Here is a 55,205-nt window from a genome sequence, read left to right as displayed (position 1 = left end):
GGTACCGGACCCCGCGTTCGAGCAGCGCCAGCTCCACGTGGTTGGGCTCGCCGTGCCCCTGCGGGGCCGCGTACGGCGGCCGGTCGAACCCGCGCATCTGCACCCGGATGTCCTGCTGCATCCGCGTCCAGCGTTCGTTGACCTCGTCGCGCCCGGAGATCACCTCGACCAGCTCGCCCGGGTGCGCGAACCGGGTGCTCGCCCGGTAGGTCTCCATCAGCGCGCCGATGTGGCGGCGCGTGTCGCGCAGCGCGGCCTCGCGTTCGCGCAGGACCGCCTCGATGGCCCGGTCCGGCGGGACGACGACGTACCGGGTCGGGCGCCCGGCCGAGCGGGTCGCCAGGCCGGACTCGACGAGCGCCCGCAACGCCCGCCGGGTCGCGGGCAGGGAGCGGTGCGTGTCCTGGGCCAGTTCGGGGGCGGTCGCCTGGGTGCGTCGGACGAGGGCGTTGTACGTCGCTTCGTCCTCGCCGCTCACGCCGATGGGCTCCAGCACTGCCCGTCCTCTCCGTGTCGGGTTTCCGACACGTGACCGGAATCCGCCGCCTTGGTGAGCTTGTCACGCGGTGATCATTCCTGCACCGTTTGGAAGTCGACGGCGCGCAACCTCACACGGGGCGCGCCGTCTCGCTTGTCCGCCGCGACCTGACGGAACGAAGGAGTCTCCCCATGTCCCTGTCCGCCTTGCGGACCCGTGGCCGGTACCTGGTGCTCGCGGTGCTCGTCGCCGCCGGGTCCCTCGGTGCCGTGCCGGCGGTGGCCGCCACCGATCCGCCACCCGCGGCCGCCGACGCGAAGATCGCCCAGGAGCTGCGCGACCGGATGGCCGGTGCCCGAAACGGCGCGGATGCGAAGTTCGAGGCGGTCGTCGTCTTGAAGGACCGCGGTCTGCGGCCGGCCGCCCCGGACGCGGCGCGCCAGGCGCTCACCGACTCGGCGCGGGCCATGCAGGCTCCGGTCGTCGACCTCGTCGGCGCCCGCCACGACCAGGTCGTGACCACGTTCTGGCTCAAGAACATGGTGCTCGTCCGCGCCAGCCCGGAGACCCTGACCGCGGTCGCCGCGCTGCCGCTGGTCGACCGCGTCATCCCCAACTTCACCCTGAAGACGCCGACCGAGCCGCAACGGAAGCAGGCCAAGACCGAAGCCGCCGTCGCGTGGGGGGTGTCGAAGATCGGCGCCGACCGGGTGCAGCGGGACGGCGGCACCGGCGCCGGGGTGCGGGTGGCGATCCTCGACACCGGCATCGACACCGAGCACCCCGACCTCGCGGGCAAGCTCGTCAGCGCCGATCCGGCGAACCCGGAGCACCCGGGCGGCTGGCTCGAGTTCGCCGCCGACGGCTCGCCGGTGCACTCCACCCCGCACGACAGCTCCTACCACGGCACCCACGTGGCGGGCACCATCGCGGGCGGGCACAGCTCCGGCACGCAGATCGGCGTCGCCCCCGGCGCGGAGCTGATGGCGGGGCTGGTCATCCCGGGCGGCACCGGCACGCTCGCGCAGGTGATCGCCGGCATGCAGTGGGCGATCGCGCCCTACGACGCCGACGGCAAGCCGGCGGGCAAGCCCGCGAACGTCGTGAGCATGTCGCTCGGCGAAGAGGGCTACAGCAGCGAAATGGTCGAGCCCGCCCGCAACATCTACCTGGCTGGCGCGTTCCCGGCCTTCGCCATCGGCAACGACTGCGTGGCGGGCGGTTCGGCGGCACCGGGCAACGTGTTCGAGGCGACCGGGGTCGGCGCGACCGACGTCGACGACAACGTCCCGGACTTTTCGTGCGGCGGGGTCGTGCGGAAGCAGGACTGGGCCGACGCCCCGGCGAACTGGCCGGACAGCTACGTCGTGCCGGACCTGTCCGCCCCCGGTCTCGACGTCCTGTCGTCGCTGCCCGGCGGCGAGTACGGCCTGCTGAGCGGCACCTCGATGGCGACCCCGCACGTCGCGGGTACCGTCGCGCTGATGCTGCAGGCGAACCCGCGCCTGACTCCCGACGAGACGCTGGACATCCTGACCGGGACGTCGTTCTTCGACACCCGCTACGGCGCCCGGCCGAACACCCGCTTCGGCGCGGGCCGGATCGACGCGGCCGCCGCCGTCGCCGAAGCGCGCCTCGCGAGCGGCATCACCGGGACGGTCACCGCGGACAAGTCCCGGAACCCGCTGCGGGACACGAAGATCACCGTGGCGTCGACCGGCCGGTCCTACACCAGTGACGCCGACGGGCACTTCAAGATCCGGGTGCCCGCGGGCACCTACGACCTGACGCTGTCCCGTTTCGGGTACCGCGACCAGCGCGTGCGGGCCGTGGTGACCGACGGGAAGCCGACCGACCTGCGAGTCGCGCTGCAGCCGACGCCGCGGGGTGTGCTCACCGGCCGCGTCACCTACGGCCCGACGGGTTCGACCGTGCCCGGCGCGACCGTGCGGGTGGCGGACGTGCTCGACGAGCTGACCGCCGTTTCCGACGGCTCCGGCCGCTACACGATCAAGGACGTGCCGGAGGGCACTTACCGGGTGGTGGCGTCGGCGGCCGGGATTTCGGCCGCGAACCCCCGCCAGGTCACCGTGAACCCGTGGTGGCCCGCCACGGCCGACTTCGCGCTGCCGCGGCCGCCGGCGACGCAGCGGGTTTCGGTGACCCGCGACGGCGGGCAGATCCGCGCCGACAGCTTCTGGCCCGCGATGAGCGGCGACGGCGGTGTGGTCGCGTTCGCCAGCACGGCGTCGGAGATCGCGCCCGGCGAGGCGAACGACGACATGGACATCTTCGCCAGGGACAACCGCACCGGCGCGATCGAGCGGATCTCGGCCGCGGCGGACGGCACGGGGGCGAACGCCTGGGCGATCAGCCCGACGATCAGCCCGGACGGCCGGTACGTCGGGTTCCTCAGCGGCGCGACCAACCTCGTGCCCGGCGACGTCAACGGAACACCGGACTCGTTCGCGCGCGATCGGCGGACCGGCCGGACCGAGCTGATCTCGGTGTCCTCCGACGAGCGGCAGGCCGACGGCCTGTCCGGGCAGCCGGTGTTCAGCGCCGACGGCCGGTACGCGGTGTTCCTCAGCCAGGCGACCAACCTGGTGCCGGGGGACACGAACGGCAGGCAGGACGTCTTCCTGCGCGACCGGGTGGCCGGGACGACCGAGCGCGTCTCGGTGGGGGCCGCCGGGGTGCAGGCGGACGGCGATTCGCTGGAGCCGAGCGTGAGCGCCGACGGCCGGTTCGTCGCGTTCGAAAGCGGGGCGGAGAACCTGGTGCCCGGCACCGGCAACGACCACCGCGACGTATTCGTGCGCGACCGGCAGGCCGGGACGACGGAGGTGATCCCGGCGCCGGCCGGGGTGGAGGTGACCCAGCCGTCGATCAGCGCGGACGGCCGGAAGGTGGCCTACGCGAGCAGCGGCGCCGACGCGCCGCCGCAGGTCTACGTGTACGACCGGCAGACGCACGCGAACACCCTGGTGTCGCAGGCGGCGAGCGGCACCGGCGGCGCGGACGCGTACACGGCGAGCCCGCGGATCAGCGGTGACGGGAACTTCGTCGCGTTCTTCAGCTTCGCGGCCAACCTCGTGCCCGGTGACGACGGCTTGTCGGACGTGTTCGTGCGCGACCTGCGGGCGCGGACGACGGCCAAGGTGTCCGGCGGGGCAGGCGGCCGGCTGGGCGACAGCTACAGCGACTTCCCGTCCATCAGCACCGACGGCAAGTACATCGCGTTCGAAAGCGAGGCGACGAACCTCGTCGACGACGACACGAACGGCCGCTCGGACATCTTCGTCCACGACCGGGCACCCGGCCCGGAGCCGCGGTTCGCGGTGGCGGACCTGCACGTCGACGGCGGCCCCGGTCGATCGCCCGTGCGGGTAAGCGCGTCGGTGAAGGACGTCGGCGAAATCGCGGGCACGTACCAGGCGGTGCTGTGGATCGACGGCGCCGTCGCCGGCGAGCGCGCGGTGCCGGTCCGGAAGGACCAGACCACCCGCGTCTCGTTCGAGGTGCGCGACCTGCCGCGGGGAACCCACATCGTGCGGTTCGGGACGCTCACCGGTTCGGTGACCGTGGGCCGGTGACGGACCGCGTGCTCGCGACCCCTTCGGCGGGTCGCGAGCATGCGGCGCCCGTCGTCCGCGCCCGGCAACGCGGCGACCTGGTGCAGCTTCATGTTGGCGTTCTGCGAGCTTTCCACGAGCATCCGGAACGCCGCGACGGCGTCAAGGTCGTGGCGTTGCATCAGGATGCCCTTGGCCATGCGTCTGGGCGCCGACCAGCGCGATGGCCGCGTGCGTGGCGAACAGCCTGCCGTCCTCCCGGGTCTGGTGGCTGAAGGCGTCGTGGGCTCGGGAGTAGAGGTTCAGCGCGCCGAGGGTGGTGCCGGTGACGAACAGCCGGTAGGACAGCATCGAGGGCACGCCGAACTCGGCGGCCGCGGTGGCGAAGTCCTCCCAGCGGTCTTCGGCGGTGAGGTCGCCGGTGCTGTAGACCTGGTGCTCGGCGATGGCGTCCAGGCACGGCCCCTGGCCGGTGCGGTACTGGACCTCGTCGATCGCCCTGACGACCTCGTCGGTCGGGGCGACGGTCCGGATGGCGCGCCCGCGTTCCACGAGGGAGATCCCGGCGAGCTCGGCGCCGTCGACGTGGTCGATCGCGGCCTTCACGATGGCGGCCAAAGTGGACTCGACATCGGGTTCCGCGTCGCGCCCAACCTCGTGTCCGAGTGGTCGGGTTGATCGTTCACGAGCGGCCCCCTTCGCCCTCCTTTTCGGGTTACTCAGCCTAGCGAGGCGAAGGTCCGCGTTCATCTCGACACCGGCCGCGGCCCGGCCGCCGAGCAACGACTGAACTCCGGCCGGCAGGTACCTGTGCGCGCCTTTTTACACTATGCTCACTTGTATAAATGATCGCCGGTTGGCGACCTGTCCTGTCGTTCGGGCAGCGGGGCCGGCGAGACGAAGTCGTGGGACGGAGTTGGCAGTGACGACGACGCGAGGCCCGATCGAGACGCGCGCCCATCCGGTGCGGCCGGCGGTGAAGGGGTCCGCGCTGCTTCGGTTGCTGCGTACGACGGATCCGAAGCAGATCGGGATCATGTACCTGGTCACGTCGTTCGGGTTCTTCATGGTGGGCGGGGTGATGGCCATGCTGCTCCGCACGGAACTCGCCCGGCCGGGCCTGCAGTTCCTGTCGCAGGAGCAGTACAACCAGCTGTTCACCATGCACGGCACGATCATGCTGCTGCTGTACGCCACCCCGATCGTGTTCGGCTTCGCCAACTACGTCCTGCCGCTCCAGATCGGCGCACCGGATGTGGCGTTCCCCCGGCTCAACGCCTTCTCCTACTGGCTGTACCTCTTCGGCGGCCTGATCGTGCTGTCCGGCTTCCTGACCCCGGGTGGCGCCGCCGACTTCGGCTGGTTCGCCTACACCCCGCTCTCGGACGCCCTCCACTCGCCGGGCGTCGGCGCGGACCTGTGGATCACCGGCCTCGTCGTCAGCGGGCTGGGCACGATCCTCGGCGCGGTCAACATGGTCACGACCGTGGTCTGCCTGCGGGCCCCGGGTATGACGATGTTCCGGATGCCGATCTTCACCTGGAACATCCTGATCACCAGCATCCTGATCCTGGTCGTCTTCCCGATCCTGACCGCGGCGCTGTTCGGGCTGCTCGCCGATCGTCGGCTCGGTGCCCACGTGTTCGACCCGGAGACCGGCGGCGCGATCCTCTGGCAGCACCTGTTCTGGTTCTTCGGCCACCCCGAGGTCTACATCGTGGCACTGCCGTTCTTCGGCATCGTCACCGAAATCGTCCCGGTGTTCAGCCGGAAACCCTTGTACGGCTACAAAGGAATGATCTTCGCGACGCTGGCCATCGGCGGACTGTCGATGGCCGTGTGGGCGCACCACATGTACGCCACCGGCGCGGTGCTGCTGCCGTTCTTCGCCCTGATGAGCTTCCTCATCGCCGTCCCGACCGGGATCAAGTTCTTCAACTGGCTCGGCACCATGTGGAAAGGCCGGCTGAGCTTCGAAACACCGATGCTGTTCAGCGTCGGGTTCATGGTGACCTTCCTCTTCGGCGGCCTGACCGGGGTGATGCTCGCGTCACCGGCCATCGACTTCCACGTCACCGACACCTACTTCGTCGTCGCCCACTTCCACTACGTGCTGTTCGGCACCATCGTGTTCGCCACCTACGCCGGCATCTACTTCTGGTTCCCCAAGATGACCGGCCGGATGCTCGACGAGAACCTGGGCAAGTGGCACTTCTGGACCACGTTCCTCGGCTTCCACGGCACTTTCCTGGTCCAGCACTGGCTGGGCAACGAAGGCATGCCGCGGCGCTACGCCGATTACCTGTCCACCGACGGCTTCACCACGCTGAACACCTTGTCCACCATCAGTTCCTATGTGCTGGGGGCCTCGGTGCTGCCGTTCGTCTACAACGTCCTGCGCAGCTTCCGCTACGGCGAAGCCGCCGAGGTCGACGACCCCTGGGGCTACGGCAACTCACTGGAGTGGGCCACCACGTGCCCGCCGCCGCGGCACAACTTCACCGAACTGCCGCGCATCCGTTCCGAACGCCCGGCCTTCGAACTGCACTACCCGCACATGATCGAGCGGCTGCGCGCCGAGAACCACATCACCTTCACCGGGCGCACCGTGCCCAGCGCGGACGAGCCCGGCCCGGCCGCCCCGTAGGTTCAGGAGTTCGACACGGTCAGGTGAGCCAGGCACAGGGACGGTTCGACGAAGGGGTCGAGCCGCTGCGCGGTGACCGGCGCGCGGACCTCGGCCAGGACGCCCTGCATCAGGCCGAGGTGCAGCGAGCACACCACCTCTCGGTGCTGCTGCGCGATCTCGCGGAACGGGCAGTGCCGGAGTGGGATGACCGGCTTTTCGGCGTCCTCCACGGTGCCGGGTGCGAAGCCGGCGTCGGCGAGCACGGCCGACAGGCGCCGGATCCCGTCCTCGGCGTCGACGCGCTCGAACGGCGTCGGCCGCTCGGCCAGATAACGGCCCCATTCCTGGCCCGCCGCGATGGCGGCCTGCCGTGGCTGCGGGAGTTCACCGGCGACCAAGGTGGTCAGCATCGTCGCCAGCAGCTGGTAACTGCGCTGGCCGGCGGCGGAGTCCAGCGCCGTCGCCTGGTAGACCATCCGCGGCCGCCCGGGCTGGGTGCGGTCCTCGACGTGCCGCTCGGCCAAGCCGGCTTCGACCAGGTTGTCCAGGTGGAAGCGGGCCGTGTTCGCGTGCAGGCTCGTCGCCGCCGCGACCTGCTGCACGCCGAGCGGCTGGTCCGCCGCGCGCAGCAGGTCCAGCACCCGGGCCCGGCTCTCGCCGAGAGCGGCACTCGAGGTGACATCGGTCAACGGCCGTTCACGCATGCCGGTCATTTTAGTCGACGTGGATTCGTGTAAACCAGGGGTTCGGCCGTCGGCCGCAGGGCGCGCATCGTCTTGGCCAGCTGTTCGCTCAGCTGGTCCCAGCTGGCTGCGAACGCCGCCACTCCGTTGTCCTCGAGCGTTCGGACGACGTCGTCGTAGTCGACGCCGACCTGTTGCAGCCGGTCGAGGACGCGCTGGGCGTCGTCGTAGTGGTCACGGATCGAGTCGTCCGGCACCCGGCCGTGGTCGGCGACCGCGCGCAGGGTGGCTTCGGGCATGGTGTTCACCACGCCGGGGGCGACCAGGCCGACGACGTAGCGGGTGTCGGAGTAGGCGGGGTCCTTGACCGAGGTCGACGCCCACAGGGGGCGCTGCGGCCTGGCCCCGGCTGCCCGGAGTGCTTCCCACCGCGGTGTGGAGAACACCCGTTCGTGGTGCTGGTAGGCCAGTCGCGCGTTGGCGATCGCCGCACGGCCGCGTAGCTGTGTCGCGGCCGCGGTCCCGATCTTGTCCAGGCGGGCGTCGACCTCGGTGTCCACCCGGGACACGAAGAACGAGGCCACCGAACCGATCAGGGACAGGTCGTGGCCGGCGTGGCGCGCCCGCTCCATGCCGTCGAGGAAGGCGGTCATCACCGCGTCGTAGCGGTCGAGGGAGAAGATCAGCGTGACGTTGACGCTGATGCCTTCGGCCAGGCAGGTGGTGATCGCCGGCAGCGCCTGGCGGGTGGCGGCGATCTTGATGAACAGGTTCGGGCGGTCGATGGCCCACCACAGGGCTTCGGCTTCGGCGACCGTCGCGTCGGTGTCGTGGGCGAGCCGCGGATCGACCTCGATGGAGACTCGCCCGTCCACCCCGCCGGTGGCGTCGTAGACCGGACGCAGGACGTCGCACGCGTCGCGAACATCGCGGGTCGTGAGCGCGCGCAGGGCTTCGCCGGTGTCGACACCGCGCACAGCCAGGCTTCGCACCTGGTCGTCATAGGCCGCGCCGCCGGTGATCGCCTTGGCGAAGATGGTGGGGTTGGTCGTCACCCCCACCACGTGGTCGTGGGCGACGAGGGCGGCCAGGCTGCCCGAGGTCAGCCGGTCGCGGCCGAGGTCGTCGAGCCAGAGGGAAACTCCGCGCTCGGTCAGGGTGGTCAGTGCGTCGGGCATGGTGCTCTCCTCGGGGCTCGCCGGATCCGCTCGGTGCTCGCCGCGGACGACGGCGACCGGGCAGGTCGCGTTGTGCAGCACGGTGTGGCTGGTCGATCCGAGCATCAGCGTGGCGACGTCGCCGTGGCCCCGCGAGCCCAGGACGAGCAGCTCGGCGTCGGCAGCGGCAGCCGTCAGGGTGGCGGCGGGTGCGCCGGAGAGCACGGCCGAGCTGACTCGGACGCCGGGGTGGTGCTGCGCTTGCGACGACAGCAGGCTGTGCAGCGTGTCCGCCGCGTTCACGTGGAGGCGGCGCAGATCCTCTTGCGGGAGGTTCGCCATGATCTGGATCGTGGCGGCGTCGAACACGTGGATGGCGCGCAGCTCGGCGTGGCGCTGGGCGGCCTGGTCGAACGCGAACGCGAGGGCGAGGTGTGAGCTCGACGAGCCGTCGACCCCGGCCACGACCAGCCGCCGGCGGTCTTCGCCGAGGTGGTCGGGGACGATCACGACCGTGCAGCGTGCGTGCCGCGCGGTTCGGGCGCTGACCGAGCCCAGGCGGAATTCGTGCGGTCCGTCCGCTCCGCGCATGCCGACCACGAGCAAGGCGGCGTCGGACGCGGTGTCGACGAGCCGGCGTGCCGGATGGCCGGACACCGCCGCGGGCACCACGTCCACGCCGGGCGCCCGCGTCCGAGCATGACGGACGCCGCGGGCGAGGAGCTGGTCGGCCGCGGAGGCCACGGTGTCCTCGTCGTTGTCGGGCAGGCGTCGGTGACGGCCGACGTGGCACAGGACGACTTGGCTTCCGTCGCGCGTCGCCTGGGCCACGGCCCAGTTGGTGGCCTGGATGCTGCACGGTGAACCGTCGAAGCCGACCACGATGCGGGCTCGGTCGGTCATAGCTACCTCCACATCGGCGGGCGTGGCAACGAGGCGACGAGAGCGGTGACGTCGCCGATGCTCCGTTCCGCTCATCGACTCTATTTAATACTAGGCTACTCGTAAAAAATAAGGTCGGTAGCCCGGCCGCGACCAGGGAGCACATCGATGGAGAAGTCGTCCCTGACCGACCTCGTCCAGCAGCAGCTGGCGGGTGCCCGGGCCTCCTCGAGCGGGCGGAGCGCCCACACGGTGTACGGCGGGCACGGGCAGGTCCTCCGGCACACCCTGCTCGCCCTGGCCGCCGGGTTTTCGCTCGACGAGCACGACAATCCCGGCGAGGCCACCGTGCTGGTGCTGCACGGCCGCGTCCGTCTCATCGCGGGAACCACCGGCGGTGAGGGGCGGCCGGGGGAGTTGCTGATCGTGCCGCGGGCACGACATTCCCTCGCGGCGCTCGAGGACTCGGTCGTGCTGCTCACCGTCGCCAAGGGCGGCAACGGCTACCCGGGGCCCGACCGCCGCCAACCGTGAGGCGGTCTACCTGGTGGAGGTCGGGCAGTGCGACTCGGGGTCGACTCGGGGGTCCTCGACGAACTGGCCGCATTCCGGGCAGACGCGGGCCAGCCAGCAGACCGGGTCACCGCCGGACTGCGGCTCCGAGACGGGCGGTTCGTCGCCGGACGGGCGCGGCGGGGTGGTCATCGGTCTTTCCGGAGCAGGTCGGCCAAGACCGCGGCTTGGCTGTGTTCCACGTCCTTGGTCGCGGTGATCAAGGTGAGCGGCCTGCCTTGTGGCAAGGCGCGGAGGCGGTCGAGCGCCGCGCGGCCGGCGACGGTGTCGAGCTCGTCGCGGTACCGGGAGGAAAATTCGGCGAACTTCTCCGGGTCGTGGCCGAACCACCCGCGGAGCTCGGCCGACGGTGCGACGTCCTTGTTCCAGTCGTCCAGATCCAGTGCGTCCTTGCGGATTCCCCGCGGCCAGAGCCGGTCCACCAGAACCCGGACACCGTCCTCGGGTGCCGGCTGGTCGTACGCGCGCCGCACTCGCACCTGCAGCTGTCCCGTCATCCTTCACCACCCTGGCCGTTGTCCGACGGTTCGTCCCAGATCGGCAGCGTGAGCGCGGCGCCCAGGCGCCGGAGCTCGTCGCGGTGCAGCGCGCTCAGCTGTGCGAGGGCCCGTTGACCGCCCGAGGTCAGCTGGACCCGCACCGCGCGGGCGTCGGTGGGGTCCGGCGCCCGCTCCACCAGGTCCTGCTTCTGGGCGCGGTTGACCAGTTCGACGACGCTGTGGTGCCGCAGCTGCAGCCGCTCGGCGAGCTCGCGCATGGTCGCCCATTCGCGGCCGGGGAAACCCTTGAGCGCCAGCATCAGCTGGTAGTGCTGCGGCGTGAGCCCGTGGCGGCGCACGGTTTCCTCGCTGAAGCGCAGGTACCGCCGGATGCCGAAGCGGAAGCGCGCGAGCTCCTCGAAGTCCTGCTTGGTGAGCCGCTTCGATCCCACGCGCTCGTCCTTCGTCGTCATGACTCCATGAGACCACGTGCGCCCAGGACTTTCGCGGCGACCGGCCCGACCACAACTATATCGTGATACGATACAAATGTCCGACCAGGAAGCCGGCGATGGACCCAGGTTCGGCAGGCCACGCCCGGTCGAGGCCGTCCGGGGCACCGGAACCGGTGACACCCACCAGCTACGGCCATGCCGTGCCCGTCGGCGGGCGACCGGTCCAGTAGGGCCGCCCGTCGACAACACCCCCTGCGGGTGCAGCGCCCGCAGAATCGCGCCCCGGTGAGGAGCGGGGCGCCTCCCGGTCACCGGTGGACTCCCCCGTCCTCCCACCGGTGACCGGGACTTCCTGCGTGCCGAACGGCGTGAGGACGACTTCGCCGAGATCCTCGCCGACCCGGACGCCACCCACGACGTCACCGGCGAGACGAATCTGTCCACAGTGGAACCACTGATCACGGTGCCGAGCTCACCGGGCAGCGTGGTGAGTGTCCGCGAGGTCGCCGGGCGCGAGGACCGGCAGGTCGTGCTGGGCTCCTCCGCCAACCCGGCTTCCGGGACGTCGCCGTGGTCGGCCGGCTCGACGAGAGCTACGCCGCCCGCGCGCTACCGCCGGACGACGGCGACCGGGCAGCCCGCGTGGTGCAGGACGGCCTGGCTCACCGAGCCGGCGATAGCAGCCCGCACACTCCCGCGGCCGCGGGTCCCGACCACGAGGAGGGCGGCGCCGGCGGACTCGGCCACCAGCACGTCCTGGGCGCGGCCCTGGACGAGCCGGAGCTCGATCTGCGCGGCGGCCAGGCGTGACCGCCACGGGGCGAAGAAGCGCTGCAACGTGCGCCACTCGGCGGCTTCGGCCAGCGACCAGTCGTCGGTGACCGCGGCGAGGTCGGCCGTGCCACGCGGGGACCACGCGTGGACGGCGGTGACGCCCACGCCACGCTGGGCCGCGGCCCGCACGGCGAATTCGACGGCGCACTCCGAGCGGTGCGACCCATCGACACCGACCACGACGCGAGCGGCCGAGCGACCGGGCGTCGTCGGCTGCATCGGGCGGACCACGACGACGGGGCATGCGGCGTGCCTGGCGACCCGGAAGCTGACCGACCCGCCGAACAGGCCCCGCACGCCGCCCGGCCCGCGGCTGCCCAGGACGAGCAGCTCGGCGTCGCCGGATTGGGCCAGCAGCGCGGGTGCCCCGGCCCCGATCAGCAGCCGGGTGCTGATCTCGAGCTCGGAAGCCACCTGTCGCGCGCGTCGCACCGCCTCCTCGGTCACCGACCTCGCGACATCGGGCACACCGACGTTCTCGTACGGTTGCGGCAGTTCACCCAGCACGGCCCAGGACGGCACCGCCGCGTAGGCGTGCACGACACGCAACGGCAGCCGACGGACGGCCGCTTCCGCGGCCGCCCAGTCGAGAGCGTCACGGGCGGACTCGGTTCCGTCCACACCGACGACGATCGAACGTCTGCGCCGCATCGTCTCACCCTCGTTCCTCAGCGGTGCCGTCGTCGAGCCGGCACATCCGCGGGATCGACATATGTCGTAACACGATATATGTGCCGTCGCCTGCCGGATATGTCGTGATACGATAGATATCCGGTAGGTCCAGGAGGTGCGTCATGCTGAGCTTCCACGAGCGGAAAACGTTGCGCGAACTTCAACATCGGCTGCTGGCGGACGACCCGGACCTCGAACGGTCGTTCCGTGATGCCCCGCTTCGTCGGGCGCTGGGGCGTCGCGTACGGCTCGCTCTGACCGTGTTCACCGCGTGCGCGTTCGGCGTTGTCCTGCTCCTGCTGGGATCCCCGGCCAGTGCGCTGGGGATCGCCGTCGTGGCCGTGGTTTCATGGCTCATGTGGCTCCGCCCGGACGACGCCGGGCACGGGAAACCCTGACGCGGCACCTACGGCGCGAGCCGCTGGAACCGCCCGTAGGGCTCCGCGTCGATCAGGGTGACGCGCACGGTGGCGCCGCTGGGAACCCGGTAGGTCCGTTGCTCGCCCGGCTTGGCGCCGGCCAGGGCCCGGCCGAGCGGGGAGTCCGGTGAGTAGACCTCGAGGTCGTCCTGTGCCGTTTCGTCGCGCGAGCCGAGCAGGAAGGTTTCGGCGGTGTTGGTGTCGTCGTACTGGACGGTGAGCACCATGCCCGGTTCGGCGATCCCGTCGTCGGGCGGATCTTCGCCGACGACGGCGTCGCGCAGGATGTCGTCGATCTGCCGGATCCGCGCCTGGCGGTGGCGTTTCTGCACGATGCCGTCCGGATCGTCGCCGCAGGAAGCGTTCTCCGTGCGCACCAGGTCGGCGCGCTCCCGGAGCAGGCTGTGGTGGGCGTGGGGGGTCAACCACGGACGGACCGAGGCGGTCATGCTGTTCTCCTTATCCGGTGGTGTTCGAGCTGGGCGTCCGTGGGGGCTGGAGGAGTGGGGGAGGGGCCCAGCCCCCACGGACTTCGGAGAGCCCGCGTCGGTCAGCGGGGCTCTGGCTCGCCGAGCGCACCCGGCGGGAGGGCACCCGCGTCGACGGCGAACCCGGTGGCCGCCTTGAGGAGGATGTCCTTCTCGGTGCGCAGCAGCGCGTTTTCGGCGCGCAGCCGGACCAGTTCGCTGCGCTCGCCGGGTGTCAGCGCCGCTTCGTCGTTCGAGTGCACGGGTTCAGCGCAGGGGATCGAAGGGGCGGAGGGCTTCGGGCTGCTTGCCGGTGGTGATGTGCTCGGCGAGCAGGCGCCCGGTGACCGGGCCGTGGGTCAGCCCCCACATGCCGTGCCCGCCGGCGACGAACAACCCCGGCGCGCCGGCCGCGCCGATCACCGGGCGGCCGTCGGAGGTGACCGGGCGGGAGCCGACCCAGACGTCGGTGCGCTCGTCCCACCGGACGCCGGTGAGGAAGGGGCGCGCCGAGGCGATGATCGCCTCGACCCGCGCGTCGTCGAGCGGCGCGTCCGGTTTCCGGAACTCCATCGTCCCGGCGACCCGGAGGCCGCCGCGGTACGGCGTGCACGCGACCCGGATGTCGGGGAGGTAGAGCGGGCCCGGCACGGGGTGGTCCGTCGGGACGGTGAAGGAGTAGCCGCGCCCGGCCCGCACCCCGACGGTGACCCCGAACCGCTTGCCGAGCTCGCCCAGCCACGCCCCCGTCGCCAGGACGGCGGCGTGGGCGGACAGCGTCTGCCCGGCGGCCGACCGCACGGCGACGGCGTGCGGGTGCGGGCGCACGGAGGTGACGGCGAAGCGGTGCCGGATGGTGCCGCCCCGGCTGACCACCGCACGCGCCAGCGATTCGGCGAACCGGCCGGGGTCGACGTACCGCTGGCCGTCGAGCCGGACGCCGGCGCCGCCCGGGACGTTCAGCTGCGGGAACTGCTTCGCGAGATCAGTGGCGGTCAGGCCGGTGTAGGCGATTTCCTGCCCGGCTTCGCCCATGCGCCGCAGTTCCGCGAGCAGCCCGGCCGCGTGCTGGGCGGTCTCGAACACCGCCGTGATGGGCGCGTCGACGGTGGGAGCGTCGACGCCGTTCGCGGTGAGGACGTCGAACGCTTCGAGGCAGTCGTCGTTCAGCGGCAGGTTGGCCCGGACCGCGCGGGTCCAGGACCGGCCGGTGCAGTGCGCGGCGAACCGGGCCAGGAACGCCCACAGCCCGGGGTCCGGGGTCGCGGGGACGTGCAGCGGAGCCTGCCGGTCGAACAGCGTCCGCAGGCCGTAGCGCAGCACGCTCGGCTCGTTGAGCGGGATGGCGAGCCCGGGCGAAAGCCACCCGGCGTTGCCCCAGGACGCACCGGCCGCGATGCCGGCGCGATCGACCACGGTCACGCGGACGCCGCGCTCCTGCAGGAACCACGCCGCCGACAGGCCGACCACGCCGGCGCCGATCACGATCACCGAGCGCGGGCCGCCGTCGATCCGGTCGAGTTCGGGCATGACGTCCTCCGTGGCGCGAGTGGTGCTGGTACGACCAGGATGACCCGGATCGGGAGGACGGTGGTTGTCCGAACCGGACAATCCCGGTCGGCTCGCTTGTCGTTTCCGGTCAATGCGGCGGGTCGGCGACGACGAGCTCGATGATCATCGCGAGCCGCTTCGCGGGCACGTCGAGCTGCAGGGTCGTCACCTCGGCCATCTTCCGCAGCCGGTAGCGGATCGTGTTCGGGTGCACGCCCAGCCGCTCGGCGGCCTGCGCGAGGTCGCCTTGGGTCTCCAGCCACGCCCGCAGCGTGCCGAGGTAGCTGGTGCCGTGTTCCGCGTCGTGGCGCGCGAGGTCGGCGATCGGTCCCCGGGCCGGGGCGCGGCCGGCCGCCGCGGCGGCGCGCAACCGCTGCACCAGGATGTCGTCCCAGGACTCGTCGTAGGCGATCGCGGCGTCGCCGCCCGGCTGCGCATCGTGGAGAGCGACGCATTCGTCGGCTTCCTGCCGGCTGGCCGGCAGTTCGGCGAAGGTCGCCGCGCCGCCGATCCCCGCGACCACCGTCACCTGACCGGGCAGGGCGGCCCGCATGGTGTCGATCCACTTCCGGGCCGCGGCGACGTCCTCCGCGGGCAGGATGGTGTAGACGGTGTTGCTGAACAACGTGCTGCGGCCCGGGCGCGACCAGCCGAATCCCGTCGTGGCGCGCTCGAACGCCAGCAGGAGCGCGGCGTGCCGCTCCTCGGCGATGTGGGCCTGCAGGGCGATCACCCGGAACCGCCCGGGCGGCAGCCCCAGCCGGCTGAGCACCGACGCCGCGTCCGGCGTCCCCTCCAGCAGCCGGATCACCAGGTCGGACTCGACCTGCCGCTCGAGATCCGCGCTCGCCCGCGAGCGCAGCAGGTGCAGGCCGACCGTGCGCGCACTGTCCCGCAGCACCGCCCGCCGGGCATCGTCGAGGGGGCGGTCGCACTCGACCCAGATCGAGCCCAGCGACTCCCGGCCGGCGCGGACCGCGACCACCATGCGCCCGGCCAGCCCGTGCTCGGGCGCGGCCTCGACGAACAACGGCTCGTCGGACTCGGCGAGGTGGGCGAACACGCCTCGCCGGTCGAACAGCTCGCGAGCCCGCTCCGGCACCCGCCGCCCCAGGATCGTCTCCAGCCGGACCTGGTCGGCTCCGTGCTGCAGGCTGGAATAGGCCAGGACCCGGGAGAGCTGGTCCTCGATGGTCACCGTGCTGCCCAGCGCATCGGCGAGGCTGTCGGCGAGGGCGAACAGGTCGGTCGGCCCGCGTCCCGACTCGGTCTCGCGCCCTTCGAGCACCAACCCGTAGACGACGCCGGCGATCTCGCCCCACGACACCTCCGGCTCGACGACGAGCACCGCGACACCACCGGCCTCCGCCGCCGCGGTCACCGCCGGTTCCAGCGGCGCGGCCCCCCGCACCAGGACGACGGACGCCTGGGCGGCGGCCGCCAGCCCCACCGCCGCCGCGACGGATTCCGCGCCGACCGCGAGGTAGACGTCGCCACGCGGCTCGCGGGCTTCGTCCGGGTCGTGCATCACCACGTCGCGCAGGGAGACGTCCCGGGAGACCGGGCAGCAGCACAGCCGGACGCCGTAGCCCCCGAGCACGTTCACCAGCCGATCCAGCGTCACCATGACCCGTTCCTACCCCACCTCGCCGCCGGACGCTCAGCCTGGTCGGAGGGCGGTGATTCCCAGCGACAGCAAGGCGACGACCTTCACCAGTTCGATGGCGACGTAGGCGACGTGCGCGTGCGACCGGGGCAGGTCCGCACCGTCCGGCGCGCTGAGCACGCGGTCGGTGCGGCGGTTCAGCCGGGGCCGGATCGCGGCCAGCTGGATCGCGAGCAGGACGAGGACGGCCACCACCAGCGCACCCGCCGGAACGGCGAATCCTCCCAGGGCCACGGCGACGACGAGCCCGGCGGCCAGCACGCATTCCACGACGTTCAGGGCGCGGAACACCAGCCGGCCGATGCCCAGCCCGAGCGGGATCGTCACCCCGGGCGCGCGGAACTTCAGCGGTGCCTCGAGGAAGGAAATGCCGAGCACCAGGCCGAGCCAGGTGAAGCTGAACGCGCTCAGGAGCGCGCCGGAGGTGTGATCCACAGCGGGAAAGCCTTTCCTCACAAGACTGTCGATTGAGACGGAGTTTACACGAAGGCGTCTTATAAAAATTAGGGTGTCCTGCTGAACTGTCGAGACCGGCCGCGGAGTGCGGACCCGGCGTGGTCGTGAAGGAGGACGCGATGAGCTCGGCTTCGATCCACATCCAGGGGACCGGCGACGATCCCGCCGTCCGGGCGGCCAAGTGGCTCACCGGCACCATCGACACACTGCTGGGCGAGGCCCGCTCGAAGTCCGCGCTGCTGACCGAACTCAGCTTGGAGCCCGCCGACCGGCAGGCCGCTCAGGCCGGCCTGAACGCGTTCTGCGCCGACCGGATCCGGCGTTACCTCACCGCCGCGGACCAGGCCTTGTACGCGCCGGCCGCCGGTGCCGGCCCGACCCGCCTGCTGGTCACCGCATTGCGCATCCAGCACCGGAGCATCGCCGACGACATCGCGGACCTGGAAACGGCGAGTACGGCCGACCGAGCCCGCGCGGCCGCCCGTTCCCTCGTCACCATGCTCGAGTCATGCCTGGAAATCCAGAAATCGGTTCTCCTGCCCGCCCTCGCCGAACTCCCCGGAGCCGACCTGGCCGGCCTCGTCCAGGACATGGGCGCTGTGCTGGCGGGAAAGCACCTGGAGAAGCCGGACGAGCTCGACGTCCGGGAGATACCGCACGGCCAGCGGCACCCCCGCATCTTCGGCACCTACGCCCGGCTCGGCGAAGGGGAGTCGTTCGTGCTGGTGAACAACCATGATCCGAAGCCGTTGCGCCGCGAGTTCGACACGGCTTTCCCGGGCCAGTACGCCTGGGACTACCTCGAGCGGGGGCCGGCGCGGTGGCGGGTCCGCATCGGCCGCGCCACCGCGACGCACTAGAGACGTTCGGCTGCGCGCGAGTCATCGCATGGGGTCGAACTCGCGTGGTGCTTCGGGCTGCAAATCCAGCCGGCGTTGCCCCGCGACGCCGCGGTCCTGGAGGAACCACGCCGTCGACAGCCCGATGATGCCCGCGCCGACCACGATCACCGAGCGCGGATTGTCGCCGATCCGGGCCACCTGCGTCGTCGCGAGTCGATGACGTCGACGCCGGGCGGGAATTCGAGTGCGGTCAGCGGTGCCAGGACGGCCGGGCCGACCCCGGTCAGCGTGATGGCGACGTCGTCGCCGAGGGTCCGGCGGAGCAGGGTGACGAGGAGGATCAGAGCGGAGTGCGGAACCTCCGAAACGCCGGTCAGATCCAGGACGACCGCACGTGAACCGTCGACGGACCGGTCTTTCCCGCGATCCTCGAATCGCCGCCTCAGGTCGGCCACGATGGCGGACACGTAGCGATCCAGCTTCCCGGCGATGTCCTGGGGGATGCGCATCCGAAACCGGGTCGGCGTGCGAGTCGCCGCGGTCATGGTGATCCTTTCGTCAGCTGGCTGGCGGGAGCGGGCTCCGCGTTCACCTCGGACGGCGTCGACCGTTCGAGGAACCGGAGCAGCTCGACCGGGAAGGGAAGGACGAGGGTGGAGTTCTTCTCCGCGGCAACGGCCACGACCGTCTCGAGCAGCCGCAGCTGCAGGGCGGCCGGCGTGTCTTCCATGGCCGCGGCGGCCTGGGCCAAGGCTTCCGATGCCTGCAGCTCGCCTTCGGCGGTGATGACGCGTGCCCGCCGCTCCCGCTCGGCCTCGGCCTGCCGGGACATCGAGCGCTTCATGGAGTCGGGCAACACGACGTCCTTGATTTCCACCCGGTCGATGTGGACACCCCAGCCCAGCGCCGGGCTGTCGATCATCAGTTCCAGGCCCTGGTTGAGCCGTTCCCGGTTGGACAGGAGATCGTCGAGGTCGCTCTTGCCGATGATCGAGCGCAGCGATGTCTGCGCCACTTGACCGACGGCCTGCTGGTAGTCCTGGACGTCGACGGTCGCGCGTACCGGGTCACTGACCTTGAAATAGACGACGGCGTCCACCTTCACCGAAACGTTGTCGCGGGTGATGCCGTCCTGAGTGGGCACCGGCATCGTGACGATCTGCATGTTGACCTTCTGCAGCCGGTCGATCACGGGCGCGATCACGGCGAGGCCGGGGCCCCGGATGGCCGGCCGCACCTGCCCGAACCGGAAGACGACACCGCGTTCGTATTGGTTGATCACCCGGAAACTGGACGCGATCAGCATGAACGCGACGACGGTGATGGCGAGGGCAGAGTATGCCGCAGTCATGATTTCTCCGATATTCTCGTCAACGATTGCCGAGGCGGCCGGCCAGTCCGAGCGCGATGGCCACCGCGAAAAGTGAAGCAGCGGCGCCGAATGATCCGATCAGCATCAGGAAGCAGCCCAGTAGACCTGACGCGCCGGCAGTGATGTCGCAGGCGACGCGCTGCCACGGTCGTGGGGGCGCTGCCACCCGGGCGCGAAAGAACTGTTCGAAGTCGGGGTCGTCGGCCAGCTGATCCTGGATGTCGCGCAACGTCGCGCGTTCGCGATTGCTGAGCATGTCCTACTCCCTGGAATTCACGAGGGCGAACGCGCGCAGTGCCTCCGGTCGCGTGCCGGTGGTGATCTGCTCGGCGAGCAGGCGACCGGTCACCGGGCCGTGCGTGAACCCCCACCGGTCGTGGCCGCCGGCGAGATAGACGCCGGCCACGGGCGTCGCGCCGATCAGCGGCCGGCCGTCCGGGGTCACCGGGCCGTCGCCGACCCAGAGGTTCCCCCGCTCGCTCCAGCGCACGCCCTCGAGCAGCGGACGCGCGGACGCGATGAGCGACCTGACGTCTTCCCCTTCCGGGACAAGCGATTCCGCCATTCCGGCCACGCGCATCCCGTCGCGATGAGGTGTGCACATCGCGCGCGCTTCGGGTAGGTAGATCGGCCCGGGCACGGGACGGTCCACCGCGACGGTGAAGGAATACCCGCGGCTCATCCGCGCCGGCACCGGCACGCCGCAGCGGCGGGCCAGGCGGGCCACCGACGCGCCGGTGGCGATCACCGCCACGTCGGCCCGGAGTGCCGGACCGCCATCGGTGCGGACCTCGACACCACCACGGCGAGCGTGTACGTCCACGACCTCCTCGGTCCGGATGTCCCCGCCCCGGGCGAGCACCGAGCGGGCGAGTGCGTGGGTGAAGTCCTCGGGATCGGCATACCGTTGCCCCTCGATCCGCACGCCGACGGCGAGCGCCGGCGAGGCCAGCGGCATCTCGGCACGCAAGGCCTGTCCGAACAGCCCGCTGCGTTCGACCGGGTGCCCGATCTCCTCCAGCCGGTCCAGGACGCCCAGCAGGCCTTCCGCCTGCTGCACGGTCCGAAACGCCGCGACGACCGGAGCTTCGACGGTCCGCGCGTCGACTCCGTTCGTGGTAAGCACTTGGAAGGCGTCGATGCACTCGTCGGTGAGCGGCTGGTTCCGGCGGACCGCCCGGGTCCACGACGACCAGCGGCGGTTCGCGGTGACCTGCGCGAGGAAGCCCCACCATTCCCGGTCCGGGACGGGCGAGTTTCGCCGCACGCCGGCCGGGCGCGTGAGTGAGCGCAACCCGTACCGCAGCGCGGCAGGCTCGTGCAGGGCCACCAGGCTCGGCGCGATCCACCCGGCGTTTCCGCGCGAGGCACCGGCCGCCACTCCGTCGCGATCAAGCACGGTCACTTCGACCCCGCGCCGCTGCAGGAACCACGCTGCCGACAGCCCGACGATGCCGGCACCCACCACGATCGCCGTTCGTGGCCCGCGGTCGCCCCGAACACCCGTGACGGGGGTGACGTCGCTCCCGTTGGCGCCGATCATTTCCGACCTCCGCATCGCAGTTGTGCTGATATCTCCATGGTGCGGAGAAATCTGCTTGCGCGGTTGTCGCGATTTCACAATGGGGGGACGCTGTTTGTAGCGTTTCTACACCGTGTCGCGGGCGGCCGCTGATTTGGTCGTCAGCTCAGGATGTGGTCGACGGCGGTCGAGCACTGTCGTCGCCCGGAATTGCCGCGGGCCTCAATTCGACGCAGCACTCGCCCGCGCGCGGATCGAGGACGGCTTCGACGGTCGGAGCCTGGAGGCCGTCGAGCAAACCGCTGAGGAAGGCCTGGTTGATGCCGCACACCAGGTCCGGGGCCTTCGCGGCCAGCGGGTGGAACGGGCAGTTGCGCAGCCGCAGGCACGTCGGGGTCTCCCGATCCGGCTCGAAGCCGTGGCGCTCGACCACGGCCGAGGTGAGCGTCAAGGCGCGCTCGGTGCCGAGGCGTCCCGGGCGGACCTGTTGCCGTTCCGCCGAACCCAGCGCTTCGCCGTGCCGGTGCGCTGTGCGCAGCGTCGCCTCCCGGGCGGTTTCGCCGTCGCCTTCGTCGAGGACGGCGTCCAGCAGGATCTCGGCGAGGACGTCGTGCTGGCGGGGCGGGATGCTCACCTGCACTTCGAGGTCGGACGGCTCGTAGACCTTGGGGGCGCGCCCGACCTTGCGGATGCCGCCGACGAACTCGTAGCGCGTCCGCAGCAGCCCGGCGGCGACCAGCTTGTCCAGGTGGAAGGCCGCCAGCTTGCGGGAGATGCCGACCGCCTCGGCGGCCTCGTCCCGCGTGACCGGGTGCCGGGCCTGCCGGATGTGGGTGTACATGCCGCTGCGCAGCGGATCGTCCAGCGCGGCGAGCGCGCTGATCGGCTCCTGGTCCATGGCAGCAGGCTAACACCGATCCTCATGGCTGTAACTCCGATCGGGTAGCGCTCACCTGCTCGACTTGACCGTCGCCGGTAATAAGACCAAACTTCGCTGGCGAAAAGGAGTGGTCATCATGACGAACGAACTCGAACAGGCGAAGCAGCCGGTGAGCGCGGTGCTGGCCGGCCCGTACGGGCACCCCTTCCACCCGATCCTGGTCACCGTGCCCATCGGCGCCTGGGTCTCCGGCCTGGTGTTCGACATCGGCTCGCGGATCGTCGACGACCCCGGTTTCCTGGCGCGCGGCTCGGTCTGGCTGATCGCGATCGGGGTGATCGGCGCGCTGGTCGCGGCGCTGATCGGCACGCTCGACCTGCTGGCCATCCCTTCCGGCACACCGGCGTTCCGCACCGGGCTGACGCACATGAGCCTCAACCTCGTGGTCACCGCGGCCTACGTCGCCGGCTTCTTCTGGCGGCGCGCGGCCTCGGACGGACCCGGTCCGGTCGGGATCGGCCCGCTGGTGCTGTCCGCGGCCGCACTCGTCGTCCTCGCCGCGTCCGGCTACCTCGGCGGCAAGCTGGCCTACCACTACGGCGTCCGCGTCGCCGCCGAGTCCACCCAGGCCGAGGGCTACGCGACTCGCCACACCTCCTGAACCGTTCCCTTCCCGCCACCACACCGAGGAGAATTCCCATGGACATCGCCGCGCTGATCGCCTGGCTGGTCACCGCCGTCGGCGGCTTCGTCATGCTGGGCACCTGGATCGCCAAGGGCGGCACCCGCGAACCGCGCCGCAGCCGGTTCTCCCCGGGCCTGATCTTCGGGCACTTCGCCCTCGCCGCGGCCGGGCTGGTCCTGTGGATCGTCTACCTGATCGCCGGCGGCAAGACACTCGCGTGGATCGCGTTCGTCCTGCTGGTGCCGGTCGCCTTGCTGGGCTTCACCATGCTGGCCCGGTGGATCCCCGGCTACCGCGACCGCACCGCGGCCGCGTCGGCCGCAGACGCGGCGCCCGAGCAGCACTTCCCGGTCGTGGTGGTCGCCGCGCACGGGCTGGTCGCCGTCGCCACCGTGGTGCTCGTCCTGCTCGCGGCCCTGGGCATCGGCAGCTGACGCCGCCCGGTCCGCGCACCATCCGAAAAATTCCAGCGAGGAGCTCAACAGTGGTATCGCCGACGTTCGTGATCATCGGGGCCGGCTTGGCGGGCGCGAAGGCCGCCGAAGCGTTGCGGGAGAAAGGCTTCGACGGGCGGATCGTCCTGCTCGGTGACGAGCACGACCGCCCCTACGAGCGGCCCCCGCTGTCCAAGGACGTGCTCACGGGCAAAGCCGGGCGGGAGAGCGCGTTCGTGCACCCGAAAAGCTGGTACGCCGACCACGACATCGACCTGCGGCTCGGCACCCTCGTGACGGCCGTGGACCGCGCTGCCCACGAGGTCGTGCTCGGGGACGGCAGCCGCGTCGGGTACGCCAAGCTCCTGCTGGCCACCGGCGCCGAACCCCGCACGCTGCCGGGCGCGGAGGACACCCTGCGGCTGCGTCGCTTCGGCGATACCGAGCGGCTGCGGCACGTCCTGGCGACCAGGTCACGGCTCGCCGTGGTCGGCGCCGGGTGGATCGGCCTCGAGGTCGCCGCGGCGGCCCGCCAGGCCGGCCTGGACGTCACCGTCCTGGAAGCCCTGGAGCTGCCGCTGCTGCCCGTCCTCGGCCGGGAGGCCGCTCGGGTGTTCGCCGATCTGCACACCGCACACGGTGTCGACCTGCGCCTCGGTGTCCGGGTCACCGAAGCCGGCCCGGACGGTGTCCGCCTCGCCGACGGCACCCGGATCGACGCCGACGCCGTGCTCGTCGGCATCGGCGCGGTCCCCAACACCACGCTGGCCGAAGCCGCCGGACTGGTCGTGGACAACGGCATCCAGGTCGATGCCCACCTGCGCAGCAGCGATCCCGACATCTTCGCCGCCGGCGATGCCGCCAATGCCCACCACCCGTTGCTGGGCCGCCACCTTCGCGTGGAGCACTGGGCCAACGCGCTGAACCAGCCCACCGTCGCGGCGGCCGGGATGCTCGGCGCGGACGAGGTCTACGACGAGCTGCCGTACTTCTTCACCGACCAGTACGACCTCGGGATGGAGTACCTCGGCCACCACGACGGTTACGACCGCGTCGTCTTCCGCGGCGACGTCCCGGCGCGCGAGTTCATCGCCTTCTGGCTCAAGGGCGGCAAGGTCGTCGCGGGCATGAACGTCAACGTCTGGGACGTCACCGACCCGATCAAGGACCTCATCCGCTCAGGCGCAACGGTCGACGTCGACCGGCTCGGTGACCCGTCCGTGCCGCTGACCGAGGTCGGCGTGGACCGGGTGGACACGCCGGCCTAGCAGTCGGGCCGGCCCGGACGGGTCACCTGCTGCGATCAGAAAGCGGCCAGGACGGAGGTGGTTGCCGCCGTTCGCGATGCCGGGGTTTCCGCCGCGCGGCGGGCGCCGCCGGTGATCGGCAGGCCGCCGGTCGGGGCGAACATGCCCATGGTGAACGTCGAGCCGCTCGGGGCCGAGGCGATCGGCACGACCGGGTAGGCGTTGCCGCCGGCCCGGACCGACGTCGAGATGTAGTCGCCGAACATGCGGCCCTGCGAGGTGTCCGGGATCCACGACAGGTTCATCGGCCCGGCCACCTGGGTGGCGGTGCTCCAGCTGGTGCCGCCGTTGGCCGAGGAAATGAACCCGACGTCCAGCCGGCACGTCGCGGCGGTGCAGGCGGCGGTGGGGTAGAAGTAGTACGTCAGGCCGATCCGGGCACTCGCACCCGAGGTCGACGGGTCGACACCGATGCCGGGGACGAAGTGGTCCACCGTGCTGGTCGTCGCGTCGATCGGCACGCGGGCCGGCGTGGTCCAGGTGGTGCCGTTGGCCGACTTGCTCAGCACGATGTCGTTGCCGGGGCAGCCGGCCCGGAACCGGCAGTCCGACCAGGCGACGTATACGGTGCCGCTGCCGTCGATTTCGGCGCTGGGCAGGGCTTCTTCGCGCAGGCCGCCGGCCGCGTCGTGGTGGCTGATCGCGGCGACCTGCGTGGTGGAGCTCCAGCTCGCGCCGCCGTTGGTCGAGCGGAAGCTGCGGATCTGGTCGTTGAGCGAGAGGTAGGGGACCACGACCGTGCCGTTGGGTTGCACCACCGGCTGGCCGCCGAGCCCGGTGTGGGTGCCGGACGGCGCGCGGGCGGGGCCCCAGGTGAGGCCGCCGTCACTGGAGGTCTTCATCCGGATGGAGTCGCCGGAGCTGGTGATGTCGTACTGGGTGTAGCAGTTGCCGAAGAACGGGCTGGACGCGGTGTTGTCGCAGACGATCCAGTTCTTGTCCAGCGAGCCGGTCGCGGTGGTGACGGGGTTGCCGAAGGTCTTGCCGCCGTCGGTGGAGCGGCTGGTGAACACCGGGGTACCACTCGGGCAGGTGACGCCAAGGGAGGAGATCAGCCAGACGTTGTGCTTGGCGTCGAAGGCGACGGCGGCGTCGCTGATCTGGCCGCAGGGGCCGCCGGTGTTGGCGGTGGTGCCCGGCAGGAAGCCCTGGGTCCAGGTGGCGCCACCGTCGGTCGAGGTGGCGAAGCCGATGTCGGACGAGCCGCCGCCGAAGACGCGGCCGACCTGGAAGGCCGAGACGATGGTGGTGCCGAAGGCGAACGTGTCGGGTTCGACCTCGGTTCTGTGCTGCGCCTGCGCGTCGGTGAACGGATCGGAGCTGACCTGGGTGACGGCGACGTTCGCGGCCGCGGACGTCGCGGAGACCAGGAGACCACCGACCACGACGGCCGGCAGGAATGCTGCGGTGACGAGTTTTCGGGAAAGCGGCATGGCGCGGTCACCTTCTCCGGTGAGGTGAGGCAGTGAGGCGGGCAGCGGGGTCGCCGCTGCGGGCCATGACGACTGTCGATCCAGCCACTCGGATCGGGTGCCGTAAAGAGGTCTCCACCGATCCAGACCCGTTCGGGGGCGCCCGAACGGCGGAACAGTTGGCCGTGCGCTTACCTGCTCCCCTGTGGACAGTGGGCACCCGGGTAACGACGAGGCGTTTCGGGACGACCATTCCTGCGGCGGCCAAGGCACGGTCGATTCCGTGTGGCTGACCGCAAACCGGAAATACCGGTCAAAAGAGGGAGTACGCCCGTGTCGCGTCCCCGCACCATTTCCGCAATCAGTGTCACGATTCTCAGTACCGCCGCGCTCGGGGTGTTCGCCGTCGGCCCGGCCACTGCCCAGCCGTTCGGCTACCGCCAGCTCAACCCCGTGCAGCAGCGCCACGTCTCCGGGCTGCTGTCCACGGTTCTCAACGGTGAGGACCCGGCCAATGCCGCTCGCGCGCTGGCTCCCGACCGGGCCACGCCGTCGACCGCCGCGCCGTGCGCGAACCGGTTCGGTGCCAACGTCAAGGTCAACCAGAACTGCCTGAACCTCGCCGACGCCGATCTGCAGGGCCGGTCCCAGGCACAGAACGAGACCTGGGCCGCCGCCGACCCGAACAACCCCGGCCACCTCATCGCCACCTACAACGACTACCGGCGCGGCGACGGCACCTGCGGCGTCAGCTATTCCCTGGACGGCGCCCGCACCTGGGCCGACGCGACCACGCCGAACGGCTTCAGCCGTGGCACCGACTTCGGCGGCGTGCCTCGGGAATACTGGCAGTCCGGTGGCGACACGTCGGTGGCCTGGGACTCCCGCGGAAACGCCTACCTCTCGTGCCAGGTGTTCAACCGCGGCAACACCGTGTCCCCGAACCCGGACCAGTCCAGCGCGTTCCTGGTGTTCCGCTCGACCGGCACCAACGGCGCGTCCTGGAACTTCCCCGGACGGCCCGTCGCCACCCACGACGACACCGCCGGCGCCGGGAACTTCCTGCTGGACAAGCAACTGCTGACCGTGGACGGCAATCCGCGCAGCCCGTTCCGCGACCGCGTCTACGTGTCGTGGACGACCTTCGCCGACGACGGCACCGGCTACATCTACGAGGCCTACTCCGCCGACTACGGCGAAACGTTCTCCGCGCCGGTGCTCGTCAGTGCCGACACCCCGTTGTGCGCCAACCCGCTCGGCTTCCCGACTCCGCGGGGCCGGTGCAACCAGAACCAGGACTCGCAGCCGTTCGTCGGCCCGGACGGCGCGCTGTACGTGGTGTTCAACAACTTCAACAACGCGGTCGCGGGGCCGGCGGACAACCACAACCAGGTCCTGCTGGCCCGCTCGGCCGACGGCGGCCAGACGTTCTCCGCGCCGGTGCTGGTCGGCAACTACCACGAGCTGCCCGACTGCGCGGCCTACCAGAACGGCCAGGACCCCGGCCGCGCCTGCGTCCCGGAGAAGGGGCCGTCGGCGAACTCCGTGTTCCGCGCGAGCAATTACCCGATCGGTGGCGTCGACCCGCGGAACCCGCGCCGGATCCTGGTGACCTACGGCTCCTACATCAGCCGGAACTCCAACGAGGCCACCGGCTGCACGCCGACGGGGTTCAACCCGGCCACCGGTATCAACACCTACACCGGCGTGAAGAACGGCACCTGCAACAACGACATCGTGCTGTCGGCGTCGACGAACGCCGGTGCCTCGTTCACCGGCAGTACGACCGACGTCCGGCGGCTGCCGGTGGTCACCACCGCGTCCGGGCAGGCGAGGACCGACCAGTTCTGGCAGGGTGCCGCGTTCGGCCCGGACGGCACCTTCGCCGTCAGCTACTACGACCGCCAGTACGGCGCCGACGAGACCACCGGCTTCTCGGACATCACGGTCTCGGCCGGGTTCACCCACACCCGGGCGACGTCGGGCAGCATGCCGCCGCCGACGCAGTTCGCCGGCACCTTCTACGGTGACTACGCCGGGATCGCCGTCACCGCCCGCACCGCGTACCCGGTCTGGTCGGACACCCGCCCGCCGGACCTGTTCCTCTGCCCCGGCACCGGCACACCGGGTACTCCACCGCGCACCTGCCAGGCCGGCGCACCGAACGCGTCCACCGCCAACGACCAGGACGCGTACACCACCGGCGTCGGCCTCCACTGACGGCCTGAGTGGGTCACCTGCGGTCTCGCAGGTGACCCACCGGGCGTTACTCGACGCGGATGTGCTTTTCCGGGCACCCGCCCCGCTGCCGGCAAGGCGATGGTCGCTGAATACGACACTCCGAAGCTCCGTACGGGCAGCCTCTGCGACGGAAGCCGAACCGACCTTGGCCGCACACCTCGGTGGCTGCGGGATGTCAGGAGGAGTGCGTGTCTTTCCAGCCGGTCGCGGTCCAGGCGATGCTGTGATCGCCGGAGACCTGCGTGACAGCGAGGTAGACGACCTGTTTGGAGAAGTCGCTGACGAGGCAGAAACCCATCCCCGGGTGAAGGGACGGGCCGAGGATTCTCTTCGCGCCAGGGCGTTGGGTTGCCGCGGTGGCGCAGGCTTCCGCGGTGGCCGGAGGTTGATCCATCGCGGCGAAGGCGTTCTCGTCCGGGACGAGCAGCCAGGCGTCGTTGGACTGGTTGCAGTTGCTGTAGAAGAAGTCGGCCGCGGTGTAATTGTCGGTGTTGGCCGAATCGATGTCGGTTTCGACCTTCGGGCCGTCCGCGGAGAACGTGACGCCGTCCTCGTCACGGCAGGTGCCGTGGGGGATCGGGGTGGTGAACGAGACATTTCGGAATTCCGGAATGTAGCGTTCAGGTGGTGCCGGCTGCTTTCCGGTCTCCGCCTGCGCCGTCGGGTCGCCGGTGGTCGCCTTGCCGGCCGGGGCGGTTGACGGAGAACTCGCGGTGGGGGCCGAGGTGCTCCCGGCGCCCAAGGCGCTGAGGGCGATCGCCGCGGCTCCGACGATGGCCAGCCCGATCTGGCGGGGAACCGAAGAGATCACCGAGACTTCGATCCCGGCGGCCTTGAGTCCGCCGCCGACAACCGCGGCGGCGACGAAGACCAATCCGATCACCAGGAGCGTGATGTTCACCTGATCTCCCCTCGCGAACCAGGCCTGGCGGATACGAGGGGAATTCTCCCAGGTTCCACGAGCGAGTGGCGAGCAATCGGCGAAACACCTGCGGCCTGTCCGCTGCGGCAGCACGCCCCGGTCGCCCTCGCGAGCAACGGAGCGCCTCGCGCCCGAGCCGACATGTCGCGATCGTCGTCGTGCTGTTCTTCCCTTACTACATCGGCGCCGGTTTCCTGACCGGACGGCGGAGTGGCATCGCGTCGGCCGTGACGACCGGCGCGGTGACCGCGCTGACCGGCCACCTCGTCGTGTTCCTGACGACGGTGCTCTACACGCTCATCAACGGCACGTGGCCGGCGGCGCTGACCTGGTTGGGAATCGGGGTGTCCCTGGCGCTGGCCATACTGTTCCTCGGTGCGCTGGGAAGTCTGGCCGTTGCGTGCGGTGGTAGTGGCGGCGCTGTCGGTGGCGGTCCGCGTGAGCAGGTTCGTCCGGCGCAGCTGGCCCCGGCGGTCCGGACGGCCGCGTTGGGTTGTCGCGGACACTGCGCCTGTCCGCCGAGCCGAATCGATGAGGAAGGCTCAATGGTGTTCCAGGAGTGCTTCGCCGAGTGAGGTGAGGTTGTGTACGACCGCCATGCCGTCGCGACGAGTGGTGATCAACCCGCAGTCGCGGAGCACTGTTGCGTGCCGGCTTGCGGATGCGGGGGAAGTGCCGACGTGGCGAGCCAGTTCGGTAGTAGTCGCTCCCGTACCGACAGCCGCGAGCACAGCGGCCCGGGTCGCGCCGATGAGCACTCGCAACGGGCGTCGGTCCGCTTCGGCGAACGTCCACCGGCAGCCGGGATCGATCGGATAGACGAGCGTCGGTGGAAGTGCCGGGTCGGCCAAGGTGCAGGCCGTCCTTCCGCAGAAGAACGACGGTACGAGTCGTAGTCCGCGTCCCCGAAGGTGGAGGTCCTGCTCGACGGCGTGCTCGACCTCGAGGACGGGACGCCGCCACTGGGCAACCGGCCGGATACCGGTGAGCATGGCCTCGATCCCGCCGGTCAGGAACTGCTGGGCCCGCAGTGACCGGTCGGCGTCCACGGCGCGTTGGACGAGATCGGAGTACGGACCCAGCGCCGCGTCGTGGTAGCGGCCGAAGGCCGCGGCGACGTCGCCGAGGAAGTCTCGATCTCCGTCGGCGAGCGGGCGGATCCACCGCGGCAGTGGAGCGATCGCGTCGAGGCGGGTCAACTGTGCGCGCATCTCCACGGGAGACGTCGCGGACAGCGCAGCCAGGCCGTTCGCCAACCCCTGACCGGCCTCCGGTGGGGTGAGGAAGTCCGGGAAATACGGTGCGGACGGGGCGAGGGCGGCCAACAGCCGGGCTCCCAGCGCCATTCCTTCCCGGGCCCGGTGGTCGGAGCGTACGTTGCGCGCCCACGGCTCGAAGATCGGCAACCGATCGTTCTCTCGCAGCCGAAATCCACTGAGCAGCATTTCCCACAGAGGATCGGCTGTGGGAGCCACGACGGTGCGCTCGAGGTCTTCGTAGGTGAAATGTATCCGCAGCACGATACCCCCGGTGGACTCGGTGTCATGACCAGCGGTTTTGCACATCGGTGCAATAGCTGCACCTCGACTACCCGTCAATGGTACACAGAGTCGTCCTCAATTCGCGCCTCGGAAGGGTGGAACGAAATGTCCAAAAAGGGATTGTTTTCGGTTGTGTCGGCGCTGGGTATCGTGACGGCAACCGTTCTTTCGCTGTCTCCCTCCGCCGTGGCCGCCCCGGCGGCGCCGGGTGGAGCGACGGCGGCTCCCTTGGGTCGGATCGGTGCGAGCTGCGGTGAGGGCTTCGATCCGGAAACCACGTCGAACGCCCAGACCGGCATCCAGCTGCCGTCGCCCTGGCACGGCATCCAAGCCCAGGTCCGGTACGGCAATCTGCCCGACGGGCGCCAGGTGGGTTGGGCGCGGGCGCTGAACGGACCGTCCACGACGAGGGTGTGGCTGGACTACAGCGCGAACGGTGGTCGCGACTGGTACCAGTGTGGCCCGACCCAGCGGGGGACCGTCGGCGACACGTTCACATTGGCGACCCTGACCTATCCGTCGAGCCAGTACGTGATGCGAGCGTGCACCGACGCGCCGGGGACCTATTCGGGCAACGCGTGCACCAGTTGGTGGTGACGGACGCTGAAACCTTTTCAGAAGCGCCACCGGGATTACGGATCTGCGCCGGAAATCGGGTTTCACCGCGTTTACCGGTGAGACGGGCGGTGGTTCTTGCGGCCGGCGCCGACGGTCGTTCAGTGGGCGATGACTGTGTCGAGCCAGTCGAAAGTGCGCTGGTGGAACAGGAACAGCGCGCCTTCCTGGCAGTGTTCGCCGGCGCCTTCGTCCTCGCGGAAGAGGATCAGCTCCTTCTCGCAGGTCAGTTCGTCGAACACGCGCTGGGGCTGGCCGGCGAAGAACTGGTCGTTCTCGGCGTCGAGGACCAGGGTGGGGCAGGTGATGCGGTCGGTGATGCCGGCCATGGTGTACGCCTTGGTCGCCTCGACCACCTCGTCGAAGGTGGACATCCCGAAGGTCCACTTGCCGTTGCGGACGACCCAGCTCGCTCCGGTGTTCCGCGCGATCACCGCGTCCAGGCCGCCCGGGGTCGACGCGGCCTGCGCGGCGACGGCGGCGAAGGGCTCGTGCAGGTCGTAGACCCCGTCGTAGAGCACGCAGGCGGCGATGCGGTGCTCGAACGCGGCCGCGCGCCCGGCGAGGTAGCCACCCATGCTCATGCCGATCAGCGCGATCCTGTCGTTGTCCACTTCGGACAGGGTCAGGGCGAGGTCGACGGCCGGGGTGACCACCGCTTCCCAGTCGGGCCGGAAGTACAGGCCCTGCTGACGCAGCGGGGCACCCTGGCCCGGGCCGTCGAAGGCGAGGACGTTGTAGCCGCGCCGCAGCGCGCCCACGGCGATCGCGAAGTAGCTCTCCTCCAGGATGGAGTCGAACCCGCCGTGGAAGATCACGGTCGGACGCGGCGCGCCCGAGTCGTCGACCAGGAACAGGTACGCGGGCAGGGTGGTGCCCTCGTACGGGATGCTCAGCGCGCGGGCCGGGGTGTCCAGCAGCGGGGCGGCGTCGGCGAAAGCCTGCTGGGCGGCTTTCGCCAGTCGCGCGGACTCCGGGTCGTGCGCGGGGTCGTCGCGGCGGTAGAAGTCGGCGGCGCGGTAGTAGTTGGAGGCCCGCAGCAGCGCCTCCCGCGCGCTGACCTTGTGCCCGGCGGCCAGGGCGTCGCGGCCGATGCCCTCGATCCGCGCGGCCGTCGCGGCCCACTGCGTCGACCAGGCTTGCTCGTCGCCCTCGGGGATCTGCCGGCAGGTGACCAGGACTTCGCCGAGGTCGGCGCCCGCGTAGGCGGTGTAGCCGGCGGCGCGCAGGGCCTCGAAGGAGAAGGACTCGTCCTCGAAGAGGAATTTCATCGGATGCCTCCGGTTTGGTTACGAACGGAACGGTCTCGTTCCGTTGTAGCGAAGTTCCAGATGGAACGCAACCGTTCCGTTCGCTAAGCTGGCCGGCATGTCCACGGGTGAGGAGAGCGGCCGGCCGGTGAGCGGCGGGGCGGTGCTGCGGCGGCAGGTGACGGACGCGATCACGGAGGCGGCTTTCGCGGAGCTGGCCGAGACGGGGTACGCGCGGACGTCGATGGACGCGGTCGCCCGGCGGGCCGGGGTCGGCAAGGCCGCGCTGTACCGGCGGTGGCGGTCGAAGCAGGCGATGTTCGCGGAACTGATCCGGGACAAGGTCGCCGGCGCGCTTCCGCCCACCCCGGACACCGGCGCGCTGCGGACAGACCTGCGCGAGCTGTTCGCCACCTTCCGCGCTCAGCTGGCCAATCCGCTCATCACCCGGATCGGAGCCGGGCTGCTGGCCGAAGCCGAACACGACGCGGTCCTCGCCGAGGTGCTGCGGAGCGGCGTGGCCGAGCCGCGCCGGGCGGCGGCGCGCGCGATCCTGCGTGCCGCGATCGACCGCGGCGACCTTCCGCCCGGCCTGGACCTGGAGCTGGGCACCGACCTGCTGATCGCGCCGCTGGCCTTCCGGATGCTCGTGCTCAAGGGCCCGATCGAAGACCGGTACCTGGAAACGCTGACGCGCGCGATCGAGGCGGCGCTGAACGCGGCGTCGTCGTGAGCGCCGGCTCGGGGTCCGGGTGATCACCACCGCCGGTTCGAAGCCGCACGACGCCGCGGAATGCCGCTCACCTCGTTGCGGCGCACGCGGCCGCTTCGGCCAGGTACCGCGCCACCGGCCCCAAGGTCAGCATCCCGCTCGCCGCGCCGGCGTGTTCACCCGCGGCGTCGTGCAGGCTTTCCGCGGCGGTGGCCGCGATCCCGTGCTCGCCGAGCCGCACCGCGGCGTGGGCGGTCAGGCACCACATCGCCTCCTGCAGGTGGTCGCGCGGCGGTTCGGGCGCGGCCGCGAGGGCGGCGCGGGCCTCGTCCCGCCTGCCGTGGGCGAGCAACACGTGGGGCTGGGTCCACGGGCGGTACGGACCCCAGTCGAGGTGCGGGTCGGTGGGCGCGGCCCGGCCGTGCAGCAGGCGCAACCCCAGCAGTGCCAAGGGGAAGAGGCCGCGGTGCAGTCCCGGCATGCCCGCCGTCCGCAGGGCGTCCTCGGCGGCGCGGTACTGCGCCGCGGCCGTGGCGGGGGCCGGGCCGCCAGGTTCGGTGCTGCGGGCGGCCGTCGCCCGGGCCCGGTACCACGCGACGAGGACGGCGACCAAGGGCGACTCGGCGGTGGCGGCCAGCTGTTCGGCCGCCGCCGCGTGCTCCGCCGCGGTGTCGAGGTCGCCGGCGGCCGAGGCGGACTGCAGGCGGACGAGCCTGCCGAGCACGGCGAAGGCCGGCAGGTCGTGCCGTGTTGCCACGTCGAGGATTTCGGCGCCGGTCCGGTCCCGGACGGCCGCCAGCCCGGGGCGGGAAAAGGACTGCAGGAACACCCCGTTGAGCGCGAACGCCAGCAGCGCGGGATCGCCGGCGCCGCGGGCCAGTGCTTCGGCCTCGTCCGCGGCTCGCCGCGCGCGTTCCCGCTCTGCGGCGGTGAGATCGGCGCTCCGGCTCTCGACGGCGACCGTCGCCAAGAGACGGGCTCTCAGATCGGGCGGACTGTCCGGACCGAGCGCGGTGAGCGTGCGCTCGGCGGCCGCCACGACGGCGCGCGACTGCCCGGGGTCGTCGGCCCGGCTCCAGATCGCCGGCACGTCGTAGGCGCCGATGATCCGGGCTGTCAGCAGGAGGTCGCCGGTGCGCTCGGCGGCCTGGATCGCGGTCAGGCGGTCGCGCCGCGAGTGGACGAGGGCGTCGCCGCCCGCCAGGGCGAGGGTGCGGGCCAGGTCCACGGTCGTGCGCGGCCCGAACCGGGCACCGGCGGCCGGCCACACGGGCGCGGCCCCGTTCAGGATTTCGGTCTCCAGCCGCTGGAGGTCGGGCCCGGGGTCGAGCCCGAGCTGGTCGACGAGCATCGCGCGAGCGCGGCGGAGGGTGGCCAGCGCGTCGGCCTGGCGTCCGGCGCGGTGCAAGGCGCGGGCCAGCAGCCCCCAAGCAGGCTCGCGCCACGGGTGTTCCGTGACGTGGGCGCCGAGTTCGGCCACGAGGTCGCCGCCCTCGCCCGCGTCGAGCAGAACGCGGGCGCGCAGCTCCACGGCCGTCAGCCGCAGCTCTTCCAGCCGCGTTCGCTCGCGCTGCGCCCACGCGGAGTCGGGCACGTCGGCGTACGCGGCTCCCCGCCAGGCCGCGAGTGCCGCGCTCAGCTCGGGCACGGCGCCGGGAGCCCGCCGGGTTCGTGCCAGGGCGTCCTCGAACCGGTGGACGTCCACGTCCTCGCGCGGCAGGCGCAGCGCGTAGCCCGGCCCTTCGGTGACGATCACCCGCGGCGGGGTGCGGGGTGGCCGGCCGGGTTCGAGGGCGCGGCGCAGGGCGGCGACGAACGTGCGCAGCGCGCCCACCGCGCGGGCGGGCGGGTCGGTCCACAAGTCGCCGACGAGCGTGTCGGTGGTGACCATCCGCCCCTCGGCCGCGACGAGCCGCGCGAGCACTTCGCGATGGCGCGGCCCGCCCAGGTCCACCGGGCTCCCGTCGTCGCGCAGCGCCCGCACGGCGCCCAGCACGTCGATTCGCATGCCGCCATCATCGCCGGTCGGGCACCGGCCACGCCTCTCGTGCTGATCGGTTGCTGATCGACCGCGGCCACGCTGGCCGGGTCGGGTTCCCCAGAAGAAGGACGGCTTTCCATGACTCTCACCATCCGCGGTTTCGACCATGTCCGCCTGCCCGGCGCCGGCGACGTGGAACTGGCGGCCGCCGTCGGCGGCAGCGGCGACCCGGTCGTGCTGCTGCACGGCTTCCCGCAGACCCACCTGATGTGGCGGCACGTCGCCGAGCGCCTCGCCGGCGAGCACACGGTGATCTGCCCCGACCTGCGCGGCTACGGCGCCAGCGACAAGCCGCCCGCCGCCGACCGGAGCGTCTACGCCAAGCGCACCATGGCCGACGACGTGGTCAAGCTGGCGGCGGCGCTCGGCCACGAGCGCTTCGCCCTCGTCGGCCACGACCGGGGTGCCCTGGTCGCCTTCCGGGCGGGCCTGGACCACCCCGAGTCCGTCACCCACCTCGGCATCCTCGACGTGGTGCCGACGCTCGACATGTGGAACGTCCTGCACGGCGTCCCGGCGGCGGTCGGCTACCACCTCTTCCTCATGGCCCAGCCGCCGGGCCTGCCCGAGACGATGATCGCGGCCAGCGCGGACGCGTTCTTCGGCTCGTTCCTCGACGCGTGGGCCAACGACCCGGCCGCGATCCCGGCCGAGGTGCGTGCGGAGTACCTGCGGGCGAGCGCCGCCGCGGTGCCGTCGATCGTCGCGGACTACCGCGCCTCGGCGGACATCGACGTCGAGCACGACCAAGCCGACCTCGACGCCGGCTCGCAGCTGGCCATGCCGGTCACGGTCGTCCAGCAGGACTGGGGCGCGCAGCTCGGCTACGAGGCCGCCGGCGTGTGGAAGGCGTGGGCGCCGGACCTGGACCACCGGCTGACCCGGGCCGGGCACTTCATGGCCGAGGAAGCACCCGACGAGATCACGGCCGCGATCCGGGACCTGCTGGCTCGCTGAGCCGCGACGGTGCGTCGGCGAACGCGCGCACGAACGAAGACACGCAGATTTCCGGGGTCTTCAGCGAGGCGACGATGTGGCCGTCGACGCTCAGGGGCGGATCGAGGGGGAGCGCGCGGACCCGGCGTGCGGCGAACCCGGTCAGCTGTTCGGCCGGCAGCAGGGTCCACGCGTTCTGCCCGGCGCCGATCTCGATGAGGATGGTGAGGATCGAGCCTTCCGAGCGGGCCCTCGCCGGGCTTCCCGCCTGACGCAGTGCCGTGATGACCGCGTCGTGCATGGCCGGGTCCTCGTCGTGGCCGGGCAAGCGCAGGGGGGTGCTCTCGAGCTCGCCGAGCGGCACCCCGGTCCGCTCCGCCAGCGGGTGCCCGTCGGACACGACGGCCAGGAGGGGCTCGGACCACGCCCGCACGACGCGGAGACCGGCCGGGTCCACCGGTCCGCGCACCAGCGCGAGGTCCAGCTCCCCGGCGCGGACGGCCGCCAGCCGTGCCGGTACCGGCAAGTCCACCAGTGAGGCTTCGGCCGGCCGGTCGCCCTCGCGCAGGAGTTCCGCGGCCCGTTCCAGCCGGGCGGTCACCCCGGGGGTGACGCCGATCCGCACCCGGGCGGCGGGCTCGCCGGCGACCACGCGGACGCGCGCGGCCGCGGCGAGCGTGTCCCGGGCCGCCGCGAGCACCCGCTCGCCGGCCGGGGTGAGCCGGACGTGCCGGGGAGACCGGTCGAGCAGCCGCGTGCCGAGGTCGCGCTCGAGCCGGGCGATCTGGTGGCTCACCGCCGGCTGCACGATGTTGAGCCGCTCGGCCGCGCGGCCGAAGTGCAGTTCCTCGGCGACCGTCACGAAGTACCGCAACGCGCGCAGCTCCACGGCCGGTCCTCGCCCTCACGATGACGAAAAGTGATCGCTGAACAGTCTAGGTGGGTCTGGTTCGCGGCCGTCCCGGCAGCTGGAATCGGTTCATGCACATCGGTACCGCTCTGCTCGATCCTTCGTCTCCCGCCGAGGTGGCGGCCGCGGCGGCCGACGCCGCCGACCGCGGCTTCGCCGGTTTCTGGACCAACCAGAAGCCCGCCGGATGGGATCCGCTCACCCTGCTCGCTTCCCTGCGCCGACGCCCGCCGGAGATCGGGACGGCGATCGTCGCCACGTATCCCCGCCACCCGGTCACCACGGCGGCCGAAGCCCTGACCCTCCAAGCCACCGCCGGTGGGGTGGTCCTGGGCGTCGGCCCGAGCCACGCCTGGTACGTCCGCGAGCAGCTCGGCCTCGGCTACACCTCCCCGCTGCGGCACACCCGCGAGTACCTGACGATCCTGCGGGCCCTCCTGCACGGCGAACCGGTCCGGTTCGAGGGGGAGTTCTTCACCGTCGACACCCGGCTCGAGATCACGGCCCCGGCCCCCGCCCTGCTGCTGTCGGCGCTGGGGCCCCGCATGCTCGAACTGGCCGGCGACCTCGCCGACGGGGTGGTCGTCACCTGGGCGACGCCGCGGATGATCGCCGAGTCGATCACCCCGCGCGCCGCCCCCGGCGCGCGTGTCGTCGCGCAGCTGATCACCCTGCTGAGCCCGGACCCCGACCGCGCGCGAGCGGAGCTGGCCGGCCGGCTGACCGCCGTCGGGCAGCTGCCCGCCTACCGCGCGTCGCTCGGCCGCGCCGGTTTGGCCGGTCCGGCCGACACGGTCGTCATCGGGGACGAGACGGCGATCGCCGACGCGCTCAAGCGCTACGAAGACGCCGGTGTCACCGATCTGGTGGTCAGCCCCCTCAACGAGCGGAGCGCGACCCTCGACCTCGTGACCTGAAGTCCCGCGGTCGCGCGTGCGTCATCCGGCGAGGGCGGCGCCGCGCTGCTCGTGGAGGTGGCCCGTCGCCGCGGCCAGCAGGACGTCGAGGTGGTCGCGGGTCGTGAGCAGCGCCTCGATCTGCGCGGAGATCCGCTCGCGTTCGCGCCGCATCACCTCCAGCGTCTGCACGGTGACCTCTTCGGCGGGGGCGTCGACGCAGGGCAGCAGCGCGGCGATCGTCTCGCTCGACAGGCCGGCGTCGAACAGCCGGCGCAGCAGGTGCACCCGGTCCACCGCGGTTTCGGGGTACAGCCGGTGCGCCCCCGCCGTCCGGACCGAGGCGAGCAGGCCGCGCTGCTCGTAGTAGCGCAGCGAGCGGACGCTGGCTCCCGTGCGCGCGGACAGCTCGCCGATGCGCATCTTGGCGTCCACTTCGGACACTGTTACCTCCGCCACTTCGCGTTGAAGCTGACACTGACGTCAGATTCTAGCCTTTCCGCAGAACCACAACAGGAAGGACAGCGACGTGGACATCGTGGGATCGGTCGCCTTGGTCACCGGGGCCAACCGCGGACTCGGCCGGGAGTTCGTCGAGCAGCTGCGCGAGCGCGGCGCGAAGAAGGTGTACGCCGCCGCCCGGGACGTCGGCACCGTCACGACGCCGGGTGTCGTGCCCGTGGCACTGGACCTGCTCGACCCGGCCGGCATCGAGCGGGCCGCCCGGCAGGCCGGGGACGTGACCCTGCTGGTCAACAACGCCGGCATCTCGACCGGCCAGAACCTCGTCCGCGGCGACCTGGCCGAGGTCCGCCGGGAGATGGAGACCCACTTCTTCGGCACGCTGGCGGTCACCCGCGCCTTCGCCGACGTCCTCGGCCGCAACGGGGGCGGGGCGATCGTCAACGTCCTGTCGGCGCTGTCGTGGTTCTCCTGGAACGGGGCCACGTCGTACTCGGCGGCGAAGGCGGCGGAGTGGGGCCTGACCGCCGGCACGCGCGTCGAGCTCGCCGACCAGGGCACGCAGGTGCTGGGCGTGCACCTGGGCGCCGCCGACACTGACATGATGGGCGACTACGACGGCCCCCTGCTCAAGCCGCGCGACGTCGTCGCGGCCGCGCTGGACGGCTTGGCCGAGGGTGCGGTCGAGGTGCTCGTCGACGACTGGAGCCGGACGGTGAAGGCCGGCCTCGCCCAGGACCCGGCCGAGTTCTACGCCGCGGTGGCCGCCGCCCAGCCGTGACGCCGGTCCCCGTTCTCACCGGGGCTTCGCGGCCGGGCCGAGTTGGAGGACGACCTTGCCGCCGGGACGTTGTGACTGGCTCGCCGCGATGGCCTCCCGCCAGTCGTCGAGGGCGACGGCGTGGCCGAGCGGGATGGCGAACCGGCCCTCCGCGGCGAGCTGGGCGCATTTCGCGACGACGTCGTAGCGGTGGCCCAGTGGTCCTTCGGTGAACGCGTCGCGGGCGCCGAGTTCGCGGGCGGCGGCCAGGTTGCTGATGGTCAGGACGTGCCGGGGGTCGGCGACCGTGCCCAGGAGTTCGGGAATCGTGGCGTCGTCGGGCGGGGAGACGTCCAAGACGACGTCGACCGGCCCGCCCGCCAATTCGCGGACCCGCTCGGCCATGCCCTTGCCGTACGGGGTGACCTCGGCTCCGGTGGCGCGCAGGGCCTCGGTGTGGGTGGGGCCCGCCGTGGTGATCACCCGGGCGCCGCTCAGGCGGGCCAGCTGCACGGCGGCGAAGCCGGTGGTGGCGCCGCCTCCGCTGACCAGCAGGGTCGTGTCGGCGGTGATGCCGAGCAGGTCCAGGCCGAGCTGGGCGGTGTCCACGGCCATCGGCAGCGCGGCGGCGGCCGCCGGAGCCAGCTCGGGTGGCCGGGGGAACCAGGTGTCGAGCACCGCGTGGCCGGACGCGCCGGCGGTCGGCCCGGTGAAGGGAACCGGACCGAACACCGCGTCCCCGAGCCGGACACCGGTCACCTCCGCGCCGACGGCGTCGACCGTGCCGGCGACCTCGAGCCCGATCCCGCGGGGCAGGTCGCCGGGGTAGAGGCCCCGGCACAGCGCCAGGTCGGCCGGGTTGACGGTGCAGACCTCGACGGCGACCCGGACCTGCCCCGGCGCCGGCCGGGGCGGCTCGGCCTCCTCGAGGCGCAGGACGTCGAGGGGTTCGCCGTTCCGGTGGAAACGCAGGGTCCGCATGACGATCTCCTGACCGTGGCTGAGTGACAGCAGATGCTGTCGTCACTCGACGGTAGCACAGTGATGACAGCATCTGCTGTCGCTATGCTGGCGCCATGGCCCGCTGGGAAGGCAACACCCGTGAGCGGCTCGAGCGCGCGGCGCTGGAGCTGTTCCGCGATCAGGGCTACGACCGCACGACGGTCGCCCAGATCGCCAGGCACGCCGGTCTGACCGAGCGGTCGTTCTACCGCTGGTTCACCGACAAGCGGGAGGTGCTGTTCGCCGGCGACGAGCTGCAGGCCTGCCTGGAAGCGGGCATCGACAAGGTGCCCGCCGGAACCGGCGCGCTCGCGACGCTGATGGCCGCGTTCACCGCCGTGCCCGACGTGCTGCGGCCACCCGAGCTGCTGATCGAGCTGCGCGCCGTCATCGCGGACAACCCGCCGTTGCGGGAGCGCAGCCTGATCAAGGAAGCGATGCTCGCCGAGGTGACCGCCGCGGCGCTGTGCCGCCGCGGCCACGACGAGCAGACCGCGCGGCTGGCCACCGCCCTCGGCATGGCGATCCTGGCGTCGGCCACCCGGCGGTGGGTGCTCGGCGAGCAGAGCGACTTCGCCGCCCTGCTGGCCGACAGCGCCGACGAGCTGCTCGCCGTCGCCGCCGACCTGCCGATCAACCCGGAGTAGCCCGTCAGGGCTCGGTGCCCCAGGCGAGAGCGCCGGCCTGGTAGGCGGTGACGGTGGCGAGGTCGGAGTACGCCGCCGCCGCGCGGTAGCTGTAGTCGTCGGCCTGGTTGAACGCCGACCAGTCGGCCTTGGCGAGCCGGATCTGGAGTTCGCCGGTGCTCGCGCCGGCGGCGAGGGTGCCGCCGCTGAACCCGGCCTCGACGTAGGCGTCGGCCCCCGCCCGCGGCGTGCCGAGCTTCACCACGCGCAGCGTGACGTTGGCGCAGCCGACAACGGCGTAGTCGCACCAGATCTGATAGCCCGGGCTGGTCGCGTCGCCGGTGAACCAGTAGCGCGCGGTGACGCCGTTCAGGGCGACCGCGGTGGTGCCCCGGTTGACGATCTGGAGGCTGGTGCGGATCTGGTTGTCGGTGGCTCCGCTGCCGGAACGCTGCTGGACGGCGAGCGACCCGGTGCCGGTGTCGCCGCCGGTCGTCGTGGTGGTGACCGACACGGGGCTGAGCGGGGACTGGTTGCCGGCGGCGTCCCGGGCGCGGACCGAGAACGTGTACGCGGTGCCGGGGGTGAGGCCGGTGACCTGGTAGCCGGTGCTCGTGGTGCTGCCGATCGTCGCTCCCGCCGCGTTCAGCACGTCGTACCCCGCGACGCCGACGTCATCGGTGGCCGCGGTCCACGTGAGACCGACGCTGGTACTGCCCGCGACGGCGGTGACCCCGGTCGGTGCCGACGGCGCGGTGGTGTCCGCTGTGGACGGTCCGGGTGCGCTGCCCCACACCACGGTCGCGCCCTGGGCGAGCACCAGCCGCGAGGCGTTCGCGGGCGCGGAACCGCTGGGGGCGAGGCCGGTGTGCGACCAGTCGTTGCCGGGGTCCCAGGTGCCGGTGCTGGTGATCCGGAACTGCACTTCCTTGCGGTAACGGGACTGCCCGCCCGGCGCGACACCGCCGGAGCACGGCACGTCGACGTAGTACACCGAGCCGGAGAACTGGCGCACGACCGGCGCGTCACACTGGTTGTACGCGGAGGAAACCGAGATCTGGCCGGGCGTGGTGGCGCCGTCGAGGGTGAAGTAGTAGCGCAGCGAGCCGGTGAACGTGCGAGCAGGCCACGCCGACTTGTTGATCACGTACGCCTTGACCTCGGTGAACGTGCCGCCGTCGGGCTGGTTGAGGGCGCCCTGGGCCAGGATTTCCGGCCCGTCCGGGGTTTCCGCCGGCGGGAAGGACGCCAGTGGTGCGCCGCCGTACTCGCCGTAGAGGCGGGCCAGCGCGCCGGTGAAGCCGGCGTTGTAGTCGAGGGCCACCTCGTTCATCGTGTAGTTGGTGCGGTCGTCGGTGTAGGCGTCGTTGGCCGAGCTGGGGCCGCCGACGAGGGCGCCGTAGAGGATGTGCCGGCTCTGTGCCGGCTCGGTGATGCTGTCGGCCCAGGACCCGTGCGCGGTGCGGTGGTGCGGGTTGCGCGGCGGGTTGACGCCGAACCCGACCTCGAAGCTCGCGCCGCGCGGGTTGTCGCCGAGGGCGTAGTCGATCTGCCGGACGCCGAAGTCGTGGTAGGTGGTGGCGCGAGTGGGATCCTTGGTGCGCAACCAGTCCGAGTAGGTGAGCGCCACGAACGCGGTGTTCGCCGCGTACCGCAGCGAGCCCCACTGGTCGAGCACGGCCTGGCCGCCGGGGGAGTAGGGCACGCGCTGGCCGTTGACGCCGGTGGTCCACCAGTCCAGCCACCGGTTGGCGTCGGCGACGTACTCGGGGTCGCCGGTGAGCTGGGCGAGCAGGACGTAGGCGCCGTAGGACTTGTCGTCCCAGGCGAGCGTCCAGCGGTAGGAGCGGGTGGTGGTCTGCGGCTCGGTGGACAGCTTCTCGTACTCGGTGCGGGCCTTGGTCAGGTAGCTGCTGTCGCCGGTGGCCTTGTAGAGCCAGATCGCGCCCCACACCAGCTCGTCCTGGTAGCCGCTCCAGGACTTGTAGAAGTTCTGGGCGTCGGTGATGCAGTTCGAGTAGGCGCCCCGGTGGTTGTCGGCGAACGAGTACAGCTGCTTGGCGTGCGTGAGCAGGGTGGCCGCGTAGGCGGGATCGTCGGCCCGGAACACCAGGGAGCCGGCCGCCATCTGCGCGGCGCCCTCGCCGGCGAGGTCCGAGCCGGGGCAGGAGTCGTCGATGCGGTAGGCGGGCCGCGCCATGGTCATCGTCTCGGCGGGGCCCCACCACTTGTGGTCGTCGTCGCCCTTGCCGACCTGGCCGTAGAGCACGTCGGGCTGCGGGTGCGCCTTGATCAGCCAGTCGGCACCCCAGCGCAGGTTCGCGAGCAGGTACGGCCATTGGCCGGAATTCCGGTAGGCGGCCCCGTTTTCCAGCGCGCCCCAGGCGAGCATGGTCATGCTGAACTCGAACGGCAGGCCGAACTTGACGTGGTCACCGGCGTCGTAGAACCCGCCGGTGAGGTCCAGGCCGGCGTCCTTGCCGTCGTCGAGGGCGGACGGGCCGCGCCAGGAGACCCGGTTGCCACTGGGCAACGCGCCGGAGCGCTGGGCGTCGTAGAACCAGACGGCCTTCTGCAGTGCCTCGCCGTAGGCGAACTTCCCGGCGGCGCCCGCGGGCACGCCCGGGGCGACGAGGGTCAGGCCGAGCACGAGCAGCGCGACGACCGCCCGGGAAATCGCCTTCGTCATCGAAGTGCGCACGCCGCCTCCTGGCATCTGGGAGCGCTTCCAGATGGCAGGGTAGGGAGGCGAGCCGCGTCGTGTAAAGAATTGAAGTCCGGGCTAGGCGGTTCGGCGCCAATGCGGCGGCTGTCCGGAGTAGCGCGAATTGGGAGCGCTCTCAGTCGCACCACGACCGGCCAGGACGCGCTCGGCGCGCAGGGCGATGCGGAGGTTGAGCCGTTCTTCTGGTTCGTCCAGATTCGGTCCGAACAGGACACGGAGCCGGTGGAGGCGGTTGCGGGCGGTTTGCGGGTGGATGCCCAGCCGCGCCGCGACTTCGGGTGCGCCGCCGCGGGCGTCGAGCACCGCGTCGAGGGTGTCGGCGAGCTTGCCGCGCTGGTTGTCGGACACGGCGGACAGCGGTTTCAGGCTCTGCTCGGCGAGCGCGCCGGTCAGCAGCTCGTCCGCGAGCAGCCAGTGGGTGACCAGGTGATCGGACCAGCGGAGGAGGCCGTCGCGGGGGAGGAGGCCACCGCCACGCAGGTCCCACGCCCGCCGGGCCCAGCGCAGCGAGGTGGCCGCTTCGGCCGGGCGGACGGCCGGTCCGGTCGCGGCCGGGCCGTGGCCGAGCAGCCGCGTCGGGTCGATGTCGTCGGGCAGCAGCAGGTACGGCGGTTCGGCGACGAGGTCGGCGAGCACGGCGGAATCCGACCGCGCGATGCGGGTGCCGGGCGCCACGACGACGGCCACCACGCGCTCCGGCGGGCGCCACCTCGCACGCGTCGCCAGGTCGGTCCACGGCCGGCCGGCGATCAGCTCGTGCAGCAGCTGCCGGCGCAGGTCGGCTGCCGAAGGTGTGTGCGCGGCCCGGAACGCCTCGGTCGAGAGGCGGATCAGGGCGTCGACGCACCGCAGCACGGCGTCCACCCCGGTGACGACGACCCCGGGCTGGTCCCGGCGGCCCAGCTCGGCGACGATCGGGAGGGCGGACCGGCCGCCCGCCTGGTAGCCGTGGGCGAGACGCTCGGGTTCCCCGCCCGCCGCGTGCTCCGCGACGCCGGCGCGACGGAAGGCGCCGGCACCTGCGGCGATCGCGAGCGGGACCGGCCGGGAGGGGCCCAGCAGCGCGGCCACGAAGTCGGTGGCGCTCGCGTCGAACAGCGCGGCGTGCTCGGGAAGGGCGTGCCGGACACCGGCGACGACCGCCCGGGCGATCGCCGCCTCGGCGCCGTCGGGCAGGGGCTGGGGGACGGTCATCGTCGACCTCCGGAGCGGGCGGGCATCGCTGGCGCGCCGAGTCTGGTCCGCCGGCGCCGCCGTCCGCGTCGATGAAAAGACGTATCCGGGCTACGTAGGCGGCGTCTGATCGGCGCAACGGGCGCTGGGCCACATGGACACCGGCGCCGCGACCGATCAAGATGGGGCCGGAGGCGCGGCAGGTGATGGATGACGGCGGCGCGGCCACGCGACGGGACCTGACCAGTTACGTGGGCCGCATCGAGGACGAGGCCCGGGTGCGGCGCCTGCTGGGCGAGGCCCGGCTGGTCACGCTGACCGGACCCGGCGGGGTGGGCAAGACCCGGCTCGCCGGCCGGGTTGCCAGCTCGGTGACCAGGGCGTTCCCCGGCGGCGTCGTCGTGGCCGGGCTGGCCGGGCTGCGCGACGGCACCATGGTGACCCGCACCCTCGCCGACAGCCTCGGCCTGCACGACACGGCCGCCCGGACCGCACTGGACACCGTGCTGGCCCACCTGCGCGACCGGCGGGCGCTCTTGGTGCTGGACAACTGCGAACACCTCGTCGACGACTGCGCCGAACTGGCCGACGTCCTGCTCCGGCACTGCCCGGACCTGGTGGTCCTGACGACCAGCCGGTGTTCGCTCGGGGTCGCGGGCGAGCGGATCACGCCGATCGCGCCCTTGGCCGTCCCTCCGGAGCACGTCCGGACCGTCCAGGACGCCCTCGGCTACGACGCGGTGCGGCTCTTCGTCGACCGGGCGGCGGAGGTGCTGCCGTCGTTCCGGTTCGCCGAGGACGACGTGGCGTCCGTGGTGGGGTTGTGCCGTCAGCTGGACGGCCTGCCGCTGGCCGTCGAGCTGGCCGCGGCCCGTACCCGCGTGCTCTCGCCCGGGCAGATCGCCGATCGGATGACCCGCAGCCTGGCGCTGCTGACCACTGGTGCGCGGTCGCTGCCGGAGCGGCACCGCAGCCTGCGGGCCACCATCGAGTGGAGCCACGCGCTGTGCACGGACGTCGAGCGCGCGGTCTGGGAGTGCTGCTCGGTGTTCGCGGGTCCGTTCGACCTGTCCGCCGCGGAGGACGTCTGCGCGGTCACGGGGCTCGGCGACTTCGCGGTGCTGGACGCCGTGGACGGTTTGGTCGACCAGTCCGTGCTGCTGCGCGTCGAAGGGCCGGCCGGCGCCCGGTACCGGATGCTGGAGGCGCTGCGCGAGTTCGGCCAGGAACGGCTGGCCGCCACCGGGACCGCCGACGTGGTCGCCCGGCGGCACCGCGACCACCACGCACGGCTGCTCGAGCGGGCCGACGCCGAATGGTTCGGCCCCCGGCGCGAGGACTGGTTCGCCCGCCTGTCCGAACGGCACGCGGACGTCCGGGCGGCGCTGTCGTGGTCGCTGCGCGACCCCGGCGAGGCCACGGTCGCGCTCCGGATGGCGAGCGGCGTGATCGAGTACTGGATGGCCCGGGGCGCCGCGTCGGAGATCCGGGAGTGGCTCGACCGCGCGCTCGCCGCGACCGCCGAGGACGCCCCGGGCCGGGCGACGGCGCAGGCCCGGGCGGCCCTGTGCGCCGCCCTGCACGCGGATCTGGACGGGGCCAGGCACCGGCTGAAGCTCGCCGACGCCGTCGGCGACGAGGCCGCGGTGCCCTACATCCGCCACGCGCGGGCGTTCGTGGCGCTGCTCGCGGTCGAGCCGCACGCACTGGAGAACGCGGCCGAAGCCGTGCGGATCTTCGATGAGCGGGGCGCCGTCCGGCAGGCGTTGCACCCCATGTTCATCCAGGCGGTCGCCACGGCGTACCGCGGCGATCTGCCCGGTGCCCGGCACCTGCTGGCGGAGATGCTGCGGCGGTGCGCGTCGGCGATGGACGAGTCCTACCGCTCCATGGCGCTGTTCGGGCTGGGCACGGTCGAGATCTTCTTCGGCGGCGACCTCGACGTCGGCGAACGGGCGATGCGCGACGCGCTGGAGATCGACCTGCGGGGACCCGACGTGCTGTCGGCGGCGTACCGGGTGGACGGGCTGGCGTGGGCGTCGGCGCGGCGAGAGGACTGGCTGGGCGCGGCGAGGTTGTTCGGCGCGGCGGCGACGTTGTGGGACCGGTGCGGAGCCGAGCCGGACATCGCCGTGTCGCTGGCGCACCGGCAGCTGCTCGCGGCCACTCGTGGTGCGCTGGGCGAAGCGCGGTTCGAGGACGCGTTCGGCGAAGGACGCCGGCTGAACCCGCACGACATCCTGGCGCCCCCGGCGGCCGCGGCGGCGGAGCACGAGGAACCCGCCGGCTGTGCGGTGCTGCCGCCGCTGACCCGGCGCGAGTCGGAGATCGCCCGGCTGGTCGCGACCGGGCTGAGCAACCGGGAGATCGCCGTCCGCCTGGTCATCGCCCAGCGGACGGCGGAAACCCACCTCCAGCACATCCTCAACAAGCTCGACCTCGGCAACCGGACCCAGGTCGCCGTCTGGGTCAACGAGCAGCTCGTCGCCCGGACGGGACCCGGCTCCGGCCGGAGGTGATCAGCTCAGCGGACAGGTGCCCCGGTAGGCCGCGATGGCCGGGTCACCCGTGGGCAGCGGGCAGAGGAACTGCTCGTACCGGCTGTCCTCGTCGACGAACCGCTTCAGCCACGAGATGCTGTACTCCGCGATCGTCGGGTTCGGCTTGGTCGGCGCCAGGTGCCCGGCGCCGGCCAGCAGCAGGTACGCCTTGTCCAAAGAGGACGGCAGGCTCTGGTAGAACGGGCGGGAGAACATCCCGTCCGGTGCGATGAAGTCGTTCTGGGCGCTCACGACGAACGTCGGCACCGTGACATCCGAGAACGTCGTGTTGGGACTCCAGCCGGTCAGCGGGATCGCCGCCTTCAGCGTCGGCGCTTTCCGGGCGGCGATCAGGGTTCCGCCGCCGCCCATCGAATGGCCCATCACGGCCAGCCGGTTCCGGTCGACCCGGTCCTTGGCCTGGCTCGAATCCGTGACGTAGCGCAGGGCCGCGAGCAGTTCTTCGGAACGGGCGTCCGGCGTGTCCCACACGCTGTTCGTGGCGATCGTGATGACGACGAAGCCCTGCGAGGCGAGCCGCGGGCCGTACCAGGCGATCGCGTCTTCGGACTCGAGGAACCCCGGCGCGACCGCCACGGCGCCGAACGTGCCCTGGCCGGTGTCGGTCGGGAAGGAGACCGTCCCGCCGCCGAACCCCTGACCGGCGCCCACTTTCTCGGTGCCGATCGCGAAGGGACCGCGCTCGGCCTGGATGGCGGCTTCGGTCGGGGCCGGTCCTCGCGCGTACGGGTTGTCTCCGGTGAGACCCGGAGACGCCGACGCCGGGCTCGTGCCCGAAGCGGCGAGGAGAACAGCGGTCAGTGCGCCGGCGACCCGTGGCGCCCATCGTGGTTTCCGCGTCATTGCGAACGTCCTCTCGGGGAATCTTCCCGCCGAACACGGGGAGGACCCAGGTATAGCGAGCACGTCCGCGTCCCCGCGTCGTCGAAAACACGTAGCTGCCGGCGCGTGGTGCTACATCGGGAACACCGCCCGGAAAGCCGCCGAGATCGGTTCGAGGTCGGCGACCAGGCGGTCGAGGTCCCCGGGGCTCAACACGGTGTACGGCGCCTCCGCGAGCCGGTCGGTCAGCGCTTCCACGCGCTCCTTCGTGGCCCGGCCCTCGGCCGTCAGCCAGCCGTCGGCCCCCACCAGGCCGCGGGCGCGCATGCCGTCGATCACCGCGGTCAGCTGGGCGGCCGGGAGGTGCCACACCCGGCCGAAGTCCTGCGCCGGCGTGCCGGCGGACAACGCGTGGAGCACGTGGGCTTCCGTTCCGGCGATGCCCTCGGCCAGCAACGCGACGATGTGGCCGTCGCCGCGGTGCTCGCGCAGGAGGGTGGCCGCGTGCCACAGACGGGCCACCGGCTCCTGCGGGACCGGGACCGCGCGCAGGGCGGCGTAGAGCGCTCGTCCCTCCACCGGGGCACTGGTCGCCGCCTTCAGCAGGAGGTCACCCGCGCGGGCGATGGCCGGGTCGTCGGCTCGTTCGCCGAGGATCCGGCGCATGCCCGCGACGCATCCCCGCTCACGGGCGGCCAGTGCCGCCTCGGGGGTGGTCAGGTCCCAGACCCGGGGGAGGTGGCGGGCCACCTCGCCCGGGGCGAAGTTGTAGAACACGGCGTGGACCACCTCGGCGGGCATCGTCGGGCCGAAGGGCGCCGCGCGGCCGGCGAAGTAGGCGTCCCACGGGTTGCGCAGGCCGAGCGCCATCAGCGCCTCGTCCGACTCGTCGGCGAAGTAGGGCACCAGGCCGAGCGGCTCGACCAGGTCGTACATGCGGCGGGCGACGGGTTCCGGGTGCGACATCTCGTCCTCTGTGGAGTCCGGCGGCGCCCTCGTGGCGGCCGCTCACCTCCTCCACGAACGGCGCGGCCCCGATCCGACAGCCCGGCTTCGCCGGTTTTACCGAGCAGGTGAGCCGGCGGGGGCGGGCAGTCACCGGAGAGCGGCAGGGGCTCCTGCGCGGCAAGCGCAGATTGAGACGTCGATCCTGTTGCGCGCTGCCGCGTTTCGTGGCTCTCCAGGTGAAACCGTCTCCGGCGCCTTCGGCTCTCCCATTGCCGGAAACGGGATTTCGTGCCCTCGACGGCCCGCCGCTACCGTCGCATTCATGGAATGGAGCTATCGATCCGCCGGAGAACTCGTCGCCGCATTGCGTGCCGGTGCGGTCACCTCGGCGGACCTGACCGAAGAGGCGATCACCCGCATCGAGCGCGACGACGAGGTGGTCAACGCGATCTGCGTGCCGGACTTCGACCGCGCACGAGCCGCCGCGCGCCGGGCCGACCAGGCGCTCGCGCGCGGCGAAAACCGGCCGCTGCTCGGCGTTCCCGTGACGGTCAAGGAGTCCTACGACGTCGCCGGGCTCCCCACGACCTGGGGGATGCCGGCGCACCGGGACTTCGTGCCCGCCGAGGACGCGGTCCAGGTGGCGCGGCTGAAGGACGCGGGCGCGGTGGTGCTCGGCAAGACCAACGTCCCCTTGGGACTGCAGGACATCCAGAGCTTCAACGACATCTACGGCACCACCACCAACCCGTGGGACCCCGGCCGCACCTCGGGCGGGTCCTCCGGCGGGTCGGCGGCGGCGCTGGCGTCCGGGTTCGGCGCGCTGTCCATCGGCTCCGACCTCGCCGGCTCGCTGCGCACCCCCGCGCACTTCTGCGGTGTCTACGCGCACAAGCCGACCCTCGGACTGGCCGCCACCCGCGGCATGGTCGCACCGTCCGAACCGGCCTTGCCGGTCGATCCGGACCTCGCCGTCGTCGGTCCGATGGCGCGCACCGCCGGCGACCTCACGCTCCTGCTCGACGTCATGGCCGGGCCCGACCCGCTGACGCACGGCGTGGCGCACCGGCCGGTCCTGCCGCCCGCCCGCCACGAGCGGCTCGGCGACTTCCGGGTCCTGGTCCTCGAGGACCACCCGCTCATCCCGACCGGGTCCGCCGTGCGGGCGGGGGTGAACCGGGTGGCCGACGCGCTCGTCGACGGCGGCGCCCGCGTCGAACGGCACAGTCCGCTGCTGCCCGACCTGGCCGAAGCGGCGACGCTGTACATGCAGCTGCTGATTTCGGGTGCCGTGGCGCGGTTTCCCGTCGAATCGCTCGCCGAGCCGAGCGCGGACGACGAGAGCCTCGACGCCGTGCGGCTGCGTGCCATGGCGTTCAGCCACCACGACTGGCTGGCGGCGAACCACCGCCGCGAGGTGCACCGCCACGGCTGGCGGCAGCTGCTCGCCGAGTTCGACGCCGTCGTGTGCCCGATCACGCCGACACCCGCGTTCCCGCACGATCACACGCCCAATCCGATGGAACGGCGCATCGACATCGACGGAATGGCCTACCCGTACTTCGACCAGCTCGTCTGGGCCGGCCTGGCCACCATGCCCGGGCTGCCCGCGACCGCCGTGCCCGCGGGCCGCTCGCTCGAGGGCCTGCCGGTCGGCGTGCAGCTGCTCGGGCCGATGTTCGAGGACCGCACCCCGCTGCGGCTGGCCGAACTGCTCGAGCAAAAGACCGGCGGCTTCCGGGCGCCGAAGCGGGATGCCGGAATTCGACAATTTCGATGACCGGTCCGGTTTGGCGAATTCGGGTCCGTGGAGCCTTGTCCGTCCGGCATTTACAAACTCGACTTTACGCTGAGTGAGCGTTTACGGCGAGTGGAGCAATGAATGTAGGCCAGAGGCCAAAAGAGTGACGCGCATCACTCGCACGGGTCTTGATCTACCCCATTGTGAGCCGACAGCCATTCTCTCTACAGTGTCCCGCGTGACTCTGGGGAATGAGTCACTCACTCCCACTGGATTCGGTTCGCGAACCGTTAGTTTCTTCTTAGGAGCAGACCTTGCTTCCAAACGCCATGAGCAGTGGCCGGGGTCGTACTCGTCGCGCCGTGCTCGGGCTCGCCCTCACCGTCGCGGCCGCGACGGCCCTGAGCGGCTGCAGTGCACTCGGCTCGGACAACCCGAGCACTTCGTCCACCGGGGGTGGGCTGGAAAAGACGAAGATCAAGGTCGCGATCCTGCCCACCGTCGACACCGTCCCGCTGTGGCTCGCGCAGGACAGCGGCTACTTCAAGGACGAGGGCCTCGAGGTCGAGGCCGTCGTGGCCGCGAGCGGCCAGGCGGCGATGACGAAGGCGATTTCCGGCGAAACCGACATCGCGATCTCGAGCTACATGCCTTTCTTCGTCGCGAAGAACACGGGCTCGGCCGACCTGGAGCTCGTCGCGGACGCGACTTCGATCAGCCCGAAGTCGATCGCGATCGTCACGGTGCCGAATTCGCCGGTCAAGACGGTCAACGACCTCGCCAACCGGCGGATCGCGATGACCGCCCGGAACACGGCGAGCGACCTGCTGGTCAAGTCCATCATGAAGGACCACGGCCTCGACCCGACCAAGGTGAACTGGGTCCAGATCGCGTTCCCGAACGTCGCGGCCGCGCTGCAGCAGGGCCAGGTCGACGCGGCTCTGCTGCCCGAGCCGTTCATCTCGCAGGCCGCCAAGGCCGCCGGCGCGATCCCGCTGATCGACGTCAATACCGGTGCCACGCAGGACTTCCCGCTTTCGGGTTACGGCGCGAACCGGAAGTGGGTGCAGGCCAACCCGAAGACCCTCGCCGCGTTCCAGCGCGCGCTGCAGCGGGCCACCAGCGAGACGAACAAGGACCGGTCCAAGATCGAGCCGCTGCTGGTCAAGTACGCCAAGATCGACGAGGACACCGCCAAGCTGCTCACCCTGCCCAGCTTCGGCGTCAAGCTGGATCCCCGGCGCCTCCAGCGGGTGCCCGACCTGATGCTCCAGATGGGCGCCATCACGTCCTCTGTGGACGCCGCGTCGATGATCGCCCCGCAGGCGGCCGGCTGACACACCGAAAAGGCACCGGGCCGGCCTGGCCGGCTTCCTCTCCGCTCCGAGAGGTCGCCGGCCGGGCCGGCCCGGACGTCGTTCACGGCCCGAAGCCCGGCAGCCGGGCTAGTACGGCGACTTCTCCGACGACGTGACGCGGATGTGCACCAGCGTCGGGCGCTTGTCGGCGAAGGCCGCGGTCAAGCCGGGGACCAAGCCCGACGGTTCGCTGATCGTCACGCTCTGGCAGCCCATGCTCGAGGCCAGCGCCGCGAAGTCGATGCCGCCCAGCACGGTGCCCGGAAGCTTGCCACCGTCGATCGATTCGCCGAAGATGCGGACCGCCGCGTACTCGGTGTTGTCGAGGATCAGAATGGTCACCGGGAGGTCCTGGCGCGCGGCCGTCCACAAAGCCTGGATGCCGTACATGCTGGAACCGTCGCCGACCACGCCGACGACGTGGCGGTCCGGCCTCGCGAGCGCCGCGCCGACCGCGCCGGGGACGCCGTAGCCGAGCGTGCCGCTGGCCATCGTCAGGAAACCCGTGTCCGTGGCGGTGATCGGCAGGTGGTCGTGCAGGACGCCGCGGTGGCTGGGCGCCTCCTCGACCACGATCGCGTTGTCCGGCAACAGGTCCGCGAGCGTGGCGTAGACGAACGCGCCGGTGAGCGTCTCCCCGTTCGGCTTCGCGGGCCGTTCGAGGGGCGCGGGCGCGGGGCGCTCGCTTCGGCCGACCGCGTTCAGCAGCGCGCGGATGCCGAGCTTCGGCGTCGCGCGGATCCCGGTGCCTTCGAAGGCGCGGGCGAGGATCTGCTCGTCGTCGCTGACGATGAACAGCGGCGGCAGCGGAGCTTCGCCGCGGCCGCGGTCGACGTGGTAGGTGAAGGCGGGTGCGCCGAGCACGACGACGAGGTCGTGCCCCGCGAGCCGGTCGGAGACGACGCCGCGCTCCGGTTCGAGAAAGCCTTGGAACAGCGGGTGGTTCTCGGGGAAGGAGCAGCGGAACGACATCGGCGCGACGTACACGGCGGCGTTGAGCCGTTCGGCGAGCGCGACGGTGTCGACGACGGCGGCGTCCTGGTCGACGGCACCCCCGACGACGATCGCCGGCCGTTCACTCGCTTCGAGCGCGGCGACGAGTTCGTCGATCGCTTCGGGATCGGGTGCGAACCCGCGGATGCGCGGGCGGCTGATGATCGGGCGTTCGGTGGTGGCGGTCCAGTCGTCGGCGGGCACGGACACGAAGACCGGCCCGGACGGCGCCTGCGTCGCGACGTGGTAAGCCCGCGCGAGCGCGGCCGGGACGTCCTCGGCGGTGGCGGGCTCGATGGACCACTTCACGTAGGGCTTGGGGAATTCGGACGCGTCGACGGCGCCGAGGAAGGGTTCGTGCGGCAGGAGGTTCCGCGTCTGCTGCCCCGCGAGGATGATCAGGGGAGTGCGGTTGTAGTACGCGGTGTAGAGGCTGCCGAGCCCGTGCCCCACGCCCCCGGCGGAGTGCAGGTTGACGAGCACGGGCTGGCGGCTGGCCTGGGCGAAGGCGTCGGCCATCGCCACGACGGTGGACTCCTGCAGGCCGAGGACGTAGTCGAAGTCGTCCGGCCAGTCGGTGAGGAAGGGGACCTCGGTGGTGCCGGGGTTGCCGAAAACCGTGGTGAGGCCGAGTTCGCGGAGGAGTTCGCGGGTGGCGTCCAAGACCGTGCGCTTGATCATGCCCCTCAGACTAATGCTTAGTCTTGCGAAGGAAAGCCCCCGCGTGGCGGCGGTTGTTCGCCGAAAGCACCACACGGGACGGCCTCGGCGCCCTACGATCGGCGCAGCCCGGACGTCTCGAGCTCCGGTGAGAAAGCTCGGGAGGGCAAGCATGACACCCCTGGTGGTGACGAGCATCGAGGCCGTTCCCCGCGTGCTGCTGCTCGTGGTGGGACTGCTCGGCCTGATCTTCTCGGTTAAGGGCCGGGCCAAGGGCGGCTCCGGCCTGATGGTCGCCGCCTTCGTCGTCATGCTCGTCGCCACCGCGGCGGGCATCGCGTGGCAGTTCGTGGCGCTGGACGCGGCGTCCTGGATCCGGACCGGCCACCTGAGCGCCGACGGCCTCAACCTCGTCTTCATGGCGGTGGCCATCCCGCTCGACGCCGCCGCGGTGCTCTCCTGGCTCCTGGTCGCGCTCGCGGTCGTCAAGGGCGGCCGGGTGCCTCGGCCCCCGTACCCCGCCGGCTACCCGATGACCGCGCCGCCGGGGTATCCGCCGCCCGGTTACCCGCAAACCCAGCCCCCGCCGAACTAGCGCTCGGTCGCGACCGCGTAAGCCGACACCAGGGTCGCGGCGGCGAGACCGCCCCATAAGACGGCCGGGCCGCAAGCGGCGAGAGCGGTGATGACCGCGGGGGAGACGGCGAGGCCGAAGCCCGTCGAGAGCTGGAGGCGCGCGAGGGCGCGGCCCAGGACGTGGGCCGGGGCGAGGGCGGCGACGAGCGCGGTCGCGCTGCCCGCGTAGACGATCTCACCGACCGTGCAGACCACCGACACCGCGGCCACGGCCGCGGCGCTCCACGAGGTGGCCGCGAGGAAACCGAGGTAGGACGCGGCGAGCACCACGCCGCCGAGAGCCAGCGCGGTCCGCCGGGTGAACCGGGACAGCAGGACGGTGACCGGCACCTGCAGGGTGACCACCAGGACCGTGTTCGCCACGAAGATCGCCGCCGGCCACACCGGCGAGGCGTGCAGTTGGGTCACCAGCACCAGCGGAAGCGCGATTTCGGGGACGTTGAGGCAGAAGACGTAGACGACGTTGGCGGCCAGCAGCGTCCGCATCCGGGGCGCGGGCCCGCCGGTCACGGCCGGCGCGGCGGCCGGTTCCGCGCGCAGGCGGACCGACCACGCCAGGGCGGCCGCGACGAGGTAGGCGAGCCCGGTGCCGACGGCCAGCGCCTGCAACGCCGTGGCGCCGCCCGCCAGGCACGCGGTGGCGAGGAGCCCACCCGCACCCAGGCCGGCGTTGCGCAGGGCGCGGCCGCCCGCGAGCGCGGCGTCGCGCTCCCGTCCGTCGGCGACCGTGGCCACGAGAGCCGCGTGGGCGGCGGGCCACGCCTGGTTGCCGATGCCGAGGAAAAGTGCCGCCGTCGCGAACACCCAGACGTCGCCGACGGGCGCGGCGAGCAGCAGCACGACACCCAGGACCCGCACCAGCATCGACGCCGCCACCGCCGTGCTCCGCGCGCCCCGGTCCAGCCAACGTCCCACCGCGGGCAGGCACCCCAGGCCGACGACCACCCCGGCCGTCATGGCGATGCCGGTGGCCGCCGCGGACAGGCCGAGCACCAGCACCCCGTAGAGCAGCAGGAAGGGGCGCAGCAAGCCGGTGCCGAGCGCGTCCACGATCAGCGCGACGGCGTAGCGGGGGCCGCCGGAAGCCCGGACGAGGGCACGCGGCCGGATCTTGGTCGTCATGGCGTCCACAGTGCGTTCGCCCGCCTGGCCGGCCGCGCCCGAGTAAAAAAAACACTACACCAACGGCCCCCCCCGCGCCCACACCCCCGCAAGAAACCCAAACTAAGAAGGAAGACAAACAC

General features: G+C 71.7%; 53 protein-coding genes and 1 pseudogene (1 of these 54 running past the window's edge). 20 read left to right on the top strand and 34 right to left on the bottom strand.

The window, feature by feature from the left end; genetic code table 11:
* Positions 1-496, bottom strand: partial view of a helix-turn-helix domain-containing protein gene (locus tag AB0J40_RS07360; RefSeq protein WP_364448870.1) — the 5' portion only. Its footprint begins 473 nt before the window's first position; only the first 496 of its 969 coding nucleotides appear in the window; its start codon is at positions 494-496; its stop codon lies beyond the left edge, outside the window.
* A gap of 173 nt (positions 497-669) precedes the next feature.
* On the opposite strand from AB0J40_RS07360, the gene AB0J40_RS07355 reads away from it, so the two are divergent.
* The gene (locus AB0J40_RS07355; protein WP_364448868.1) at positions 670-4,074 is read left to right on the top strand and encodes a S8 family serine peptidase; all 3,405 of its coding nucleotides are present in this window, start codon (positions 670-672) and stop codon (positions 4,072-4,074) included.
* Between the two features lie 141 nt (positions 4,075-4,215).
* Here the strand turns inward: AB0J40_RS07355 and AB0J40_RS07350 are convergent, their stop codons facing one another.
* Positions 4,216-4,671, bottom strand: a complete 456-nt coding sequence (locus tag AB0J40_RS07350; RefSeq protein WP_364448865.1) for a GAF domain-containing protein — start codon at positions 4,669-4,671, stop codon at positions 4,216-4,218.
* 304 nt (positions 4,672-4,975) lie between these two features.
* On the opposite strand from AB0J40_RS07350, the gene ctaD reads away from it, so the two are divergent.
* Positions 4,976-6,700, top strand: a complete 1,725-nt coding sequence (gene ctaD, locus AB0J40_RS07345; RefSeq protein ID WP_364448862.1) for a cytochrome c oxidase subunit I — start codon at positions 4,976-4,978, stop codon at positions 6,698-6,700.
* Between the two features lie 2 nt (positions 6,701-6,702).
* Here ctaD and AB0J40_RS07340 read toward each other — a convergent pair whose 3' ends face one another.
* The 3 genes and pseudogenes from AB0J40_RS07340 to AB0J40_RS07330 all read right to left on the bottom strand — a co-directional run.
* Positions 6,703-7,386 (bottom strand): helix-turn-helix domain-containing protein, encoded by a 684-nt coding sequence (locus AB0J40_RS07340; protein WP_364448859.1) that lies wholly within the window; start codon positions 7,384-7,386, stop codon positions 6,703-6,705.
* A gap of 5 nt (positions 7,387-7,391) precedes the next feature.
* On the bottom strand, positions 7,392-8,543 hold the full coding sequence (tal, locus tag AB0J40_RS07335; RefSeq protein WP_364450035.1) for a transaldolase: 1,152 nt from the start codon (positions 8,541-8,543) through the stop codon (positions 7,392-7,394).
* A 54-nt stretch (positions 8,544-8,597) separates the two neighbouring features.
* Positions 8,598-9,425: pseudogene (locus AB0J40_RS07330) on the bottom strand (universal stress protein); the annotation flags it as partial.
* 147 nt (positions 9,426-9,572) lie between these two features.
* Between AB0J40_RS07330 and AB0J40_RS07325 the strand changes: the two are divergent.
* Complete coding sequence (locus AB0J40_RS07325; protein ID WP_364448857.1) at positions 9,573-9,938, top strand: cupin domain-containing protein; 366 nt, start codon at positions 9,573-9,575, stop codon at positions 9,936-9,938.
* Between the two features lie 6 nt (positions 9,939-9,944).
* Here AB0J40_RS07325 and AB0J40_RS07320 read toward each other — a convergent pair whose 3' ends face one another.
* From AB0J40_RS07320 to AB0J40_RS07305, 4 genes are all read right to left on the bottom strand, one after another.
* Positions 9,945-10,109: a hypothetical protein gene (locus AB0J40_RS07320; protein ID WP_364448856.1), complete on the bottom strand. Its 165-nt coding sequence runs from the start codon at positions 10,107-10,109 to the stop codon at positions 9,945-9,947.
* Positions 10,106-10,474 carry a DUF488 family protein gene (locus tag AB0J40_RS07315; protein WP_364448855.1) on the bottom strand — a complete coding sequence of 123 codons (369 nt, stop codon included), beginning with the start codon at positions 10,472-10,474 and terminating at the stop codon, positions 10,106-10,108. The genes AB0J40_RS07320 and AB0J40_RS07315 overlap by 4 nt, the downstream gene beginning before the upstream one ends.
* Positions 10,471-10,929 (bottom strand): helix-turn-helix domain-containing protein, encoded by a 459-nt coding sequence (locus AB0J40_RS07310; protein WP_364448853.1) that lies wholly within the window; start codon positions 10,927-10,929, stop codon positions 10,471-10,473. Before AB0J40_RS07310 ends, AB0J40_RS07315 begins: the two co-directional genes overlap by 4 nt.
* Before the next feature lie 591 nt (positions 10,930-11,520).
* A complete protein-coding gene (locus AB0J40_RS07305) occupies positions 11,521-12,396 on the bottom strand; it encodes a universal stress protein (protein WP_364448851.1) in 876 nt (291 codons plus the stop codon).
* A 143-nt stretch (positions 12,397-12,539) separates the two neighbouring features.
* On the opposite strand from AB0J40_RS07305, the gene AB0J40_RS07300 reads away from it, so the two are divergent.
* Positions 12,540-12,815, top strand: a complete 276-nt coding sequence (locus tag AB0J40_RS07300) for a DUF3040 domain-containing protein (protein WP_364448848.1) — start codon at positions 12,540-12,542, stop codon at positions 12,813-12,815.
* Positions 12,816-12,823: 8 nt separating this feature from the next.
* Here the strand turns inward: AB0J40_RS07300 and AB0J40_RS07295 are convergent, their stop codons facing one another.
* From AB0J40_RS07295 to AB0J40_RS07275, 5 genes are all read right to left on the bottom strand, one after another.
* Positions 12,824-13,285, bottom strand: a complete 462-nt coding sequence (locus AB0J40_RS07295) for a GreA/GreB family elongation factor (RefSeq protein ID WP_364448846.1) — start codon at positions 13,283-13,285, stop codon at positions 12,824-12,826.
* A gap of 101 nt (positions 13,286-13,386) precedes the next feature.
* Positions 13,387-13,566: a hypothetical protein gene (locus tag AB0J40_RS07290; protein ID WP_364448845.1), complete on the bottom strand. Its 180-nt coding sequence runs from the start codon at positions 13,564-13,566 to the stop codon at positions 13,387-13,389.
* 4 nt (positions 13,567-13,570) lie between these two features.
* Entirely contained in the window at positions 13,571-14,833 is a 1,263-nt protein-coding gene (locus tag AB0J40_RS07285) for an FAD-dependent oxidoreductase (RefSeq protein ID WP_364448844.1), read from the bottom strand.
* Between the two features lie 109 nt (positions 14,834-14,942).
* Positions 14,943-16,481: a helix-turn-helix domain-containing protein gene (locus AB0J40_RS07280; RefSeq protein ID WP_364448842.1), complete on the bottom strand. Its 1,539-nt coding sequence runs from the start codon at positions 16,479-16,481 to the stop codon at positions 14,943-14,945.
* Between the two features lie 33 nt (positions 16,482-16,514).
* The gene (locus AB0J40_RS07275; RefSeq protein ID WP_364448839.1) at positions 16,515-16,955 is read right to left on the bottom strand and encodes a hypothetical protein; all 441 of its coding nucleotides are present in this window, start codon (positions 16,953-16,955) and stop codon (positions 16,515-16,517) included.
* A gap of 140 nt (positions 16,956-17,095) precedes the next feature.
* Here AB0J40_RS07275 and AB0J40_RS07270 point away from each other — a divergent pair, with 140 nt between their 5' ends.
* Entirely contained in the window at positions 17,096-17,836 is a 741-nt protein-coding gene (locus tag AB0J40_RS07270; protein WP_364448837.1) for a DUF2249 domain-containing protein, read from the top strand.
* A 21-nt stretch (positions 17,837-17,857) separates the two neighbouring features.
* Here AB0J40_RS07270 and AB0J40_RS07265 read toward each other — a convergent pair whose 3' ends face one another.
* From AB0J40_RS07265 to AB0J40_RS07240, 6 genes are all read right to left on the bottom strand, one after another.
* Positions 17,858-17,986 carry an FAD-dependent oxidoreductase gene (locus AB0J40_RS07265; RefSeq protein WP_364448834.1) on the bottom strand — a complete coding sequence of 43 codons (129 nt, stop codon included), beginning with the start codon at positions 17,984-17,986 and terminating at the stop codon, positions 17,858-17,860.
* Positions 17,983-18,363 carry an STAS domain-containing protein gene (locus tag AB0J40_RS07260; protein WP_364448832.1) on the bottom strand — a complete coding sequence of 127 codons (381 nt, stop codon included), beginning with the start codon at positions 18,361-18,363 and terminating at the stop codon, positions 17,983-17,985. Before AB0J40_RS07260 ends, AB0J40_RS07265 begins: the two co-directional genes overlap by 4 nt.
* Positions 18,360-19,169 (bottom strand): SPFH domain-containing protein, encoded by an 810-nt coding sequence (locus AB0J40_RS07255; protein WP_364448829.1) that lies wholly within the window; start codon positions 19,167-19,169, stop codon positions 18,360-18,362. The genes AB0J40_RS07260 and AB0J40_RS07255 overlap by 4 nt, the downstream gene beginning before the upstream one ends.
* Before the next feature lie 19 nt (positions 19,170-19,188).
* Positions 19,189-19,446, bottom strand: a complete 258-nt coding sequence (locus AB0J40_RS07250; protein WP_364448826.1) for a DUF3040 domain-containing protein — start codon at positions 19,444-19,446, stop codon at positions 19,189-19,191.
* A gap of 3 nt (positions 19,447-19,449) precedes the next feature.
* Positions 19,450-20,733, bottom strand: a complete 1,284-nt coding sequence (locus AB0J40_RS07245; protein ID WP_364448824.1) for an FAD-dependent oxidoreductase — start codon at positions 20,731-20,733, stop codon at positions 19,450-19,452.
* Between the two features lie 145 nt (positions 20,734-20,878).
* The gene (locus AB0J40_RS07240; protein WP_364448823.1) at positions 20,879-21,610 is read right to left on the bottom strand and encodes a helix-turn-helix domain-containing protein; all 732 of its coding nucleotides are present in this window, start codon (positions 21,608-21,610) and stop codon (positions 20,879-20,881) included.
* A 118-nt stretch (positions 21,611-21,728) separates the two neighbouring features.
* Here AB0J40_RS07240 and AB0J40_RS07235 point away from each other — a divergent pair, with 118 nt between their 5' ends.
* The 3 genes from AB0J40_RS07235 to AB0J40_RS07225 are packed head-to-tail and all read left to right on the top strand — an operon-like array spanning position 21,729 to position 23,979.
* Positions 21,729-22,253, top strand: coding sequence for a DUF2231 domain-containing protein (locus tag AB0J40_RS07235; RefSeq protein ID WP_364448820.1), 525 nt, complete (start codon positions 21,729-21,731; stop codon positions 22,251-22,253).
* Positions 22,254-22,291: 38 nt separating this feature from the next.
* Positions 22,292-22,711 (top strand): hypothetical protein, encoded by a 420-nt coding sequence (locus tag AB0J40_RS07230; protein WP_364448817.1) that lies wholly within the window; start codon positions 22,292-22,294, stop codon positions 22,709-22,711.
* A gap of 50 nt (positions 22,712-22,761) precedes the next feature.
* Positions 22,762-23,979 carry an FAD-dependent oxidoreductase gene (locus tag AB0J40_RS07225; protein ID WP_364448814.1) on the top strand — a complete coding sequence of 406 codons (1,218 nt, stop codon included), beginning with the start codon at positions 22,762-22,764 and terminating at the stop codon, positions 23,977-23,979.
* A gap of 35 nt (positions 23,980-24,014) precedes the next feature.
* Here the strand turns inward: AB0J40_RS07225 and AB0J40_RS07220 are convergent, their stop codons facing one another.
* A complete protein-coding gene (locus AB0J40_RS07220) occupies positions 24,015-25,451 on the bottom strand; it encodes a sialidase family protein (protein ID WP_364448811.1) in 1,437 nt (478 codons plus the stop codon).
* 312 nt (positions 25,452-25,763) lie between these two features.
* On the opposite strand from AB0J40_RS07220, the gene AB0J40_RS07215 reads away from it, so the two are divergent.
* Entirely contained in the window at positions 25,764-27,650 is a 1,887-nt protein-coding gene (locus AB0J40_RS07215) for a sialidase family protein (protein WP_364448808.1), read from the top strand.
* A 196-nt stretch (positions 27,651-27,846) separates the two neighbouring features.
* On the opposite strand, the gene AB0J40_RS07210 is transcribed toward AB0J40_RS07215, so the two are convergent.
* A complete protein-coding gene (locus AB0J40_RS07210) occupies positions 27,847-28,572 on the bottom strand; it encodes a hypothetical protein (protein WP_364448805.1) in 726 nt (241 codons plus the stop codon).
* A 179-nt stretch (positions 28,573-28,751) separates the two neighbouring features.
* Here AB0J40_RS07210 and AB0J40_RS07205 point away from each other — a divergent pair, with 179 nt between their 5' ends.
* Entirely contained in the window at positions 28,752-29,168 is a 417-nt protein-coding gene (locus tag AB0J40_RS07205) for a hypothetical protein (RefSeq protein ID WP_364448802.1), read from the top strand.
* On the opposite strand, the gene AB0J40_RS07200 is transcribed toward AB0J40_RS07205, so the two are convergent.
* A complete protein-coding gene (locus AB0J40_RS07200; RefSeq protein ID WP_364448799.1) occupies positions 29,136-30,158 on the bottom strand; it encodes a winged helix-turn-helix domain-containing protein in 1,023 nt (340 codons plus the stop codon). The genes AB0J40_RS07205 and AB0J40_RS07200 overlap by 33 nt on opposite strands.
* An 81-nt stretch (positions 30,159-30,239) precedes the next feature.
* On the opposite strand from AB0J40_RS07200, the gene AB0J40_RS07195 reads away from it, so the two are divergent.
* The gene (locus AB0J40_RS07195; protein WP_364448797.1) at positions 30,240-30,731 is read left to right on the top strand and encodes a hypothetical protein; all 492 of its coding nucleotides are present in this window, start codon (positions 30,240-30,242) and stop codon (positions 30,729-30,731) included.
* Between the two features lie 119 nt (positions 30,732-30,850).
* Here the strand turns inward: AB0J40_RS07195 and AB0J40_RS07190 are convergent, their stop codons facing one another.
* Positions 30,851-32,020, bottom strand: coding sequence for an alpha/beta fold hydrolase (locus AB0J40_RS07190; protein WP_364448792.1), 1,170 nt, complete (start codon positions 32,018-32,020; stop codon positions 30,851-30,853).
* 97 nt (positions 32,021-32,117) lie between these two features.
* On the opposite strand from AB0J40_RS07190, the gene AB0J40_RS07185 reads away from it, so the two are divergent.
* Positions 32,118-32,732: a TetR/AcrR family transcriptional regulator gene (locus tag AB0J40_RS07185; protein ID WP_364448790.1), complete on the top strand. Its 615-nt coding sequence runs from the start codon at positions 32,118-32,120 to the stop codon at positions 32,730-32,732.
* A gap of 67 nt (positions 32,733-32,799) precedes the next feature.
* On the opposite strand, the gene AB0J40_RS07180 is transcribed toward AB0J40_RS07185, so the two are convergent.
* Complete coding sequence (locus tag AB0J40_RS07180) at positions 32,800-34,719, bottom strand: BTAD domain-containing putative transcriptional regulator (RefSeq protein ID WP_364448788.1); 1,920 nt, start codon at positions 34,717-34,719, stop codon at positions 32,800-32,802.
* A 111-nt stretch (positions 34,720-34,830) separates the two neighbouring features.
* Between AB0J40_RS07180 and AB0J40_RS07175 the strand changes: the two genes are divergently transcribed.
* The gene (locus AB0J40_RS07175) at positions 34,831-35,709 is read left to right on the top strand and encodes an alpha/beta hydrolase (protein WP_364448785.1); all 879 of its coding nucleotides are present in this window, start codon (positions 34,831-34,833) and stop codon (positions 35,707-35,709) included.
* Here AB0J40_RS07175 and AB0J40_RS07170 read toward each other — a convergent pair.
* Positions 35,675-36,577: a LysR family transcriptional regulator gene (locus AB0J40_RS07170; protein ID WP_364448782.1), complete on the bottom strand. Its 903-nt coding sequence runs from the start codon at positions 36,575-36,577 to the stop codon at positions 35,675-35,677. The genes AB0J40_RS07175 and AB0J40_RS07170 overlap by 35 nt on opposite strands.
* Before the next feature lie 92 nt (positions 36,578-36,669).
* Between AB0J40_RS07170 and AB0J40_RS07165 the strand changes: the two genes are divergently transcribed.
* Entirely contained in the window at positions 36,670-37,515 is an 846-nt protein-coding gene (locus tag AB0J40_RS07165; RefSeq protein ID WP_364448779.1) for an LLM class flavin-dependent oxidoreductase, read from the top strand.
* A gap of 21 nt (positions 37,516-37,536) precedes the next feature.
* Here AB0J40_RS07165 and AB0J40_RS07160 read toward each other — a convergent pair whose 3' ends face one another.
* Complete coding sequence (locus AB0J40_RS07160) at positions 37,537-37,938, bottom strand: MerR family transcriptional regulator (protein WP_364448777.1); 402 nt, start codon at positions 37,936-37,938, stop codon at positions 37,537-37,539.
* Positions 37,939-38,023: 85 nt separating this feature from the next.
* On the opposite strand from AB0J40_RS07160, the gene AB0J40_RS07155 reads away from it, so the two are divergent.
* Positions 38,024-38,737: an SDR family oxidoreductase gene (locus AB0J40_RS07155; protein ID WP_364448774.1), complete on the top strand. Its 714-nt coding sequence runs from the start codon at positions 38,024-38,026 to the stop codon at positions 38,735-38,737.
* A 15-nt stretch (positions 38,738-38,752) separates the two neighbouring features.
* Here the strand turns inward: AB0J40_RS07155 and AB0J40_RS07150 are convergent, their stop codons facing one another.
* Entirely contained in the window at positions 38,753-39,697 is a 945-nt protein-coding gene (locus AB0J40_RS07150; RefSeq protein ID WP_364448773.1) for a zinc-binding dehydrogenase, read from the bottom strand.
* 95 nt (positions 39,698-39,792) lie between these two features.
* On the opposite strand from AB0J40_RS07150, the gene AB0J40_RS07145 reads away from it, so the two are divergent.
* Positions 39,793-40,365, top strand: a complete 573-nt coding sequence (locus AB0J40_RS07145) for a helix-turn-helix domain-containing protein (protein WP_364448770.1) — start codon at positions 39,793-39,795, stop codon at positions 40,363-40,365.
* Between the two features lie 4 nt (positions 40,366-40,369).
* On the opposite strand, the gene AB0J40_RS07140 is transcribed toward AB0J40_RS07145, so the two are convergent.
* Together AB0J40_RS07140 and AB0J40_RS07135 are read right to left on the bottom strand one after the other, a co-directional pair.
* Entirely contained in the window at positions 40,370-43,045 is a 2,676-nt protein-coding gene (locus AB0J40_RS07140) for a glycoside hydrolase family 9 protein (RefSeq protein ID WP_364448767.1), read from the bottom strand.
* An 81-nt stretch (positions 43,046-43,126) separates the two neighbouring features.
* Positions 43,127-44,263, bottom strand: coding sequence for a helix-turn-helix domain-containing protein (locus AB0J40_RS07135; RefSeq protein ID WP_364448765.1), 1,137 nt, complete (start codon positions 44,261-44,263; stop codon positions 43,127-43,129).
* A gap of 185 nt (positions 44,264-44,448) precedes the next feature.
* On the opposite strand from AB0J40_RS07135, the gene AB0J40_RS07130 reads away from it, so the two are divergent.
* Positions 44,449-46,761, top strand: coding sequence for a LuxR C-terminal-related transcriptional regulator (locus AB0J40_RS07130; RefSeq protein WP_364450032.1), 2,313 nt, complete (start codon positions 44,449-44,451; stop codon positions 46,759-46,761).
* On the opposite strand, the gene AB0J40_RS07125 is transcribed toward AB0J40_RS07130, so the two are convergent.
* Entirely contained in the window at positions 46,762-47,646 is an 885-nt protein-coding gene (locus tag AB0J40_RS07125) for a dienelactone hydrolase family protein (protein ID WP_364448762.1), read from the bottom strand. It abuts the gene before it with no gap.
* 111 nt (positions 47,647-47,757) lie between these two features.
* Positions 47,758-48,591, bottom strand: coding sequence for a MarR family transcriptional regulator (locus tag AB0J40_RS07120; protein ID WP_364448760.1), 834 nt, complete (start codon positions 48,589-48,591; stop codon positions 47,758-47,760).
* Positions 48,592-48,895: 304 nt separating this feature from the next.
* Here AB0J40_RS07120 and AB0J40_RS07115 point away from each other — a divergent pair, with 304 nt between their 5' ends.
* Together AB0J40_RS07115 and AB0J40_RS07110 are read left to right on the top strand one after the other, a co-directional pair.
* Positions 48,896-50,353: an amidase gene (locus AB0J40_RS07115; protein WP_364448757.1), complete on the top strand. Its 1,458-nt coding sequence runs from the start codon at positions 48,896-48,898 to the stop codon at positions 50,351-50,353.
* 290 nt (positions 50,354-50,643) lie between these two features.
* Entirely contained in the window at positions 50,644-51,651 is a 1,008-nt protein-coding gene (locus AB0J40_RS07110) for an ABC transporter substrate-binding protein (RefSeq protein WP_364448754.1), read from the top strand.
* A gap of 108 nt (positions 51,652-51,759) precedes the next feature.
* Here the strand turns inward: AB0J40_RS07110 and mdlC are convergent, their stop codons facing one another.
* Entirely contained in the window at positions 51,760-53,346 is a 1,587-nt protein-coding gene (gene mdlC, locus AB0J40_RS07105; protein ID WP_364448752.1) for a benzoylformate decarboxylase, read from the bottom strand.
* 151 nt (positions 53,347-53,497) lie between these two features.
* On the opposite strand from mdlC, the gene AB0J40_RS07100 reads away from it, so the two are divergent.
* Positions 53,498-53,920: a hypothetical protein gene (locus AB0J40_RS07100; RefSeq protein WP_364448749.1), complete on the top strand. Its 423-nt coding sequence runs from the start codon at positions 53,498-53,500 to the stop codon at positions 53,918-53,920.
* On the opposite strand, the gene AB0J40_RS07095 is transcribed toward AB0J40_RS07100, so the two are convergent.
* Positions 53,917-55,083: an MFS transporter gene (locus AB0J40_RS07095; protein ID WP_364448746.1), complete on the bottom strand. Its 1,167-nt coding sequence runs from the start codon at positions 55,081-55,083 to the stop codon at positions 53,917-53,919. The two genes, AB0J40_RS07100 and AB0J40_RS07095, sit on opposite strands and share 4 nt — an antisense overlap.
* Positions 55,084-55,205 lie beyond the last annotated feature (122 nt).

Origin of the sequence: Amycolatopsis sp. NPDC049691, assembly GCF_040675005.1 — a bacterium.
Lineage (GTDB): Bacteria > Actinomycetota > Actinomycetes > Mycobacteriales > Pseudonocardiaceae > Amycolatopsis.
Note: the sequence above shows the minus strand (reverse complement) of the source record. Positions and strands in the feature narration are given on the sequence as shown.

Excerpts from the sequence above, each read along its gene's own strand:
- AB0J40_RS07230 (WP_364448817.1), top strand. The coding sequence starts at position 22,292 with ATGGACATCGCCGCGCTGATCGCCTGGCTGGTCACCGCCGTCGGCGGC.
- AB0J40_RS07150 (WP_364448773.1), bottom strand. The coding sequence starts at position 39,697 with ATGCGGACCCTGCGTTTCCACCGGAACGGCGAACCCCTCGACGTCCTG.
- mdlC (WP_364448752.1), bottom strand. The coding sequence starts at position 53,346 with ATGATCAAGCGCACGGTCTTGGACGCCACCCGCGAACTCCTCCGCGAA.
- AB0J40_RS07325 (WP_364448857.1), top strand. The coding sequence starts at position 9,573 with ATGGAGAAGTCGTCCCTGACCGACCTCGTCCAGCAGCAGCTGGCGGGT.
- AB0J40_RS07300 (WP_364448848.1), top strand. The coding sequence starts at position 12,540 with ATGCTGAGCTTCCACGAGCGGAAAACGTTGCGCGAACTTCAACATCGG.
- AB0J40_RS07285 (WP_364448844.1), bottom strand. The coding sequence starts at position 14,833 with ATGCCCGAACTCGACCGGATCGACGGCGGCCCGCGCTCGGTGATCGTG.
- AB0J40_RS07220 (WP_364448811.1), bottom strand. The coding sequence starts at position 25,451 with ATGCCGCTTTCCCGAAAACTCGTCACCGCAGCATTCCTGCCGGCCGTC.
- AB0J40_RS07100 (WP_364448749.1), top strand. The coding sequence starts at position 53,498 with ATGACACCCCTGGTGGTGACGAGCATCGAGGCCGTTCCCCGCGTGCTG.
- AB0J40_RS07250 (WP_364448826.1), bottom strand. The coding sequence starts at position 19,446 with ATGCTCAGCAATCGCGAACGCGCGACGTTGCGCGACATCCAGGATCAG.
- AB0J40_RS07355 (WP_364448868.1), top strand. The coding sequence starts at position 670 with ATGTCCCTGTCCGCCTTGCGGACCCGTGGCCGGTACCTGGTGCTCGCG.
- AB0J40_RS07245 (WP_364448824.1), bottom strand. The coding sequence starts at position 20,733 with ATGATCGGCGCCAACGGGAGCGACGTCACCCCCGTCACGGGTGTTCGG.
- AB0J40_RS07115 (WP_364448757.1), top strand. The coding sequence starts at position 48,896 with ATGGAATGGAGCTATCGATCCGCCGGAGAACTCGTCGCCGCATTGCGT.
- AB0J40_RS07295 (WP_364448846.1), bottom strand. The coding sequence starts at position 13,285 with ATGACCGCCTCGGTCCGTCCGTGGTTGACCCCCCACGCCCACCACAGC.
- AB0J40_RS07270 (WP_364448837.1), top strand. The coding sequence starts at position 17,096 with ATGAGCTCGGCTTCGATCCACATCCAGGGGACCGGCGACGATCCCGCC.
- AB0J40_RS07280 (WP_364448842.1), bottom strand. The coding sequence starts at position 16,481 with ATGGTGACGCTGGATCGGCTGGTGAACGTGCTCGGGGGCTACGGCGTC.
- AB0J40_RS07240 (WP_364448823.1), bottom strand. The coding sequence starts at position 21,610 with ATGGACCAGGAGCCGATCAGCGCGCTCGCCGCGCTGGACGATCCGCTG.
- tal (WP_364450035.1), bottom strand. The coding sequence starts at position 8,543 with ATGCCCGACGCACTGACCACCCTGACCGAGCGCGGAGTTTCCCTCTGG.
- AB0J40_RS07340 (WP_364448859.1), bottom strand. The coding sequence starts at position 7,386 with ATGCGTGAACGGCCGTTGACCGATGTCACCTCGAGTGCCGCTCTCGGC.
- AB0J40_RS07195 (WP_364448797.1), top strand. The coding sequence starts at position 30,240 with ATGTCCAAAAAGGGATTGTTTTCGGTTGTGTCGGCGCTGGGTATCGTG.
- AB0J40_RS07165 (WP_364448779.1), top strand. The coding sequence starts at position 36,670 with ATGCACATCGGTACCGCTCTGCTCGATCCTTCGTCTCCCGCCGAGGTG.
- AB0J40_RS07190 (WP_364448792.1), bottom strand. The coding sequence starts at position 32,020 with ATGAAATTCCTCTTCGAGGACGAGTCCTTCTCCTTCGAGGCCCTGCGC.
- AB0J40_RS07260 (WP_364448832.1), bottom strand. The coding sequence starts at position 18,363 with ATGACCGCGGCGACTCGCACGCCGACCCGGTTTCGGATGCGCATCCCC.
- AB0J40_RS07185 (WP_364448790.1), top strand. The coding sequence starts at position 32,118 with ATGTCCACGGGTGAGGAGAGCGGCCGGCCGGTGAGCGGCGGGGCGGTG.
- AB0J40_RS07145 (WP_364448770.1), top strand. The coding sequence starts at position 39,793 with ATGGCCCGCTGGGAAGGCAACACCCGTGAGCGGCTCGAGCGCGCGGCG.
- AB0J40_RS07315 (WP_364448855.1), bottom strand. The coding sequence starts at position 10,474 with ATGACGGGACAGCTGCAGGTGCGAGTGCGGCGCGCGTACGACCAGCCG.
- AB0J40_RS07095 (WP_364448746.1), bottom strand. The coding sequence starts at position 55,083 with ATGACGACCAAGATCCGGCCGCGTGCCCTCGTCCGGGCTTCCGGCGGC.
- AB0J40_RS07320 (WP_364448856.1), bottom strand. The coding sequence starts at position 10,109 with ATGACCACCCCGCCGCGCCCGTCCGGCGACGAACCGCCCGTCTCGGAG.
- AB0J40_RS07180 (WP_364448788.1), bottom strand. The coding sequence starts at position 34,719 with ATGCGAATCGACGTGCTGGGCGCCGTGCGGGCGCTGCGCGACGACGGG.
- AB0J40_RS07125 (WP_364448762.1), bottom strand. The coding sequence starts at position 47,646 with ATGACGCGGAAACCACGATGGGCGCCACGGGTCGCCGGCGCACTGACC.
- AB0J40_RS07130 (WP_364450032.1), top strand. The coding sequence starts at position 44,449 with ATGGATGACGGCGGCGCGGCCACGCGACGGGACCTGACCAGTTACGTG.
- AB0J40_RS07235 (WP_364448820.1), top strand. The coding sequence starts at position 21,729 with ATGACGAACGAACTCGAACAGGCGAAGCAGCCGGTGAGCGCGGTGCTG.
- AB0J40_RS07120 (WP_364448760.1), bottom strand. The coding sequence starts at position 48,591 with ATGTCGCACCCGGAACCCGTCGCCCGCCGCATGTACGACCTGGTCGAG.
- AB0J40_RS07135 (WP_364448765.1), bottom strand. The coding sequence starts at position 44,263 with ATGACCGTCCCCCAGCCCCTGCCCGACGGCGCCGAGGCGGCGATCGCC.
- AB0J40_RS07255 (WP_364448829.1), bottom strand. The coding sequence starts at position 19,169 with ATGACTGCGGCATACTCTGCCCTCGCCATCACCGTCGTCGCGTTCATG.
- AB0J40_RS07310 (WP_364448853.1), bottom strand. The coding sequence starts at position 10,929 with ATGACGACGAAGGACGAGCGCGTGGGATCGAAGCGGCTCACCAAGCAG.
- AB0J40_RS07305 (WP_364448851.1), bottom strand. The coding sequence starts at position 12,396 with ATGCGGCGCAGACGTTCGATCGTCGTCGGTGTGGACGGAACCGAGTCC.
- AB0J40_RS07110 (WP_364448754.1), top strand. The coding sequence starts at position 50,644 with ATGAGCAGTGGCCGGGGTCGTACTCGTCGCGCCGTGCTCGGGCTCGCC.
- AB0J40_RS07200 (WP_364448799.1), bottom strand. The coding sequence starts at position 30,158 with ATGTGCAAAACCGCTGGTCATGACACCGAGTCCACCGGGGGTATCGTG.
- AB0J40_RS07175 (WP_364448785.1), top strand. The coding sequence starts at position 34,831 with ATGACTCTCACCATCCGCGGTTTCGACCATGTCCGCCTGCCCGGCGCC.